Source organism: Paenibacillus sambharensis (assembly GCF_003233845.1).
Classification (GTDB): domain Bacteria; phylum Bacillota; class Bacilli; order Paenibacillales; family Paenibacillaceae; genus Paenibacillus_I; species Paenibacillus_I sambharensis.
In genome coordinates this window covers 171,422-229,092 of sequence record NZ_QKRB01000051.1, presented here as the reverse complement: position 1 = coordinate 229,092, position 57,671 = coordinate 171,422, and the positions used below count along the sequence as shown (strand labels likewise).

Annotated in this window: 48 protein-coding genes (2 of these 48 running past the window's edge); 33 read left to right on the top strand and 15 right to left on the bottom strand. The window is 53.4% G+C overall.

What is annotated here, in order from left to right:
* From DNH61_RS17410 to DNH61_RS17395, 4 genes are all read left to right on the top strand, one after another.
* A protein-coding gene (locus DNH61_RS17410; protein ID WP_111147948.1) for a sensor histidine kinase crosses the window boundary here: on the top strand, window positions 1-254 show its end. 1,465 nt of this gene lie to the left of the window's left edge; only the last 254 of its 1,719 coding nucleotides appear in the window; its start codon lies beyond the left edge, outside the window; its stop codon occupies window positions 252-254.
* A gap of 11 nt (window positions 255-265) precedes the next feature.
* Entirely contained in the window at window positions 266-4,735 is a 4,470-nt protein-coding gene (locus DNH61_RS17405; RefSeq protein ID WP_111147947.1) for a polysaccharide biosynthesis protein, read from the top strand.
* Window positions 4,736-4,816: 81 nt separating this feature from the next.
* Window positions 4,817-6,169 carry a sugar phosphate nucleotidyltransferase gene (locus DNH61_RS17400; RefSeq protein ID WP_111147989.1) on the top strand — a complete coding sequence of 451 codons (1,353 nt, stop codon included), beginning with the start codon at window positions 4,817-4,819 and terminating at the stop codon, window positions 6,167-6,169.
* Entirely contained in the window at window positions 6,169-6,516 is a 348-nt protein-coding gene (locus DNH61_RS17395; RefSeq protein WP_111147946.1) for an Hpt domain-containing protein, read from the top strand. The genes DNH61_RS17400 and DNH61_RS17395 overlap by 1 nt, the downstream gene beginning before the upstream one ends.
* Before the next feature lie 154 nt (window positions 6,517-6,670).
* Here DNH61_RS17395 and DNH61_RS17390 read toward each other — a convergent pair whose 3' ends face one another.
* From DNH61_RS17390 to DNH61_RS17380, 3 genes are all read right to left on the bottom strand, one after another.
* Window positions 6,671-7,996: a DUF4317 domain-containing protein gene (locus DNH61_RS17390; RefSeq protein ID WP_111147945.1), complete on the bottom strand. Its 1,326-nt coding sequence runs from the start codon at window positions 7,994-7,996 to the stop codon at window positions 6,671-6,673.
* A gap of 160 nt (window positions 7,997-8,156) precedes the next feature.
* Entirely contained in the window at window positions 8,157-9,116 is a 960-nt protein-coding gene (locus DNH61_RS17385; RefSeq protein WP_111147944.1) for a VOC family protein, read from the bottom strand.
* A 37-nt stretch (window positions 9,117-9,153) separates the two neighbouring features.
* On the bottom strand, window positions 9,154-9,549 hold the full coding sequence (locus DNH61_RS17380) for a DoxX family protein (protein ID WP_111147943.1): 396 nt from the start codon (window positions 9,547-9,549) through the stop codon (window positions 9,154-9,156).
* 220 nt (window positions 9,550-9,769) lie between these two features.
* Here DNH61_RS17380 and DNH61_RS17375 point away from each other — a divergent pair, with 220 nt between their 5' ends.
* Window positions 9,770-10,315, top strand: a complete 546-nt coding sequence (locus tag DNH61_RS17375) for a helix-turn-helix domain-containing protein (RefSeq protein WP_111147942.1) — start codon at window positions 9,770-9,772, stop codon at window positions 10,313-10,315.
* Between the two features lies 1 nt (window position 10,316).
* Here the strand turns inward: DNH61_RS17375 and DNH61_RS17370 are convergent, their stop codons facing one another.
* The 5 genes from DNH61_RS17370 to DNH61_RS17350 all read right to left on the bottom strand — a co-directional run bounded on the left by DNH61_RS17370 (window position 10,317) and on the right by DNH61_RS17350 (window position 14,095).
* A complete protein-coding gene (locus tag DNH61_RS17370; protein ID WP_220036952.1) occupies window positions 10,317-11,447 on the bottom strand; it encodes an MFS transporter in 1,131 nt (376 codons plus the stop codon).
* A 126-nt stretch (window positions 11,448-11,573) separates the two neighbouring features.
* Complete coding sequence (locus DNH61_RS17365; RefSeq protein WP_111147940.1) at window positions 11,574-12,389, bottom strand: MerR family transcriptional regulator; 816 nt, start codon at window positions 12,387-12,389, stop codon at window positions 11,574-11,576.
* A gap of 191 nt (window positions 12,390-12,580) precedes the next feature.
* Window positions 12,581-13,141 (bottom strand): DUF4256 domain-containing protein, encoded by a 561-nt coding sequence (locus tag DNH61_RS17360; RefSeq protein WP_425452271.1) that lies wholly within the window; start codon window positions 13,139-13,141, stop codon window positions 12,581-12,583.
* A 163-nt stretch (window positions 13,142-13,304) separates the two neighbouring features.
* Window positions 13,305-13,772, bottom strand: coding sequence for a DinB family protein (locus DNH61_RS17355; RefSeq protein WP_245948224.1), 468 nt, complete (start codon window positions 13,770-13,772; stop codon window positions 13,305-13,307).
* Between the two features lie 14 nt (window positions 13,773-13,786).
* Window positions 13,787-14,095 carry a hypothetical protein gene (locus tag DNH61_RS17350; protein ID WP_111147937.1) on the bottom strand — a complete coding sequence of 103 codons (309 nt, stop codon included), beginning with the start codon at window positions 14,093-14,095 and terminating at the stop codon, window positions 13,787-13,789.
* A 310-nt stretch (window positions 14,096-14,405) separates the two neighbouring features.
* Here DNH61_RS17350 and DNH61_RS17345 point away from each other — a divergent pair, with 310 nt between their 5' ends.
* The 3 genes from DNH61_RS17345 to DNH61_RS17335 all read left to right on the top strand — a co-directional run bounded on the left by DNH61_RS17345 (window position 14,406) and on the right by DNH61_RS17335 (window position 16,776).
* Window positions 14,406-14,852 (top strand): LytTR family DNA-binding domain-containing protein, encoded by a 447-nt coding sequence (locus DNH61_RS17345; protein WP_245948223.1) that lies wholly within the window; start codon window positions 14,406-14,408, stop codon window positions 14,850-14,852.
* Between the two features lie 14 nt (window positions 14,853-14,866).
* The gene (locus DNH61_RS17340; protein WP_111147936.1) at window positions 14,867-15,295 is read left to right on the top strand and encodes a DUF3021 family protein; all 429 of its coding nucleotides are present in this window, start codon (window positions 14,867-14,869) and stop codon (window positions 15,293-15,295) included.
* A 176-nt stretch (window positions 15,296-15,471) separates the two neighbouring features.
* Window positions 15,472-16,776, top strand: coding sequence for an alpha/beta fold hydrolase (locus DNH61_RS17335; RefSeq protein WP_111147935.1), 1,305 nt, complete (start codon window positions 15,472-15,474; stop codon window positions 16,774-16,776).
* Window positions 16,777-16,932: 156 nt separating this feature from the next.
* On the opposite strand, the gene rlmD is transcribed toward DNH61_RS17335, so the two are convergent.
* Window positions 16,933-18,567: a 23S rRNA (uracil(1939)-C(5))-methyltransferase RlmD gene (gene rlmD / locus DNH61_RS17330; RefSeq protein ID WP_111147934.1), complete on the bottom strand. Its 1,635-nt coding sequence runs from the start codon at window positions 18,565-18,567 to the stop codon at window positions 16,933-16,935.
* Window positions 18,568-18,804: 237 nt separating this feature from the next.
* On the opposite strand from rlmD, the gene DNH61_RS17325 reads away from it, so the two are divergent.
* The 13 genes from DNH61_RS17325 (at window position 18,805) to DNH61_RS17265 (ending at window position 43,074) form a co-directional block, all read left to right on the top strand.
* Complete coding sequence (locus DNH61_RS17325; protein ID WP_111147933.1) at window positions 18,805-19,815, top strand: ABC transporter ATP-binding protein; 1,011 nt, start codon at window positions 18,805-18,807, stop codon at window positions 19,813-19,815.
* Window positions 19,812-20,936 (top strand): ABC transporter permease, encoded by a 1,125-nt coding sequence (locus tag DNH61_RS17320; protein WP_111147932.1) that lies wholly within the window; start codon window positions 19,812-19,814, stop codon window positions 20,934-20,936. Before DNH61_RS17325 ends, DNH61_RS17320 begins: the two co-directional genes overlap by 4 nt.
* A 105-nt stretch (window positions 20,937-21,041) precedes the next feature.
* Entirely contained in the window at window positions 21,042-22,601 is a 1,560-nt protein-coding gene (locus DNH61_RS17315; protein ID WP_111147931.1) for a stalk domain-containing protein, read from the top strand.
* Window positions 22,602-22,717: 116 nt separating this feature from the next.
* Window positions 22,718-24,529, top strand: coding sequence for a B12-binding domain-containing radical SAM protein (locus DNH61_RS17310; protein WP_111147930.1), 1,812 nt, complete (start codon window positions 22,718-22,720; stop codon window positions 24,527-24,529).
* 17 nt (window positions 24,530-24,546) lie between these two features.
* Window positions 24,547-25,539 (top strand): L-glyceraldehyde 3-phosphate reductase, encoded by a 993-nt coding sequence (gene mgrA / locus DNH61_RS17305; RefSeq protein ID WP_111147929.1) that lies wholly within the window; start codon window positions 24,547-24,549, stop codon window positions 25,537-25,539.
* A 397-nt stretch (window positions 25,540-25,936) separates the two neighbouring features.
* Window positions 25,937-28,642, top strand: a complete 2,706-nt coding sequence (locus DNH61_RS17300) for a putative bifunctional diguanylate cyclase/phosphodiesterase (protein ID WP_181438757.1) — start codon at window positions 25,937-25,939, stop codon at window positions 28,640-28,642.
* Entirely contained in the window at window positions 28,639-29,916 is a 1,278-nt protein-coding gene (locus DNH61_RS17295) for an ABC transporter substrate-binding protein (protein WP_146241068.1), read from the top strand. Before DNH61_RS17300 ends, DNH61_RS17295 begins: the two co-directional genes overlap by 4 nt.
* A gap of 145 nt (window positions 29,917-30,061) precedes the next feature.
* Window positions 30,062-30,997: a TRM11 family SAM-dependent methyltransferase gene (locus DNH61_RS17290; protein ID WP_245948222.1), complete on the top strand. Its 936-nt coding sequence runs from the start codon at window positions 30,062-30,064 to the stop codon at window positions 30,995-30,997.
* Between the two features lie 42 nt (window positions 30,998-31,039).
* Window positions 31,040-32,068, top strand: a complete 1,029-nt coding sequence (locus DNH61_RS17285; protein ID WP_111147925.1) for an LLM class flavin-dependent oxidoreductase — start codon at window positions 31,040-31,042, stop codon at window positions 32,066-32,068.
* Between the two features lie 296 nt (window positions 32,069-32,364).
* Window positions 32,365-40,815, top strand: coding sequence for a glycoside hydrolase family 94 protein (locus tag DNH61_RS17280; protein ID WP_111147924.1), 8,451 nt, complete (start codon window positions 32,365-32,367; stop codon window positions 40,813-40,815).
* Window positions 40,816-41,200: 385 nt separating this feature from the next.
* Window positions 41,201-41,917, top strand: a complete 717-nt coding sequence (locus tag DNH61_RS17275; RefSeq protein ID WP_245948221.1) for an alpha/beta hydrolase family protein — start codon at window positions 41,201-41,203, stop codon at window positions 41,915-41,917.
* Window positions 41,918-41,959: 42 nt separating this feature from the next.
* Window positions 41,960-42,658, top strand: a complete 699-nt coding sequence (locus tag DNH61_RS17270) for a pirin family protein (protein WP_111147922.1) — start codon at window positions 41,960-41,962, stop codon at window positions 42,656-42,658.
* 47 nt (window positions 42,659-42,705) lie between these two features.
* Window positions 42,706-43,074, top strand: coding sequence for a hypothetical protein (locus DNH61_RS17265; RefSeq protein ID WP_111147921.1), 369 nt, complete (start codon window positions 42,706-42,708; stop codon window positions 43,072-43,074).
* Window positions 43,075-43,172: 98 nt separating this feature from the next.
* Here the strand turns inward: DNH61_RS17265 and DNH61_RS17260 are convergent, their stop codons facing one another.
* Window positions 43,173-43,427 (bottom strand): MerR family transcriptional regulator, encoded by a 255-nt coding sequence (locus tag DNH61_RS17260; protein WP_111147920.1) that lies wholly within the window; start codon window positions 43,425-43,427, stop codon window positions 43,173-43,175.
* A 249-nt stretch (window positions 43,428-43,676) separates the two neighbouring features.
* Between DNH61_RS17260 and DNH61_RS17255 the strand changes: the two genes are divergently transcribed.
* The 4 genes from DNH61_RS17255 to tatC all read left to right on the top strand — a co-directional run bounded on the left by DNH61_RS17255 (window position 43,677) and on the right by tatC (window position 46,961).
* A complete protein-coding gene (locus tag DNH61_RS17255; protein ID WP_181438756.1) occupies window positions 43,677-45,272 on the top strand; it encodes a flavin monoamine oxidase family protein in 1,596 nt (531 codons plus the stop codon).
* 51 nt (window positions 45,273-45,323) lie between these two features.
* Entirely contained in the window at window positions 45,324-45,878 is a 555-nt protein-coding gene (locus DNH61_RS17250; protein ID WP_111147919.1) for a RidA family protein, read from the top strand.
* 28 nt (window positions 45,879-45,906) lie between these two features.
* Window positions 45,907-46,140: a twin-arginine translocase TatA/TatE family subunit gene (locus DNH61_RS17245; RefSeq protein ID WP_111147918.1), complete on the top strand. Its 234-nt coding sequence runs from the start codon at window positions 45,907-45,909 to the stop codon at window positions 46,138-46,140.
* Between the two features lie 71 nt (window positions 46,141-46,211).
* Window positions 46,212-46,961, top strand: coding sequence for a twin-arginine translocase subunit TatC (gene tatC, locus DNH61_RS17240; protein WP_111147917.1), 750 nt, complete (start codon window positions 46,212-46,214; stop codon window positions 46,959-46,961).
* Between the two features lie 381 nt (window positions 46,962-47,342).
* Here the strand turns inward: tatC and DNH61_RS17235 are convergent, their stop codons facing one another.
* Window positions 47,343-48,293, bottom strand: a complete 951-nt coding sequence (locus DNH61_RS17235; protein ID WP_111147916.1) for a D-2-hydroxyacid dehydrogenase — start codon at window positions 48,291-48,293, stop codon at window positions 47,343-47,345.
* Window positions 48,294-48,511: 218 nt separating this feature from the next.
* On the opposite strand from DNH61_RS17235, the gene DNH61_RS17230 reads away from it, so the two are divergent.
* The 6 genes from DNH61_RS17230 to DNH61_RS17205 all read left to right on the top strand — a co-directional run bounded on the left by DNH61_RS17230 (window position 48,512) and on the right by DNH61_RS17205 (window position 54,894).
* Window positions 48,512-49,540: an NADH:flavin oxidoreductase/NADH oxidase gene (locus tag DNH61_RS17230; RefSeq protein WP_111147915.1), complete on the top strand. Its 1,029-nt coding sequence runs from the start codon at window positions 48,512-48,514 to the stop codon at window positions 49,538-49,540.
* A gap of 67 nt (window positions 49,541-49,607) precedes the next feature.
* Window positions 49,608-49,835: a hypothetical protein gene (locus DNH61_RS17225; RefSeq protein WP_111147914.1), complete on the top strand. Its 228-nt coding sequence runs from the start codon at window positions 49,608-49,610 to the stop codon at window positions 49,833-49,835.
* A gap of 174 nt (window positions 49,836-50,009) precedes the next feature.
* The gene (gene trhA / locus DNH61_RS17220) at window positions 50,010-50,651 is read left to right on the top strand and encodes a PAQR family membrane homeostasis protein TrhA (protein ID WP_111147913.1); all 642 of its coding nucleotides are present in this window, start codon (window positions 50,010-50,012) and stop codon (window positions 50,649-50,651) included.
* Window positions 50,652-51,625: 974 nt separating this feature from the next.
* Complete coding sequence (locus DNH61_RS17215; protein WP_111147912.1) at window positions 51,626-53,692, top strand: PAS domain-containing sensor histidine kinase; 2,067 nt, start codon at window positions 51,626-51,628, stop codon at window positions 53,690-53,692.
* Window positions 53,693-53,715: 23 nt separating this feature from the next.
* Window positions 53,716-54,462 (top strand): LytR/AlgR family response regulator transcription factor, encoded by a 747-nt coding sequence (locus DNH61_RS17210; protein ID WP_111147911.1) that lies wholly within the window; start codon window positions 53,716-53,718, stop codon window positions 54,460-54,462.
* 177 nt (window positions 54,463-54,639) lie between these two features.
* The gene (locus DNH61_RS17205) at window positions 54,640-54,894 is read left to right on the top strand and encodes a hypothetical protein (RefSeq protein WP_181438755.1); all 255 of its coding nucleotides are present in this window, start codon (window positions 54,640-54,642) and stop codon (window positions 54,892-54,894) included.
* 87 nt (window positions 54,895-54,981) lie between these two features.
* On the opposite strand, the gene DNH61_RS17200 is transcribed toward DNH61_RS17205, so the two are convergent.
* Both DNH61_RS17200 and DNH61_RS17195 read right to left on the bottom strand, forming a co-directional pair.
* Window positions 54,982-55,845, bottom strand: coding sequence for an SDR family NAD(P)-dependent oxidoreductase (locus tag DNH61_RS17200; protein ID WP_111147910.1), 864 nt, complete (start codon window positions 55,843-55,845; stop codon window positions 54,982-54,984).
* Window positions 55,845-56,180 carry a helix-turn-helix domain-containing protein gene (locus DNH61_RS17195; RefSeq protein ID WP_111147909.1) on the bottom strand — a complete coding sequence of 112 codons (336 nt, stop codon included), beginning with the start codon at window positions 56,178-56,180 and terminating at the stop codon, window positions 55,845-55,847. Before DNH61_RS17195 ends, DNH61_RS17200 begins: the two co-directional genes overlap by 1 nt.
* 174 nt (window positions 56,181-56,354) lie before the next feature.
* Here DNH61_RS17195 and DNH61_RS17190 point away from each other — a divergent pair, with 174 nt between their 5' ends.
* Together DNH61_RS17190 and DNH61_RS27040 are read left to right on the top strand one after the other, a co-directional pair.
* Window positions 56,355-56,582 carry a helix-turn-helix transcriptional regulator gene (locus DNH61_RS17190; RefSeq protein ID WP_181438754.1) on the top strand — a complete coding sequence of 76 codons (228 nt, stop codon included), beginning with the start codon at window positions 56,355-56,357 and terminating at the stop codon, window positions 56,580-56,582.
* Window positions 56,579-56,704, top strand: a complete 126-nt coding sequence (locus DNH61_RS27040) for a hypothetical protein (RefSeq protein ID WP_281272417.1) — start codon at window positions 56,579-56,581, stop codon at window positions 56,702-56,704. The genes DNH61_RS17190 and DNH61_RS27040 overlap by 4 nt, the downstream gene beginning before the upstream one ends.
* Window position 56,705: 1 nt before the next feature.
* Here the strand turns inward: DNH61_RS27040 and DNH61_RS17185 are convergent, their stop codons facing one another.
* Complete coding sequence (locus DNH61_RS17185) at window positions 56,706-57,503, bottom strand: lipase family protein (protein WP_111147907.1); 798 nt, start codon at window positions 57,501-57,503, stop codon at window positions 56,706-56,708.
* A 132-nt stretch (window positions 57,504-57,635) separates the two neighbouring features.
* Window positions 57,636-57,671, bottom strand: partial view of an NAD(P)H-hydrate dehydratase gene (locus DNH61_RS17180; protein WP_111147906.1) — the end only. The gene runs 1,515 nt beyond the window's last position; only the last 36 of its 1,551 coding nucleotides appear in the window; the start codon falls outside the window, past its right edge — the gene reads right to left on this strand; it ends in the stop codon at window positions 57,636-57,638.

Sequence of the window (57,671 nt, the reverse complement as noted above, 5' to 3'; positions counted from 1 at the left end):
AGCACGAAGATGAAGTCAATGTCATCTGCCGTTTCCAGAACAACCGGATTTGCATTCAATTGCGTGATACCGGCGGCGGTATCCGCAACGAGCTGCGGAAGTATTACTTCAGCCCGACCTACTCGCGGAAGGACCATGATGAGAGCTTCAGCCTGTATCAGATCGATCAGTTTATGGAACAGATAGGCGGTAAAATATTGCTGGAAAATGAAGCGCGCGGGTTGTTGGTGACCATTAGTTTTCCGGTACTGTAGGTGATTCGGATATGAAGAGGGCAGTGCTGAAGCAGAAGCTGACCGCAGCAGCCTATACGTACCGCTATGATATGGTTGCGTTAACCATCCTAACGCTGCTGATCGCGGCCTATATGGCGCCAGTGCTGGGACCGGGGCATGTCGTATTCAGCGACCTGGCCTTTGGCTTTTCCTCAGACCGCTATATGGAAGAAATCTACGGGGCGTGGAATGAACGCTGGAGCACGGCAACGCTGTTCAATGTGCCCAGGCTGCTGTTTATTCTGCCCTTTTACCTGCTCTCACAGGCGTTCGGAGCCAGCGGGCCAGTACTGCTCAAGAGCTTTATCCTAACCTTGGTGCTGGTCTCGGCTTATTCGATGTACCTGTTTACGAAAAGGCTTGTCAGCATTTATTTTTCCAGACATTTTCATTTCATTACCATTATTGCCCTAATAACAGGTTCGCTCTTCTATGCGCTCAACCCGTGGGTAATTGTCCGGATTCAGCATATTTACCTGCTGTGCGGCTACAGCTTGTTTCCGCTTGTTCTGATGTTTTTCTTTAACAGCTTTGATCCGAAGTTTCAGGCACAGCTGATTCCGAATTACAAGCTGCACCGTGCCAGACTCTACCAGCGGAACATATTTGATCTGATTGCGCTCAGCCTTGTCTTCACGATCAGCGCTGCGGCCATTCATTATTTCTTCTTCGGCCTGTTCTACCTGGGCGTCATCGGCGTGCTGATTATGGCCAAGACACTGTTTACGCACCGCAGGCAGAGCTGGAAGAAGAAGCTGCAGATCCTCAAGCATTTTGCGGTACGGGCTGCAGCCTTCGGTGTATTCTTCGCTATGCACAGCTTCTTCTGGTTATCAATGTATGGCGGAAGCATCCTGATGGGTGCTCAAGCGTCCCAGCACAATATCAATGTGGTGGATACCCTGTCGCTATTCAGCCGGAACAGCAGCATCAGCAATGTGCTTTATTTTATGAGCTACTGGTGGCCAATGTTTTCGCTCGAGAGCATTCCGGTCACGTTCTATATTGGCGGAGGCGTGCTGCTGATTGTGATGCTGTATGCCGTTATCTTCGGCGCTTACCGCAATCCGATTCTGTTGTTTTTTACGCTGCTTGCCCTGCTATTCATCATTCTGGCCACAGGGGTGACGCTGAGCTGGTTCGCGGATATCTTTGTGGTTATCGTGACGAAGACGCCGGTCATCGGTTCAGTGTTTCGGGACCCGAATAAATTCATTGGGCTGCTGGCCGTAAACTTCAGTGTGCTGCTGACGTTCGGGATCGTTTACTTTTATCACCATCTCCGCCATTCTTTTCTGCACCGGATCACGAAGGTTGGAGCATTAATTCTGGTGCTGGTAAGTATGTGGCTGTATCTGGAGCCGATGCATACCCATTATATTAACGGCTTCTATAAACCCGTTGCGGTTCCGCAGGCGTATAAGGATGCCGGGGAGCATATGCTTGACAAGGATAACTTCTCCAGCAAGATTCTGTACCTGCCGATTGCCGACAATATGACGCAGAGCAATACCGGCGTGGCGACACCGTTCTGGAATCAGAACCCGGACAAGACTGGGGGGTACGTGAAGGCGACAGGCGATATTCAGGTCTACTCCTCTCAGAAGAATACAATCTTTCACCATGAAGGCAATGCGATGAGCATCACCTATTATATGAACTATCTCCATGAACTGCTGGATAAAGGAATGACGCAGAAGCTCGCTCCGCTTCTCAGCGTGTTCGGAGTGAACGAGCTCGCCTATCATGATGAATATGAAGGCCAGGAGGAGCGGCAGGACTTCCATCTGCAGATGCTAAACAGCCAGGAAGGGCTTATTCCGCATTATAACAACCAGATATTCAGCCTGTTCGCGCTGGACCCGTCGCTGCGGCTGCCTTACCTGGCAGAGGTGCCGAAGAAGGTATTTACGCCGTACGGGTACAGCCGGATGGTCAGCTATCAATCGTTCCCGGGCTTTCATTTCCGCAATGAAGGGGTTATCTTCACGAGTCTGGATGAAGAGTCCCATATTTCCCAGGCTAACGAAGGTGATTATATCGAAGCGAATCGATTCCTGGACCTGTGGTTGTCCGAGCTGCCAAGCAGCTATTACCTGCTGCCGTTCGAAGCGATTGATGAAGCGAATGCGTTCCTGAAATGGTCGAAGACGCTGGTCAAGAACAGCGAGTGGACCTGGTTTCTCTCGTCGCAGGGGATCAAGAACTTCACCTATGATCATGACTACGGAGCGGGCATGGGGGTTACCTTTGCTTCTCAGAAGCTCGATGTTCTCCCTTACAAGCTGAAGGAGATCCAGGGTGAGCTTGTGGCTGACTTTGATTCCATGCTCCGGATGGACAATTTCTTCAAGGCGGATAATCCCGAGCTCTTTGAGGTAACCGCCAATCCAAGAACTGAACTGAACAACATTCCGATGCTGCACGGCGAGGTCGTGAAGAGCGATCCCGATAACATATGGCAGGTTGCCAAATCCGGAGTCTTGGATGCCAAGCCCAATAATCCGTATCAGTTCAAGCTGGTCATCTCCGGCAGGGGGACGAATAAGCTGCATCTGAAGGTGCGCTTCTATAACGAGAAGATGGAGGAGATTGGGGTGAGCTATGTCGTCGCTCCATCGGAGCAGACGGACTTTGACACGATCCAGTTTTTTGGGGAGTATGTTTCGCCGGCCGATACCAGGTATATGCGCATGGATTTGCTGGCCTTCCAGCGGCCGGAGCAGAAAAGCTACTGGTGGATTCACGATATCCAGATTCTGGATCTGGAGGCCTTCAGAAAACCAAACGAGTTCACAATGACCAGATCGTTCGACAAGCCGGCGGCAGCGTCGGTCTATATCCGTCCTTTCTTCAGCCATAAGGGAGGCAAGCTCAAGATTACATTTCCGGACGGTTCACAGACGGTCGACACCTATGACGCCAGCATCAGCCAGTTCGCCTGGATTGATCTGGGGGAGCATACCTTTGCTGCGGGGGACAATGCCATTACCGTCGAGAATGTGGAAGGGTTCAATGCGGTTAACCTGCTGGCTATCGTTCCGACTGAGGAGCTGGAGGAGCTGCAGGCGCCGGTCACGCGTGCGATCGACAAGAGCAAGCTGTTCTTTACGCTGGAGGCGGAGAATGATTTCTCTTATACCGGGAACATCCAGAGTGAGAGGGTCTTTCCCAAGCTTTCCCTCGGCAGAGGAATCAGCTCGCAGAGCGGAAAGCTGGAGCGTCATGTTGATATTGTAAAGAGCGGCATCTATTCGTTCGTCCTGCGGGTAAGCGGCACGGCGGAACACCAGGGGGAGCTGAAGGTTCATATCCGCAACAACGATACGGGTGAAGTGACGGAGCGGCTGATCCGGATGGAGCAGCTGAGCAAGCCCGAGCAGTCAGCCGGGCAGCCTTCGGAGCCGGATATTATGATAGATACCGCACCGGAGAAGGACGGCTTTCAGAAGGTCTACCGGGAGGCTGACGGGTACTACGAGGAGCTTCAGGATGTACAAATTCGCGGTCTGCCGCTGCTTAGAGGCAGTTATACGATCTCGTTCGGGTTCGACAGCAAGGTGCCTTCCTTAAGCATGCTTGACGATTTGCATAGATTCGATCCGAATGATATTAAACTGCCGGACTTCGTTCCGGACCAGCTGCAGGAGAGCTGTTCCCAATATGACTTTATCGATTCATCCATGTACCAGTATCAGATGGAGGGATCCAAGCTGCGGATTGATTATGATTCAACGTACTCCTGTGATTGGTACAGCTATGCATCCGGGAAAATACCGGTTCACGAGCTGGACGAATATCTGCTGTCAGTTGAAGCCAGATCCGTGAACGCTGCAGCTCGTCATATGAAGATGCTGTTCCTTAACGATGAACAGGAAATCGTGGACACGGTTTACATCGATGAGGTGGAAGAGAAGGACAAACACCGGTGGAACCGTTACGAGCAGCTTATTCGTGTGCCGGAAGGGGCAACGCGGATGCAGTTCCATGTTTGGGCGCGGGGTGACAAGACGGAAGACGGATTCTTGGAGATGAAGAACTTCAGCATCGTCCCTTACAAGGATCTTATTATGCTGGATCAGGCCATCGCATTTGAGGGGACGGATTATGAGACGTTCTTCCCGGCGGAGCTGGAGACGAAGCAGGTAACATTCTCGCGCACCGATACGATGAAGCGGACCTTTACCTTGGACAATCCGGAGCAGGACAGGGTGCTGCTGAACTATATGGAATCGCCGGGCGCGCTGTGGGAACTTAGCTTTGGCGGCAAGCAGCGGGGGACAATGACAGTCAACGGCGTATCGGCCGGCTTCATCGTTAGCAGCGATGGGGAGGGCCGGTTAGAGATAGTCCTCCGCAAGCTGTATTATGCCGGCCTGATCATCTTCCTGGTTGGCATGTTCGTCAGCTTTCAGGCTTACCGGCGCGTGGGCCGGGTCAACCGGTGGTTCAGGCTGTAGGCAGCCCTTGTCTGACAGTCGAACCGTGAAGCAGCATTGTACAGGTGAAAACAATATAGCAGGCGGAAAGCGGTGGCAAGCATGAAGGTTGTATTATTGTCCGGTGGTTCAGGCAAACGTCTGTGGCCTCTGTCGAATGACACAAGATCGAAGCAGTTTCTAAAGGTGCTCAGGGATGAACAAGGCCATCTTGAGTCCATGATTCAGCGGGTATGGCGCCAGATTGGCAGGGCTGGTCTTGGCGGCGATGCCTTCATATCTACAGGCAAGGGTCAGAGCGATCTGATCTGCAGCCAGCTGGGTGAGGATGTACCGCTGATTGTAGAGCCGTCCCGCCGGGACACCTTCCCGGCCATTGCGCTTGCCTGTGCATATCTCTATAGTGCCGGGCAGACGGGCCGTGATGAGGTGGTTGTCGTGCAGCCGGTCGATCCTTATGTGGATGACAGCTTCTTCACAGGTTTTGCTGGTTTGGAGGAGCTTCTTCGGGAACGGACTCTGGATCTGGCGCTGATCGGCGTGAAGCCGACGATCCCGTCCGAGAAGTACGGCTATATCGTACCGGCGGCTGACACGCAGCTGGTGGAACGGTTCGTAGAAAAGCCGGATACGTATACGGCAGAACAGCTTATCCGGGATCATGGCGCATTGTGGAACTGCGGGGTGTTCGCCTTTAAGCTTGACCTGATACTGAACTGGCTGGAGCGTCATGAGCTGCCGCTTGATTACGACCTGCTGGCTGCGCGGTATGAGGAGCTGGAGAAGACCAGCTTTGATTACAAAATTGTGGAGAAGCTGACGAAGATCGGGGTTCTGCGGTATGAGGGGTTCTGGAAGGACCTGGGCACATGGAATACGTTAACCGAAGAGATGGGGACAGCGATAATGGGTAAAGGGGTGCTAAGCAGCGATTCCTCCAATACACAAATCCTGAATGAGCTGGACATCCCAGTCAGCGTGCTCGGCATCAAGAATGCAGTCGTTGTCGTCAGCCCGGACGGCATACTCGTCAGCGACAAATTCGAAAGCACGAAGATCAAGCAGGTCGTGGACCAATGGGGGCAGCGCCCGATGTATGAAGAACGGCGCTGGGGCTGGTACCGGGTATTGGATTATACGAAGAAGGATGACCATACCGAAGTGCTTACCAAGCGGATTGGTGTCCATCAGAGCCACAACCTGAGCTACCAGACCCATCAATACCGCAATGAAGTATGGACGGTTATATCCGGTGAGGGGCTTATGCTGATGGATAAGCAGCTGTTTACCATTCGTCCGGGTGATGTCATTCATATCCGTTCAGGCGTGCCGCATGCGGTTAAGGCACTCACAGACCTCGAAATTATTGAGGTGCAGATGGGCTGCCCGCTGATTGAAGAGGACATCAGACGGATTTATATGACCTGGGATGAAATGATGGAGAATCGGGGCTGATGCAGCAGGGTGATCTGATGGACCCCGGGCGTGTCGAGATGTTAAAGGAGTGGCTTGGTTCAACCGAACTGTTCATAACGATCATTCAGTCGTTCCTGGAACAGAGCTGTAACGCCCTGATGCAGCTGGAGCAGGATGGCGGCCGGATGACGAATGAACAGTGGACCGATGCCGTTCATAAGCTGAAAGGCATGGCCAGTAACGTTGGCGCCACGGCACTAGTGGATTTAGGCGAGCAATTGGAGTCGGCATCGTATGAGGGACAGCCGCTCACCCCTGGACAGAAGGCAGCGTTTATGTCGCTGGCCAGGTCCACGCTGGAAATGTACGAGGCTTATATAAGATGAGAGAATGAGCTGCGGGCAGCGTGACACGGGCTGTTAACGTGATATAAGCAGGCCCGGCGCTGTGATGCCAATGCCAAGCTGACAACGGTGAGACCCGATTGTCAGCTTGTTGTATGCTGTAGAGACAACAGCGGACGCAGCAGCATCATTAAGTCTACAGTGTCTCCGTATTGAGCGTAAAGCCTTCGATCACGACATCTTCGTCGACCTCAATTAAGAGGCATTTTTTCCCGCGGTAATTCACCTGTTTTACATACTTCAAGTCCTGCGGACTGACCGAGATTGTGGCAATCTTCGTATCAATCTTGATCGATTTGGATGTGAACTTTGGAATCACGCTGCTCGCTTTGAGTTCATAATTCCGGTCGTCGACGATGGTCTGGAATGCTTGTTCCACCTTTTCGGTTGTTACGTCCTCCACGCCGCTCGCCGTCAGCATCCGTTCTACATCTCTGTAATCCAGCCTGGGAGGTTCCTCTTCCTCGTGGGTCTCGATGATCTGATGAATTTCCTCGTAGACATGAGCGATCGTGGCCGCATCGAACTGGTCTCCCGCGACCTCCTTCACGATTTCCTCGAATATGCCTCTCTCTTCCTGAGCCGTCACCGACTTCTCCGCCGTTAAGACTTGCTCAATGAAATGGATATTCGGCTCATTCGCTTTCCCGGCACAATATAGAATGCGGTTCACATCGGAGGCGTTGTCCGTTACGCTGGGGTAGAAGAAGCCTTGGTCCGGCGCGCTCAGCTTGATAATCGGGTCCACGACGACATTGTACTTGAATTCCCGCTCGACATAATCAAACATGAGCGTATTCCGCGGCGGCTCCGTAGAATTCACGCTGCAGAGAATGAACGGGTGCGCGAACATTTCGTCCTTTTCACTCTCTTCGGCTTCATCGTTCCTGCCCTTGGTCGGCCGGAAGTACTGTCCGCGGATGAAAGTAACAACCGTATCGCGTTCGTACGTCTTGTCCGCCAGCATTTTCTCCACGAGCACAAGCATCAGATTCATCCACTCTTCTGTGTCGCCGGTCACCAAGCCCTGGTGGAGAAGCACCTGCGAGGGCTCCTCGGCATGCTCCTGAAACCTTAATTCGAACAGCTTCTGATCCAGTTCGCCGGCCAGCAGCTTCTTGAAGTTGCCCATATAGAGCTCCTGCTTCTCTCTGTCCACCAGAGCGAAGGGCTGGCACTCATAGTGATAGACCTCGCTGCTCTCCTTCATAATATACACATTCAGAATATCGAACACCTTGAGCATTTCATGGTCCAGCTTAAATTGCTTGCGAATATGTGCGATTTCTTTTTTTATCATAGTCGGGTATACAACTCCTAAGAAGTGAGATGGCTTTACCAGTATAAACGATGTGATAGAACATTGTAAGGGCATAACTATGTGGTCAACAGGCTGGTCATTTGAGGAGGTAAATAATGAGGGATACAAGGAAAGGTGAACAATGCCGCTGTCATGATTCATATGCTGTTGGAGTTGTAGTAAGTAGAGGATGGTTTAATTTATAGAAGAACACAGGAAAGCAAGAGGCGGGCTCAGATTATGAGCCCGCCTTCTTTACTATGTGATAACGGCGAAAAAATATTAGCCATACATAAGACAGAGCGGCTCAGCTATCGGCTTGCTACTCTTTCACGAATATGAGGATGCTGTTCCCGGAAGGATCTGTGACGGTCATTTCATGATTATCCGCTCTATAGCTGTAGGCTGACTGTTCAAGCTTGGCTAAGGCTCTATCATACTCTTCTTGTGTGAAATGAAGCGTAAACTGCTTCAAGCCTAACGAATGCTCTGGAGGTTTCGGCAGACCTTGGCCTGACCAGGTATTCATTCCAATGTGATGATGGTAAGCGTCCTTGGATACAAACAGCATGTGAGCATTCTTAGCAACAATATCAAGTCCAAGCGTTTCTACATAAAAATGTTCGGATGCCTTCAAGTCGGATGCCTGTAAATGAATGTGGCCTATCCTTGTTCCGCTAGGCAGGCCAGTCCATTCAGCATCCTTGATTTCGGCTAATAAGCCTTCAAGAACCAGCTGTTTTGTTGCTCCGACGTAGCCACCGTTATTGTCTCTTTGCCACTCGTTAGAATTCCGGTCGGTATAAATTTCAATCCCGTTATCATCAGGGTCAGACAGATAGAGGGCTTCACTGTATTGATGGTCCGATGCGCCTTGAAGGGGATATCCGCTATCCGCCAAATGGACAAGCGACAGGGCTAAATCCTGTCTGGTAGGGACTAATATCGCGAAGTGGTATAAGCCCGTTGTTCTCACAGGACGAGGGACATAGGATTCCTCTTCTCTAAGTATGAGCTGAGGTACCACGCCGTCTGCTGTAAGCGTAGCTGTCCGCTCATCCTTCTCGATGACTGTGAAGCCAATTAACTCTTCATAAAATATCAGGGACCTGGCCAGGTCAGAAACCTGCAGCTCCACGTAACCGATTCTCGGTTCCTGGGATGCTGAATATGTCGCTGTATTCATCTCTTCGCTCGTACCTTTCTTATTCAGGCTAAAATATAATGCGACTGCTCCCGCTGCCAAAATGATAATGAACAAAACCAACTGCATGCTTTTCATTCTCGACACCCTGATGGACCGTCCCCTTTATCTAGTGTTAGGATTTGTTCTTCGTTTTCACAATATAACCGTCCAACGAATACAGCTTGCTCCCGTTCAGTAACAAATAAGCGGCCATCGCCATCAACGCAAGATCGTAGGCATAGCCTCCAATAAAACCAGCAGCCCATTGTACTTTAATAATTGCGCCTGCGAGCAGTACGACAAACAATCCTCCAACAATGCGGGTACCGAGTCCAATGATCAGGGCAATTCCGCCGGCCACTTCAAGTCCTGCTACGATATACGCCAGAAATTCGGGCAGTCCGATACTTCCGAACCATCCGGCAGTGTTCTCGATGCCCCCCGAAAATTTCGTCAGACCATGTCCCAGGAAAATGATCCCCAGAACCACTCGCAGCAATACTGCGCCAATACCTTCTTTATTTGCCATCTTTGTTTCCTCCTATTGTTTTGGATATAAATGTATCCTTATGAGATATAAATATTCATATTAGAAAACTAATAGACAAAAAATAGTGAGATGTTTCCCTATATGAAAATTTATTTACTATAAGATAACAAACGGCTTGTTGACTGTCAAGGTCTTTGTTAATATAACCATAAGTACACAAACGTACGTAAAGAAAGAGCAGAGGTTAAGGTGATAAACGTTGGACATAGGGTCGAAAATTCGTGCCATTCGAAACCGCAAGAAAATCACGATTGCGCAAATGTGTGAAGCCACAGGGCTTTCCAAAGGGTTTATCAGTAACATGGAGAACAACCATACATCACCTTCCATTCATACCCTGGCTGCCATTGCAGACTTTCTGAAGGTGCCTTTGCCTTATTTGCTGTTAGATAAGAGCCAGCACATGCAGGTCGTGCGCAAGGATGAAAGAAGAACCTCGTCGTATAAAGGCCACAAGATCGAGCATCTCACCTCAAAAGGGCGGCTGCGGATGATGATCGTTGAATCACCGCCCGGATTCGCTATTGGAGAACATGAGCCCCATGCCCATGAGGGAGAAGAAAGCCATTTAGTGCTCAAAGGAAAGGTGCTGGCCGAACAAGGAGAAGATTCTATTATTGCCGAAGAAGGCGATACCTTTACCTGGAATGCGAGCGTTCCGCATGTCGTCAAGAATATCGGCGATACCAACTCCGTGGTCCTCATCTCCATTTATTCGGATACCAAGCTGGACGATCTGCTGTAAGTCAGCTGGCAGTTCGTCCGCGGATATAGCCAATGTAGACAACCAGAACTAAAGCGTAGACTATGGATGCGACAATGTAGATCGCCTGATACGATAGCTCTGCAGCGACAAGTCCAAGAATAAAGGAGCCTCCGCCAATCCCGAGGTCAAAGAAGTTGAAGAATGAAGCCATCGCATCCTCATGCTCATGTTCCCCGACCAAGTTCATGCACCATGTTTGAAGGGCGGGGAAGATCGCGCCAAATCCGAATCCGTACAGCACAGCCGCCAGCAAGAACATGCCGTCACTGTCTGCCATATATAGAATGACGAGTCCCGCAATGGACAGGATGGAGCCGGGTATAAGAATAACCGAAGGCCCATAAACATCAAACAGCTTTCCGGAGATGATCCGAATGACAAAGCTGGCGGCCGCGATGAACAAGAAAAACAATCCTACGTGAGTGAAGTTCTTCTCAATGGCGTACAAGGAAAAGAAAGACATAATGCCGCCAGCCGCAATGCCAATCAGAAAGATAAGCAGAGAAGGAAACAGTACCCGTTTCTCGTACAGCTTAACTTTTACACGTTCTTGTTTATCAAGATCCCTTCCTTGCGGTGATCTCTTGATCAAAAGCGCCATGAGGACAGCCAGCAAAAGGACAGCCATGCCTCCAAAAAATAACCTCTGGAAATCATACAGCTCCAGCGTCATAATGCCGATCATCGGCCCTACAGAGATGGCTACCGTTTCCCCTACGCCAAAATAACCAATTCCCTCGCCACGTCGTTCCTTGGGAATGATTTCAGCGGCAAGCGTGGCAAAATACGTTGTTGCTAACCCAAATCCAGCGCCATGGATCAGTCGAATGATTAATAACGCTGTGATGTTGGTTGAGAGATAATAAGCTCCTGTAGACAGTGCAATGATCAGAATTCCGAATATTAACAGCAGCTTTTTATCAAATTTAGTAACTAGAATGCCCGCAAAAGGACGGATTAGAATAGCGGAAAGCATGAACATCCCTGTTACTAAGCCGACCTGGCTTGCTCCCCCTCCTAGGGCAGTGACAAACAAGGGAAGGGTAGGAAGCAGCATTTCGAATATCATAAAGACCAGAGCGTTAGCAATAACTACGAAAATGAAAGACATGGACCAAATCTTGTTGTTATGGATGTGAGGCAATTGATTTTTCTCTCCTTTGTGTTGGCAGTTCCGCGTATGAAAAGACCTTCTTAAACAGCAACACAAATAATAAACCTTCCCGTAAGGGGAAGGTCAAGGGTTGACTGGTATTTGGATTTCGGTAAGGAAATCGTCTTGATCACGTGAAATGTAATGGTCAATGATCATTCGTTCCATGGAGTCTCCCAGGATGTTAAGACTGTTTTCCTCGATGAAGCGGAGCAGGATTGAATAATAAGGAGAAGAGTCCTTGTGATCTCCCCGGAAATATATGCTGGCATAGGTCCCTTCTGCGAAGCTTGTAACCAGCGGGCTCTGAATCTCTTCTTCGATTAGGATAAAGATAGAGTTATATTCGTCAAATCGATCAGCTCTGATCTGGTTTACACTTACGGTAAGCCCGACACCGCCGATGAAAATGGACGAATTCATATTCGCCATGTTCTCTAATTGCCGGAGGGATACCTCCATTTCCGGTTCGGAGCCGATTTTCCCCATCAGCCGTACTGCTTTCCGTTCTTCCATGTGCAGAAGCTTTACGATCCCTAATTCTGTTATATTCCGAGCGGACTGAATGTCGCGGATACGATTTTGAAACCGGCTGTTAACCTGCTCCAGTTCCTTGATTTTCTGCTCGGTTAGCTCCTTTTGTTTCTCCAGCAGATGCAAGAAGCCGTCTATATCCCTGTGGTCCAGGTGGCTCTTGATATCCTTCAAGGAAAAGCCTAATCGCTTTAAATACTGAATCGTATTAAGCTGTTCGAATTGTTCGGTTGAATAATATCGGTACCCGTTGACGAGGTCAGTGTGAATGGGCTGCAGTAAGCCAATTTCATCATAGTAGCGCAGTGTTTTCATCGTGATATTATGGAGCTTGGCCATTTCTCCTATTGTAAACAGGTTTTTCATCGCATCACCCTTTTTTGTTGGAGCCTGTATGAATATTATAGCCTATCTGGAGAAGACCCATTAAGCAGCACAATGCCAGCAATGGAAACGGGAGCATACCTGATTTTATGGGCAGGCAATATCTCGGAACACAAATGAAGCCCTTACGACATCCCAGAGGGAAGCGAAAGGGCTGAGAAGTCTGCTGCAGATCAGACCCGAAGGGAGCCGCGGAACCCTCTTGCACCATAATAGGATTCTGCTCCATTGTGGTACAGGAACACCGTTTCATAGCGGCGGTCACAAAAGAGGGCCCCGCCGAGTGCTCTGATGTCAGCGGGTGTTTGAACCCAGCTTGAGGTTTTCATATCGAATTTCCCAAGCTCCTGCAGCTCCCGGTATTGTGTCTCCGTTAACAGCTCGATGCCCATGGCAGATGCCATATCCACTGCATTATTGTCCGGTTTATGCTGTTTTCTCGACTCCCAGGCTTCACGGTCGTAACAGACGCTCCTGCGGCCTTTGGGACTTTCTGCTGAGCAATCATAGAAGATGTATTCGCCCGTCTGCTGATCATAGCCAACAACATCCGGTTCGCCGCCGGTCCGTTCCATTTCATGGAGCGACCACATTTTGTTGGGGGTTGCTTCTAGCTTAGCGTGTACATCGGCCCATTCAAGACCTGTATGGCGGTTCATATTTTTCTCAAACCGGGCCTTCAAAGCTTCGAGCAGTTCTTCACGCTGTTCTGGTGACAGCTCGTTGCTGCTGATTTCGTTATGATTGGTCACGTTGGCTCCTCCTTCAGTAAATACCTACTGCATGAAACTGCATGAATAGGCAATTCTCTGACGCGCTTAAGATAATTCGTCATATTAGCATCATCTTTGGCATGATAAGTATACTGCAATTGCTCAGCGACATCCTTGGCTAGAACTAGACTTTCTCCTGCTCTAAGAAGCCTTCGATTTGTCTCCGGTGGTGCTCGTCATGATGGATGAATAGTTGGACAAACTTTTTGTATGTATAGTTTCGGTTGTCAATTGTGAACTTCTCAGTATTATTGTATTTCTCCTTTAACAGTACAAACAGCTGTCTCCGCGTTATAACGAGATCATCAATAAGTGTGTCCAAAGAATGGTACGATTGAGCCAAACCTGCCGCTTCCTGATTGTGCTTCTCAATGTCTGCGAAGAATAATGCAGCACCCTCGGACATATTGGGAACCATCATTTCCAAGCTGTTCCTGTCCCAGTACATAATGTGTGTCAAAATTTCTCTAAGCGACCATTTTCCATCGGATATAGGCTTCAGCCATAAGTCTTGGGCGGTATCCTTCAGGTTCTCGGCCCAGGGCAGCAAGTCTGAGAATTGGTCTAATACTTTATTTTGTTTAACAGCCACTATCATTCCTCCCGCTAAATATCCTGAGCTTTACTATACCATAAAGTACCAGTTGAAGGAAACGTATGTTCTTGTTCAGCTGTGAAGTTGATTGCAGGGGGATTTCTAAGGAAGAGAGTTATCGCGCAGCAGTCAAGTCTGCCTAAGAAAAGTGATCCGTCCCTTGCTTTCACCCAATCCATGAGGCATGAGGGAAACATCATCTGGTGAAAAGGAAAGGGGGCTCCAAAGAAGGCTGTCTGCCTAATTCCTGCAAAAGTGCATCCTTTGAACTTCTCCGGTGCCCCTGTAAACAAAAGCCTGCGAATCTGCATCTTTTTCACGCTCCAACCTGCCCGAAGAGTATGATCCAGAGAAATTCCTGCACTTTCGCAGGTTTTAAGCTGAACAGGGGAGGCTGCTGCGGAAAAGCCTGCACAATCGACGGCTTTTAGTGAACGAAGGTAATCATTAATTGTATACCAAATTATTAGAACTGCAATTTACAGCACAATAAAAAGAGAGTATCTCGATGCTCATATGAGACATGATCTGCACAGGTGCAAATATTGTTTGTTGTTTCCGAACAACGCCTTTTCGTTATATGATTTACGTATTGTAGAAGTTAACAATTTTTAATTAGAATTTCCGAGGGTGATTTCTATTAAAATTTTCATCGAAATAATAGACTATTCAGAAGAAGAGGAGATCCGAATCAGGTGTCACCAAGCAGACGAAGAAGTACATGAGCTCGTTAATAAAATCAAAACCGAAACACTCATTATACTTGGTTATCATGAGGATAAGATTAGCCGCATCAAACTAAGTGATATTTATTATTTTGAAGCTGTTGACGGAAAAGTGTTTGCGTATTGTAAGAACAACGTTCATGAAGTCAAACAAAAGCTTTATGAACTGGAGGAACTTTGCAGAGAGAAACATTGTTTTCGCGCCTCCAAATCTACCATTCTAAATATAGCTAAGATTTCTAGTATTCAGCCCTCGATCAGCGGCCGTTTTCAAGCATTACTGGATAACGGGGAGAAGGTAGTCATATCACGGCAGTATGTGCCAATGCTTAAACACATACTAGGATTATAAAAGGGGGGACCAACATGAGGCATTACGAGCTCATTAAAGAAATCGTTAGAGATTTCTTGCTTATATTCGCTTCCATTATTATTATCATCACTATTCTGCGGAAAATCTACGCTCCTGACGCAAATTTCGAATTAACAACGATTTTTACAATTATGTCGTTCTCTTGTCTGGGTGCTTTAAGCGGAATTATATTATATACGCCGCATGCGGTTAGCGAGAATCAAATGCGGTTTCGGGTGGTTTTCCATTTCCTTTTTCTGGAGGTCCTTCTAATATCCCTGGCTGTCATGTTAAATCTCGTATATACCACCTCCGGTATACTATTACTGGGTTTGCAAATTGCCGTAGTATACGCGATCGTCCGCCTACTGACTTATAGAAATGACAAAGAGGAAGCTCAAAAGATTAATGAAAGACTTAAGACATTTAAAAACAAGATTTAGAAGTTACACAATCCACTCCCAAATAAAGTCAAATTCTCATCTTGAATACATTTTATGGCCTTAATTTTTGCAACTTATTGGCTCTCAGCTACAGCTTATCGTTTATGCATATACACCTGCTCTTCCATTTCTTATGATGAACTCATAAAAAGTTGATGGAGGAGCAGAGAAGTCTTATGGAGATTTTAGTACTTGTTGTTACGTTGGTTTGTGAGCTGGCCATTGCCGTTCATTCCATTGCATTCAAGCAAAGCCGCGGCAAGATAAAGAGTTGGACGAGAATCGCAATATTCGTAGGATTTGTAGGGCTAATCTTCGGGAAAGTTGTCGTATGGGGTTTCACTTGGGGGTTGTTTACAGGCTTGCTCTTTATATTAGCGTTCAAGGAAATGATTACACTTCTGCGTAAACAAAAACACTCTTCGCCCTACAAAGTGTTCTCTACGATATGGAAATTTCTTTTGTTAGCACTGACTGTAGTCATTACCCTTGTTCCTGCTTTGCTTTTTCCACAGCATAGGCTGCCGCAAGTGACAGGCACGTATGCAGTGGCGACCGCCACTTACAGCTACGTGGACAAGAATCGTATCGAGGAATTTACGGACCAGGATGACAATCGGATTGTTAACGTGGAATTTTGGTATCCTGAACAGGCAGACGGGCCATACCCTTTGCTTGTGTTCTCCCATGGTGCATTCGGTATTAAAACAAGCAACACTTCTACCTTTACAGAACTTGCGAGCCACGGTTATGTCGTTGTTTCCATTGACCATCCCTATCATTCTTTTTATACCGTTTCTGAAGATGGAAAGGTCGTGACGGTAAATCACGATTACATGCAAGAAGTCAACAATGCCAATAAAACAGGGGTTTATTCGCTTGGCGAGTATTTCGAGCTTACTCAAAAATGGATGAAGTTGCGAACGGATGATATGGATTTTGTCGTGAATACGATTCTGGAACAAGCGGCACAAAGAAAAGAGACTGTATATGAGCGCATCGATACACAGAAAATAGGCGTGTTCGGACATTCCATGGGTGGTGCGGCAAGCGTGGCGCTGAGCAGAGAACGTGATGATATTGACGCCGTAGTAAATATAGATGCCCCGTTCTTTAGCGAGCTTGTATATGATGAAGCTGCGAACGAATTGATTGCAAAGTCCGAACCTTACACCATTCCGCTTCTTAATGTATATTCGGATGATGTGTGGGTACAACTTGACAGCAGTTCTACATATATCGCGAATAAAGTTTCGAATACAAATTTTAAAGGTGCATACACCGTTCATTTTAAAGGCGCAAAACATTTGAGTTTGACTGATCTACCATTATTCTCTCCTATATTGGCAAACCTGCTGCAAGGCGGAAAAGCAGAAATCGATAAGTATTATGCGATTGAAACGCAAAATGAACTTATCCTTCGTTTTTTTGACTATGCTCTGAAGAATCAGGGCCAGTTCACTCCAAAAGCGACCTATTGAGCATCTGTTTGTATGAAGGATGAAGAATTTGTATAAGGATCTTTTACCTAATAGCGGTCATTTTTTTGTTCAAGAATCACCACTGTAAGGTAAGAGCCAAACACAAAAGAGGGGTCCGCCACCCCTCTTAACACTTTCGGCCAATACATCTCGAATTTAATTATCCTTCCGTACTAACAGCGTACAGCACTCCACATGACTCGTCTGCGGGAACATATCAACCGGTTGGACCCACTTCAGCTCGAAGCCGTTCTCCAGCAGATAGCTGCAATCCTTGGCAAGCGTGGAAGGGTTGCAGGATACGTAGACCATGCGCTTCGGCTTGGTCTTGACGATCGCTTGGAGCAGAGCGGGATCGCAGCCAGTGCGCGGCGGGTCCACGACGATCACATCCGGGCGGTAGCCCTGCTTGACCCAGCGGGGAAGAAGCTCCTCAGCTTTGCCTGCATAGAAGCTGGCATTCTCCCGGCCGTTCAGCTCCGCGTTGCGCCTCGCATCCTCGATCGCTTCCTCGATGATCTCAATGCCGCGCACTTCCTTGGCGAAGGGCGCGAGCCACAGTCCTATGGTACCCGTACCGCAGTAGGCATCGACAACGGTCTCTCTTCCGGTAAGAGAGGCAGCTTCTTTCACCGACTCGTAGAGCTTCACGGTCTGCTCCGGATTAAGCTGGAAGAAGGCCCGAGGCGACAGGTCGAACTGCAGCTCGCCCAGTGAGACGCCAAGAGCGGGCTTGCCCCAAAGCAGCTCGGTGCGTTCGCCGAAGATGAGCGGCGAGGTACCGGGGTTGATGTTGACCGAAATCGACGTAATTTCGGGAATGTGCTCCTGCACGAGCCGCACCAGCTCGTCCGAGCGGTCGAACTGCTCCGCCGCCGCGACGAGCGTCAGCTGCAGCTCGCCCGAATGCGGGGCGACGCGCAGCACGATCGTGCGCAGGCCGCCGCGGCTGCCTGTACCGACCGGCACGCCGAGCCGGTCGGCCAGCTGCCGCACCTTGGCGGCGGCAGCGTTAATGCCGGGGTGCTGCACGGCGCACCCCGTAATGTCCACGAGCCGGCGGCTGCCCGGCTCGTACAAGCCAAGGGCAAGCCGCCCGCCGGGGCCCGGGCCGGCTTGCAGCTGCGCCTTGTTGCGGTAGCTCCAAGGCGCTTCCATCCCAAGCACGGGACGCAGGGGCAGCGCGTCCCGGTCGATGCGTGCGTAGCGGGTGAAGGCCTCGCGCACGATCTCCTCCTTCGCCAGCAGCTGGCCTTCATAGGCCATATGCTGGAGCTGGCAGCCGCCGCACGTGTCGTAGACCGGACACGGCGGTGCAATGCGGTGCGGAGATTGCCGCTCAATCTCCGTCAGCCTGGCGACCAGCCGCTTCGGTTCCGCGGCTGTGACGGTGGCTTTGACCACCTCATCCGGCAGAGCGCCGTCGATGAATACGGCCTTGCGCTTGTAGTAGCCGACGCCTTCACCGTTGATGCCAAGCCGCTTGATCGTCACGACCAGCTTGTCCCCGACTTTGACCTCATCCGCCGAAGCGGGAGCCGCTGCACGGCCAGGATGGGCCGGCTTGCTTCCTGCGGTCCTCCGCTTATTATCACTTCCGCCACGGCCCGCCGCCTGGCCTTGTCCACCGGAAGACTGGCGTAGGCTCGTCTGTCCGGCCTTCCCGCGCTGCTCACCGGTCCTTGACTCTGCTGACCGGGCTGTGGCAGGGCTCTTTGCATCCGTTTTCGCGGACTTAGAAGCTTTCGATTTATGTTTAAAGCCATGTTTTGCATTCGGTTTGGAATCCATTATTACGCTCCATTTCGTTGGATCTTCAGGTGCTCTCACTATAGCATAAACCGCATTGTCGCTTCCATTAGCCAGTGGCTTCAGCCTGCCCTTAATACGCCCTCCCTATAAAGCTGATTGTTCGGCCAGGCCTTTGCCCTAAATCTTCAATGGCCTGCCATTCGTTTCCACCTCGATTCAGGACTGCTATAATGAAACTGTTGCTAACTGGACGATAGATTAAGGGAGGGGACAGAAGTGGAGACAGCACAGAAAACGGAGCGGCAGCATCCTGTCGGCGGCTCTGAAGCCGAGGCGATCATTGAGGTGCGGGGGCTTACCAAGCGGTACGGCGGGGATACCGTTGTGAAGGGCATTGATTTTGATGTGAAGCGTGGAGAAATCTTCGGTCTGCTCGGACCGAACGGTGCCGGCAAGACGACTACGATGGAGATGATCGAAGGGCTGCGCCGGCCGGATGACGGCTATGCCCGCGTGGCGGGCTATGACACCAGATCGCAGCTGGCCAAGGTCAAGGAAGTGATCGGCGTACAGCTGCAGGCGACGTCGCTGTTCGACTTGCTGACCGTCCGCGAAATTACCCGCATGTATGCGAGCTTCTACAATACGCCGACCGTGCCTATTGAACCGCTGCTCGAAAGCATGATCCTTGGCGACAAGCTGAATGGGAGGGTCAAGCACCTGTCCGGCGGGCAGAAGCAGCGGCTTGCTATTGCGCTTGCGATCGTTCACAGTCCGCAGGTGGTGTTCCTGGATGAGCCGACGACGGGGCTTGATCCGCAGGCCCGCCGCACGCTGTGGGATATTGTGCTGCGGCTGCGGGATGAAGGCAAGACGATTGTGCTCAGCACTCACTACATGGATGAAGCACGGATCCTTGCCGACCGGATCTGCCTGATGGATCAGGGGAAGATCGTGGCGCTGGACACGCCAGCCAATCTGATCAGCAGCCTGGCATCGGAGAGCGCCATTGAATTCCGTCTGCCTGCCGGAGATCATGCGGCGGGAGCAGACCATCCCTCAGCTGAGAGACTGGCTGAACGGCTGGAAACGATCGACGGCGTGCGCCGGATTGAGTTCCGCAAGGAAAGCTGGGTCTTGTATACGGATGCGCTGCAGCGCTCGCTGACCGGACTGATTGCCTTTGCCGAGCAGGAGGGTCTGGCCTTGACTGACCTGCAGACCCGCACCGCCACACTGGAGGATGTATTCATTCAGATGACAGGAAGGAGCCTGAGAGAAGAATGAAACCGTACATTCAACTGACGCTCGCCCAGCTGCGGCTGTTCGGGCGCAACCGGCAGGTGCTGTTCTGGACGCTGTTCTTTCCCGTCGTCTTCATCTTCATGCTGGGAACCTTCATGGGCAACGGCAGCGGCGGAGCGGTCGAAGGCTACTGGATCGATGAGGACGGCAGCGAACGCTCCGCCCAGGTTCTAGCGGCTCTTGAAGAGCAGAAGGCCGTCTTGAAGCTGGAGCAGGCGAAGGACCGCGAGGCCGCCTTGGAAGAGCTGCGGCATGGCACGAAGCAGGTGCTGATCATCATCCCGGCTGGCTTCGGGGATACCGTGGAAGCCGCTGTAACGGGGCAACACAGCGGCGTCTCTGACAGCCCGGCGGGCAGCCTGACGGTCTACTATGATCAAACGCAGGCATCCAAGTCGATGTCCGCGCTTAATGCCGCAGCTCAGGCCGCTGATGAAGTCAGCAAGGCTGTCGTCGAGTATAGTCCGGTCGTTGCGGTAGAGCCGGTTGGCGTGCAGTCGCTGAACCTCACCTTCCTGGACTTCATCGTTCCGGGCATTGTGGCGATGATGATCATGTCGAACAACTTGAACGGAGTTGCCGGGCAGATCGCATCCTGGCGGGAGCGGGGCATCCTGCGCAGAATGCAGAGCACACCGCTGCGGCCGTCTACCTTCATCGCAGCCCAGATTACAGCGCGGCTGCTGATGAACGGCTCACAGGCGCTCATCGTGCTGCTGCTGGGGATCTTCGTCTTCGGCGCGCAGATGAACGGGAGCTGGCTGCTGCTGCTCGGGTTCGTGCTGCTCGGCACGCTGGCCTTCATGGCGATCGGCTTTATTATCGCGGGGCTGGCGCGAACGCCCGAAAGCGCGGGTCCGATTGCCGGCTTTGTCTCCTTTCCGCTATTATTCCTTGGCGGTATATTCTTCCCGGTCAGCGATATGCCGGCCTTCATGCAGCCTATTGTGAAGGCAATTCCGATCACACACCTGAGCACAGGTCTGCGGCAGGTCATGAACGTGGGAGCGGGAATCGGGGAAGTGTGGGTTGAGGCGCTAGTGCTGGGCGGCTGGCTTGCGGCTGCTTTTATTGCAGCTAGTCTAGTATTTAAATGGGAGTAATCCTAGCCGCCGGCCCTCTATTTGCCGCTGGACAAATGAAAGGGCAGGATGCTAGGATGAGAGGATTGGGATAAATAGGAGAAACTTTGGGGGATGCGCTGACACATGATAACAACAGTCAAGAGAGTAATGGCAACGCTATTCACAGCGGCGGTTGTCGCCCTGCCGGTCCAGGCGGCGGTACCGCAAGCGGCAGCAGCTGCAGCGCAGTCTGTAAGCAGCAAGTCTGACATCACCGTCTATGTTGACGGCAAGAAGCTGGCCTTCAGCCAGGCGCCCGTGCAGAAGAAGGGCACTACGCTGGTTCCTATGCGTCCGGTGTTTAACGCCTTGAAGGCGCAGGTGACATGGGAACAGCAGACGAAGACAATCATTGCGAGCAAAGGAAGAACGACCGTAACACTCCGGGTTGGATCGTCTACTGCCGTGATTAACGGCAAATCCGTTAAGCTCAGTGCTCCGGCGGAAGTGATTGGCGGTTCTGCGATGGTGCCGCTGCGCTTCATAAGCGAAGCATTCGGTGCGGATATTTCGTGGAATGCGAAGACGAGAACGATAACAATAGAGTCGCTGGAATACCAGTATGCAGCTCAGAGAGACAATGAAGCGAATGCGGGGACGGCAAGTCCGGCCAAGCCTGCAGCGAAGCCTCTGACACCGGCGCAGATCGTTGAGCTCAATGATGATAAGGTCGTCATGATCATGACGGATTACGGCCAAGGCAGCGGGGTTGTTATCGGTGATCAATGGATTCTAACGAACTACCATGTCATGCTGGGCGCAACTAAGGGGCAAATCCTGCTGAATGACGGCAGCCAGCTCGACATTCAAGGGGTTGCTGTCTATGACGAATCGGCAGACATGGCGATCATCCGTACGACTGAGCCAATCGGGGTTGAGCCTGTTAAGATTGGCTCCTGGATAAGTTCCCGCAAGGGCGACCGCGTGTATGCCATCGGCAGCCCGCTCGGTATGCAGAACACGATATCCGAAGGATTGATCAGCAATTTTGTCAATAATGGCGGTATTCGCTATCTGCAAATCAGCGTGCCGATCGACCACGGAAGTTCGGGCGGCGCACTGTTCAATGAATACGGCGAGCTAATCGGCATTACTTCATCCGGCATTGAGGACACAGTAGCTGACCTGAACTTTGCTGTATCGATTTTGTATTATCAGTGGCTCGCGGAGGATCTGGAAGAGGTCAAGAAACAGCCGGCCTCCATTGCATTCCTGCCTTCGAAGCTGCCTGCGACGCTTAAGAATGCTTCAACAGAGGATATCGCAGCGCTGCTGAATGAGCAGTACAGCGAGATCATGACAACGCAGGGTTATGCTGATCTTGAGAAGTGGAATGTCTCGCGCGATGCCGAAGGCTGGCTGGTCATTTCCACCGTGATGGACCCGGGCTTCTACATGATCTATGGAGATAAGGCTTCGAATGAACTGCGCCTTTGGGCTCTTAATCTGGGTGCTGAGCTTAAGCGTATGCTGCCAAACGAGAAAATCCAGTTCCTTGTTTATTACGAACAAACTTTCAATGCCAAGCCGCGGGGCTTTGAGACCAGCGAGGTCACCCAGACGCAGAGCGGCAAGTGGCAGGTCAGGTATCCGATCATCGACATGCAAATTCTGGAACGACTTCATATCAAGGTGCGTGACTAGGCGAACAGCAGATTCGCCATACCGGACAGAGCAGGCCCCCAGAGGGCCTGCTCTTCTTTTTTCGCCGGGTATTCGGTACAATGTACGTAACTTGCCTAACAAAAGAGGGACCTAATATGAAAGTGGTACTTGCCACGCTTAACGCAAAATACATTCACACGTCGCTTGCTCTCCGCTGCCTGAAAGCATACAGTGAGCGGGATTTCGATATCGACATCGCAGAATACACGATCAAGGACCCGGTCATGAACATCGTGTCTGACCTGTACGCCCGGAAGCCGAAGGTTGTCGGCTTCTCCTGCTACATCTGGAACATCGAAGAGACCATAACGGTTATTGATATGCTGAGGAAAATCATGCCGGAGACCCGCATCATTCTTGGCGGGCCGGAGGTCAGCTACGATACGGGCTTCTGGATGGAGCGTCTCCCGCAGGTGGATTACATCGTCGTGGGTGAAGGGGAAGAGACCTTCCACCACCTGCTGACCGAAATCGCTGGAAGCGGCAAATATCATATGGTGTTCGGCGCGGCTTACCGCAAGGAGCTTCCAGACGGAACGATGGAAATCCGGATCAATCCGCCAAGGCCGAAGCTTGATCTGGCGACGCTCCCGTCGCCTCACCGTTTTCCCGAGGATGAACCGACGCTGGCGAACCGCGTCGTATACTTTGAGACAAGCCGGGGCTGCCCGTTCAGCTGCCAGTTCTGTCTGTCGAGCATTGAAGTTGGTGTCCGCTACTTCGATATTGAGCGCACCAAAGCGGATATTCTCTATCTGATCGGCAAGGGCGCCAAGCTGATCAAGTTTGTAGACCGCACCTTTAACATTAAGCGAGACTACGCGCTTGAGATGTTCCGCTTCCTGATTGAGAATCACCAGGGCTGCGTCTTTCAGTTTGAGATAACAGCCGATATTATGCGGCCCGAAGTGCTGGATTATCTCGCCGAGCATGCGCCTCCCGGCATATTCCGCTTTGAGATTGGCGTGCAGTCCACCAACGACATCACTAATGAGGCGGTTCAGCGGCGGCAGAACTTTACGAAGCTCACCCGTACCGTGGTCAAGGTGAAGGAGAGCGGTAAGATTGACCAGCATCTGGATTTGATCGCCGGCCTGCCTCACGAGGATTATAATACGTTCCGTAAAACATTCAATGATGTGTTTGCCCTGCGGCCGGAGGAGCTTCAGCTGGGCTTCCTCAAGATGCTGCGCGGAACGGGCATGAGGCTTGATGCCGAAAAGTATGGCTATATTTTTATGGACCGTGCTCCCTATGAAATTCTCGGCAACAACCTGCTGCCGTTCGATGATATCATCCGCATCAAGCGGGTGGAGGATGTGCTGGAGAAGTACTGGAACGCCCACAGGATGGACCATACGCTGCTTCATCTTGTCGAGCAGGTATTTGATTCGCCATTTGACTTCTTTCAGCAGTTCGGGGATTATTGGGAGGAACGGGGCTGGCAGAGAATCGGCCACCAGCTGGAGGATTTATTCGCAAGACTATGGAGCTTTCTGGCGGAGTACAAGGCTTCAGGCTCGGAAGCTGCCTCAAGGCTTGACCTTGATGTCGTGCTCGGACTGATGAAGTACGATTATTTCCTGAACCACAATTACAAGCCGCGCAAGGTCTGGTGGTCCTTCGAGATGGACAAGCAGGAGCAGGCAGGCTGGATGAAGCAGCTTACCGACCATCCGGAGGATGTATCCGGGGATTTTGCTGTAGTCGGACTTGCCGAGCGGGAGCTTCACAAGCATGCCGTTATCGAGCGCCTGCCGTTTGACCTGGAGCACTACTTGCATGCAGGAAAGGTCAGCAAGGATGCGGATACGCTCCTGCTCATGGTATACCGCCAGAAGGAAGGCCGTCCTGCGGCTGTTCCGTACACCATGCGTCTTGAAAGCCAATCCCAACAGCCAATTTGAGAGGAGACAGGAAACCTATGGTTTATCAAGCTGAATCCAATCGTTACGAATCCATGAAATACAACCGCTGCGGCCGCTCCGGCCTGCTGCTGCCCGCGATCTCGCTGGGCCTGTGGCATAATTTCGGCGGTGTAGACACGTTTGAGAACGGCCGTGCGATGCTGCGCCGCGCCTTCGACCTCGGCATCACGCATTTTGACCTTGCCAACAACTACGGCCCGCCGGCCGGTTCCGCTGAGGAAATGTTTGGCGTCATGATGCAGAATGACTTCGCGCCATACCGGGACGAGATGATCATCTCGACCAAGGCAGGCTATTATATGTGGGAAGGTCCTTATGGGGAATGGGGCTCGAAGAAGTATCTTGTGGCGAGTCTCAACCAGAGCCTGAAGCGGATGAAGCTCGATTATGTCGACATCTTCTACCATCACCGTCCGGACCCGAACACGCCAATGGAGGAAACGATTGGCGCTCTCGACTTGATTGTACGCCAGGGCAAGGCGCTGTACGCGGGAATTTCCAACTACAGTGCGGAGCAGGCGGCGGAGGCGATCAAGATTGCGGACCGTCTTGGAACGCCAATCGTCATTCATCAGCCGTCGTACAGCATGTTCAACCGCTGGATCGAGGATGGACTGCAGGACGTGCTGGCTGACAACGGGGTGGGCAGCATCGTGTTCAGCCCGCTTGCCCAGGGACTTCTATCGAACAAGTACCTGAATGGAATCCCGGAAGATTCCCGTGCGGCAAGACCATCGGTCTTCCTGCAGGAGAGCCAGATTACGCCAGAACTCGTGGAGAAGCTCCGCAAGCTTAATGATATTGCATCAAACCGGGGCCAATCGCTCGCACAGCTTGCGCTGGCTTGGGTGCTCCGTGGAGGACGCGTCACCTCGGCGCTTATCGGCGCCAGCCGTGTCAGCCAGATTGAGGACAGTGTAGCTGCCTTGAATAATTTGGAGTTTAGCACAGAAGAGCTTAATGCCATAGAAGAGATCCTGAAGAGCTAGAGCAGCAAGGCTTTAACTGGCTGCTGCTAAGTGAAGCAAGGGCAGTCCCACAAGTCAAAATCGACTTAGGGACTGCCCTCTTTTCATTTATTGTGGTTGATCAACATTTTGCTTCCATAGGCCGAAATTCCTATGCTAGAATAGTAGATAGAGAAACCCTTCCAATAATATAATACGTTGCTATTTCCGTAATCTATTATAATTGTATATTATTCCATTTTGCTGAACAACCGCACCAGGCAGGACCCTAATGCTCCATTCAGCTGCCGACGCTCATTTCTTAATCGCTTTCATAGACTGCTGGTTATCCTGTAGCTCCAAAATTTGGGTTTCCGGTACGTAACGTTTCTTTCCTTACACAGCACGAACAATCGATAATACAGACGGGAAGATGACTATGTTTGATACGAGGAAGATGAACCTCCACTCCAGGAGAATTTTTTATTTTGCTCTGCTGGTTATACTGGGTGCGGCGGGTGAACTGCTGCGGATTCCCATGATCTTTGGGCTCAATATCACCTTCAGCAGTATATTTCTTCTGCTGATTCTTCTCTTATACAATATCCGGACCGCAGTGGCAGGGGCTGCTGTGGTGGCCGTCATCTCCTACTTCTTTGGCGGCAATTCCTCACTCGTCTTCCTGCTGATTGTAGAAGTGGCCGCTGTCGGGCTCCTCCTCAGGAGGAGGCGAAGAAATTTATTTATTCTCGATCTCCAGTACTGGCTGTTTATTGCTGCCCCTATTCTATTCATCCTGTACTTCAGCTTTAATAGGGAACTGAATGCAGCCATCACCATCTATGTCAGTAAATCTGCTGTGAATGGGGCCTTTAATGCCCTGATTGCCAACATACTTCTTGCCTATATTCCGGCCCGGAAGTGGATTAACGAGGGGGTATACAGCCGCAGCCGTGTACCTCTAGGCCAGATCTTATTCCAGCTGACAATGGCGGCATCCATGTTTCCTTTCATCGTATTCATTCTTTCGGGGAGCATCTTCCATACGTCGGATTTGGATCAAAAAGCGCTTCAGCGTTCCGGAGCGATTGCTGCTTATATTGCTGATGAGCTGAACACCTGGCCGCAGCAGGAGCTGCGGGCTCTTCAGCTGGAATCCATAGCGGAGATCGGCAAGCTGCGGGATGTTATGGTAAAGGCTGATAATGAGCCGATGATCTCCATGGGCCTGCTGGATCAGGAACAGGATATACTGGTCGGCAGTCAGAAGAGACTGACGGGTGCAGGGGAAGACTGGAAGCTGGAAGGAATCGTCTACCGGCTTGCGGAGAACTTCTATATTCAATTCCCGGATAACAACCGAACGCCTTTTGTCGTGGATGCTTGGAAGGAAGCCGTGTACATTCATACGTCCAAGCTGCCGGTGACCCCTTTCTCTCTGCAGATACGTGTGCCAATGCAGCTGTATGCGGCTGACCTGATTACGTTATATCTGATTAATTATGTCGGGATCTTGATCTTTGTCATTCTGATGTCATTCTTCAGCATATACACAGGGCGGTATGTGACGGGAGGCCTCCGCAAGCTGGCTGGCATTACCTCGGGTCTGCCTGAGAAGCTTCATAATCATGAGAAGGTTAAGTGGCCCTCCAGCGGGGTGGAGGAAGTGAGTCTGCTCATTAACAACTTTGCGGATATGTCCGAGAATGTAACCAGAATGCTGGATGAATCCGAAAGGCTGTACCAGTCGCTGCGAATCCAGACAGATAAGCTGGCAGTGTCCGAGGCGAAGATGCAGCAGCTTGCTTATCACGATGTCCTTACTGGTCTGCCCAACCGGTTGTGCTTTACCAGCCTGCTCAGTACGCTGATCGCGAACCATGAATCAACGGCATCTGATGGATTGATAGGTGTCCTGTTTATGGATATCGACCGTTTCAAGCAGATTAATGATACGCTCGGCCATGCGGTAGGGGATATGCTCTTGAAGGAGTTTGGCGCCCGGCTTGAAGCCATTCAGCAGGAGCGGAGGCTTATTCATGGAGATATGACAGTCTGCCGTCTCGGGGGAGATGAGTTTGTTATCCTGATGAACGGGACAAGCCGCGTCCTTATGGCCAAGGTAGCCGAGGAAATACTGGAGGCATTTCAGAGAGCTATATTCCTGGGTGAACATGAGCTGTATATTCACACCAGCATTGGCATCAGTGTTTATCCGGATGATGGCGATAGCGGCGATGAGATTGTCAAGAATGCAGATGCAGCCATGTATGCAGCTAAGGGGGCGGGCGGAAGGCGTTACGAATTTTTCTCCGCGAGCATGCAGGCGCGTCTGATTGAGCGGCTGCAGCTGGAGAACAATCTTCACAAGGCGCTTGAACTGGAAGAATTCGAATTGTTCTACCAGCCCCGGGTATGCACAGCAACTGGAGAGCTTCGCGGTGTTGAAGCGCTGATCCGCTGGCGGCAGCCTGAGCTCGGAATTGTGCCGCCGGATAAGTTCATACCGCTTGCCGAAGAGACGGGTGTCATCCATGCGATTGGCGAGTGGGTGCTGCGGACGGCCTGCCGGCAGAACAGGATGTGGCAGCTTGCGGGTTATCCGGAGCTTGTTATGGCAGTCAATTTCTCAGCCCGCCAATTCGAGAATCCGAATCTGCTGCAGCTGTTTACGTCCATTCTGAATGAAACCGGCATGGCAGCCAATCTGCTGGAGATCGAGATTACGGAAGGTTTCCTGATGCAGGACAAGCAGTCTGCTGCGGAAGTGCTGCGGAAGCTTGAAGCAATGGGGGTGCGCATCTCCATTGACGATTTTGGCACGGGTTATTCCTCTTTGTCCCAACTGAAGGATTTGCCGCTGCATGCTGTCAAGATTGACCGCTCATTTATTCAGAATATCGGCTGGGACGAGACAAAATCCTCCATTGTGTCTGCGGTAATCCAGCTGGCGCACGGGATGGGCCTGCGGGTTGTTGCTGAAGGGGTAGAGACCAGCAAGGAATATGAACACCTCTCTTCGATCAACTGCGACGAACTGCAGGGCTATTATTTCAGCAGGCCGCTGCCGCTGTTCGATATGGAGCAGATACTAAGACAACAGCAGCCGCTGCTTGGCGGCAGCCTTAAGGAGGATTTAGTTTGAGACGGACTGGAATAATGGGCTTGGCTGCGGGACTGTTCCTGCTGCTGGCTGCCGGGTGCTCAAGCGAATTATACCGGGGAGAGCGGGTAACGGTGGAATTGCTGAATGGAGCACCAGATCCAGCCGGGGAAATTCAGGATCACAAGCTTCAAGTTTGGAGCTTCTATGACCCAGGCGCTTATAATGATATTTTTACGGCAAGCAGACCGGGGGTTGAAGTTGAAACTACGCTGTTCGAGCATAGTGAGGCGGCAGATGCCTACCTGGAGGCAATGGCGGATGGCACGGCTCCGGACGTCATGATCATTGATGACAGCATGCTGGGTTCTTTCAACACACTTGGGGCACTCGAGAACCTGAATACGCCTCAATTTGGAGAGAAGTTCATTCAAGACCGCATACCTGAGAACTATCATTCGCGGTACCGGATGCTGGGTGATGCCAAGTGGATCGCGCTGCCGCTCGAGCTGCCGGTCGCCGTCACGTTCTACAGGTATGATCTGTTCCAGGAAGCGGGACTGCCCTATGAACCAGATGAGCTGGGGGATTATCTGCAGGATCCGGACAACTGGCTTGAGGCCGCCCGGACCCTGGCCAAGAAGGATATCTACCTCTTCCAGCATGACTGTGAGCCGGCCGATATTATGGGCTGGGGAAACGGGTACGTGAATGATCGTCTTCTGTTTGCCCGCACCGGACCGGAATATGAGACGGCGATTGAGCTATCCCGCGAGATTGCAGAGCAGGGACTCTCTCTTAACATGTCCATGTGGGACAAGAATGGACAGGAGGCCCTCCGCAGCGGGCGGCTGGCGATGTTCTACCTGGGAACGTGGGGGGCGGGGTCGCTTGAGGAATGGGCACCGGAGACCAAGGGCAAGTGGCGTGTCACGAAACTGCCTATGAATATTTATGGTTCAACGGGAGGGGCAATTGCTCTGCTTCCAGGCCGAAGCAATAACAAGGAGCTTGCCTGGGAATATATCAGCGGCATATCCTCAGCGGGCCAGCCAACCAGCTGGGTGAATCGGCATCCGATGCTGGGCGGGCAGGATTTTGAGCATGTCACTGCCGAGGCCATCGCGAACATGAAGACGCAGACGTCATCCCCCTTTGACAAGGCAATCTCTGAGCGGTGGACCTCATTCGTCAAGGATGCGGCCGATTCCAACCGGCCGGTTAAGGACATGCTGCTTGAATTAGAGCAGTCTATTAATGCGCAGTTCGCTTACCAGAGGAAGGTTATACTGGAGACAGCGTCTGATGGGAGATAATCTTGAGCTTAAGCATGAAGAGCGGACGGTCCGGTCGAGAGACCAACAGGATCGCCCGCTCTTTAATTTGTTTCAAATTTACTTTATAGTTGGAACGTGAAAGCTAAGAGCAGATACATAATCAGGCTGGATGGGGGTGAGCCGGGTGAACCGATTGTACCTATACGCCTGCCATGAGGAAGAGGCGGAGCTGTTTGCAATGGAGGCACGGCAGCTGTTCGGCGGCACAAGGGTACCGGTCCGAGAAGGTTCAGGCTATCTGGTAAGCCAGCAGCTTGTTGATCCGGAGAGAAGCCCCTACTTGAAAGGAAGACTGGATATTGCAGAGGAAGCAGACAGTCTGGAGCGGCTGCTCGATTCTCTAAGCGAGCGGGCACCGATTGAAGAGCCGTACAAGGCTGTGTTTATCCGCACCGATGATGATTTGGATTATGATACAAGACTGAAGACAGAACGGCTCATCGGTGCGCAGCTTAGGGGGAATGCGGATCTGCGCAAGCCTGTGCGGCTGATCGGGGCTGCCAGGGTATCAGGACGCTGGCTGCTGGGTGAGTATACAGCTTCCCGGACTGACTGGATGAAGCATAACAGCAAGCCGCAATCCTATTCGACGGCTCTGCCGGTCCGTGCAGCAAGGGCGCTCGTTAATATTGCGGTACCGCGGCCGGAGGGCTTGCGTGTGGTTGATCCATGCTGTGGAATCGGGACCGTGCTGCTTGAAGCGATGGCGATAGGTGTGGATATAGAGGGATATGATCTTAATCCGCTAGCCGTTCGGGGTGCCCGGGCCAATCTGGCATATTTCGGGTACCCAGACCGTGTAAAAGCAGCGGATATGCGCGGCATACAGAACCGGTACGATGCCGCGATCCTCGATTTGCCATATAATAAATGCTCTGTTCTGCCGGACGATACGCTTGCAGAGATGCTGTCAGCGCTGCGCCGAATAACAGAGGGCACAGCGGTAATTGTCTCGATAGATGATATTTCGGAAGCGGTAGCCCTTGCAGGCTTTATCGTGGAGGACAGCTGCAAACTGCGGAAAGGCCGGTTTGCAAGACGAATTTACAGGTGCCGGTAGCTGCAAGAGAGATATAGGGGATAAGGAAGGGAGAATAATTCCGTGCTGAAACTAAGTATTCTGGATCAGTCACGTGTCCGCAGGGGTATGAAGGCACGTCAGGCACTCGTGGAAACAGTCAGCCTTGCCCGGGAAGCGGATAAGCTGGGCTTCACACGGTTCTGGGTTTCCGAGCATCATGACACGCCGGGTTTGGTTGGCTCGGCACCGGAGGTGCTGATCGCCGCGATTGCCGCTCAGACTGCTTCCATACGTGTGGGCTCTGGCGGCGTGCTGATTTCTCACTACAGTCCGTACAAGATAGCAGAAACCTTCCGGGTTCTGGAAGGCTTGTATCCCGGAAGAATTGATCTTGGTATTGGACGGGCTCCCGGAGGCATGCCGCTGGCCAGTATGGCACTGCGTTATGGCAAGCCAGCCAATAGTGAAGACCGCTATCTGGAGTCGCTGCATGATCTTGGCGGTTTTCTTGGGGCAGGATTCCCGGAGGACCATCGTTATCATGGTCTGCTCACAACCCCGCTTGTTGACACCTCGCCGGATGTATGGCTGCTCGGTTCGACGGGACACAGCGCCAGGAGGGCGGCGGAGCTGGGAGCCCGTTTCTCGTTTGCGCATTTCATCAACGGGGACGGCGGCCAGGATGTTGTCCGCAGCTACCGGGAGAATTACCGGTCTGGGGCACTCGGCTCTGAAGCACAGGCGGGGGTATGCGTCATGGTCGTATGTGCGGAAACCGATGAGCTGGCTGAACAGATGGCGCTGCCGCTTGATGTCGGTCTGCTGCTGCTTGAGAAGCTTGGGAGCAGGACGCCATTTCCGACGGCGGAGGAAGCGGCTGCTTACAAGCCGGATGACTTTGACCGCCAGCGAATGGCTGATAACCGCAAGCGCATGATTGTGGGCGGACCGGCGAAGGTAAAGCAGAGACTGCTTGATTTTGCCGCAGACTATGGAGTAGACGAGCTGATGGTTACATTGGCGCTGGACAGCTATGAAGCCAACCTGCAGGCTTGCCGGCTTCTGGCCAGGGAGTTTGGATTGCCGGGTGCGGCTGCATTTACCGGATAATAGGAGATATTATGACACGGCGGATCCAGCCAAGGGTCCGTTGTTTTTGTTTTATCGACACATTTTTCCTTCGCGGGGTCATAAAAAGGTGCAGGAATGGGAATATTTATGGAGTGTCTTCGAGTGTGCAACGCTGCAGGTAAGAGAGATACCGCGGCTGGTCGAAGACACTCCAAGGAGTGTCTTCGAGTGTGCAACGCTGCAGGTAAGAGAGATACCGCGGCTGGTCGAAGACACTCCAAGGAGTGTGTAACGTTACACACGCTCCACTATTCCTTACTACCCCGGGAGGACTCATGATTCTAAACACCGAGCAACTCGAGCAGAAGGCGCGTGAGCTCGCTCTTACGCATTCTCCCACTCGCGGCTCCAAACGAGCAGTGAAAGAGTTACTGCAGACATTTAATGGGGATGTTGAAGGGTTACGGATATTCGTACGTTATTTGCAGCGTACCCATTCAGCCGAAATACAGCCGGCGGAAGAGTGGCTGCTGGATCACGCTGACTTTATAGAAGAACAGGCTATCGGAATCAGGCAGGAGATCGTCAAGAGCGAGATGCACAGGCTTCCGGTCGTGGGAGATAAGGCCGAGCTGCGTGCCTATGCGGTATGCAGGCATTATTTTGAACATACCGATGGCGTACTGGACTTCGATACTTTTACCTCCTATACAAATGCATACCAGGAAGTGGCTGTACTGGCAATTGCGGAAGTTTGGGCCCTGCCCCTGCTGATCAAAATTTCGCTGATCCGCAGGCTTGCGGCGCAGATGCAGGAGGTCAGGCAGCGTAGGGAAGCCGGACGCCATGTTGACCGCCTGCTGGCCCCGCTGGAAGGAAGCAGACCTGACCCGGCGGCGCTGAGAGAAGCGCTGGACCGTTCGGGAGCCGCGATACCGTTATCCGGGCCTGTTATTGTACATTTGGTACAGAGGCTTGGGGAATGGGCTGACCATGCAGGCGAAATCAAGGATTGGCTGACCTGCCGCCTGGAGAATGGTACCGAAAGTCTGGAGCAGATCATTACCTACGAGCACCGCTTGCAGGCCTCCTATCAGGTGACGGCAGGAAACTGTATTCAGTCGGTGCGTAAAACCGTCAGGCTTGAGTGGACTCCCACCTTTGAGAGACTGTGCTATGCAGACCGCACGATGCGAAAGGAAACGACGGGTATCTACGCGCGTCTGGATGCCTCGAGCCGCAGTGTCCTTCTCGAGCGGATCGAGACGCTGTCCCGGCGTCTCGGCGTCCCGGAGAGTCTGGTGGCCGAGAGGGCGATAAAGCTTGCGGATCATCATGCATCTGCGGCTCCGGATCCTGATGGTTCAGGCTCAAGGGAGGATGAAGCTGCCGGCAATCAGGCGGGAGGACCAGCAGAGCTTGGGGCGACAGACCATGTCCGTGACCATGTGACGCCGCGTCCGTCTTTTGCCGCCTACTTTCTTCTTGATCCGGCCGGTGTACGGTCTCTCTGGAAGGAACTCCAAACCTGTGCCAAGCCAAGGAACAGCAAGCGGGCAGCAGTCCGCCGGCACCGGGGCCTTGCGTACTTTGGCACGCTTGCCGTCTTCTTCCTGGCGGTTTTTGCACTGACAGTCTGGGCTGCGGGCATGGAGAATACTCTGCTGCCGGCTGTGTGGTGGTGGATACCGCTCCTGGTGCTGCTGGCTTTCCCGGCGAGCGAGTGGGCCGTTCAGACGGTCCACTTTGCTATCTGCGGCGTTACGCAATCCCGGCCGCTTCTGCGTCTTGATTATGCGTCTGGCGTCCCGGAGGATGCCGCGACCGTGGTTGTCATTCCAGTCATCTGGTCGCAACCCGAACAGGTACGTGATATGGCTGAAAGGCTCGAACTGCATTATCTGGCTAACCGGGACCCTAACATTCACTATGCCCTTCTGGGTGATTACAAGGATGCAGATGCAGAACAGACTGATCTCGATTCTGTCATGAACGAGACGGCCCGCTCCAGTATTGAGGCCCTCAACCGCTCCTACGGCGAGGCAGGAACTACCTTCCATGTCCTGCAGCGCAGACGGATATGGAATGAGTCGGAGGGCAAGTGGATGGGCTGGGAACGGAAGCGCGGCAAGCTGGTTGAATTTGCGGACCTGCTTAGAGGAGCAGAGGACACCAGCTACTTCTTCCATGTGGGCGATCTGTCTAAGCTGGAAAAAGTAAAATATATAATTACTCTGGATGCGGATACCCAGCTGCCAATTGGAACGGCGCAGCGGATGATCGGGACCATTCACCTGCCCTACAACCGTCCGCGTCTCAACCCGGCCGGGACCAGGGTAATCGAGGGCTACGGTGTGCTTCAGCCGAGGATTGGCATGAGTCACGAGTCGGCTATGCGCTCGCGCTTCTCAAGGATGTGGTCCGGAGAGCCGGGTATTGATCCCTACTCCTTCGCTGTTTCGGATCCATACCATGATGCGATGGAGCAGGGGATTTTTACCGGTAAGGGGATCTTTGATGTTGAGGTGTTCCGTCAGGTTCTTGGAAAGCGAATTCCGGATAACCGGGTGCTCAGCCATGATTTGCTGGAAGGCGGTTTTATGCGTGCCGGATTGCTGCCGGATATAGAGCTTGTGGACAGCCATCCCCCAACCTACTATGCGTACCAGCAAAGACTGCACCGCTGGGTCCGCGGGGACTGGCAGCTGCTGCCCTGGCTGGGCTCAAGCTACCGTGACCGCAGCGGCAAGCGGATGCCGGTTGATTTAACCCTGCTAACCAGGTGGCAGATGCTGGATAACCTTAGGAGGAGCCTGCTTCAGCCGGCCCTGTACGGCCTGCTGCTGCTGGCGATGCTGATCCCCGCAGCTACCGGCTTGGCTCTGTTGAGCATCGTACTGCTGACACTGGCGATCCCGGCGATCCGTTCACTGCTGTCTGTTGGGAGACTTCTCAGGCGTCCGCGAACTTTCGGGGCAGCTGCTTCGCAAGCGGCGCTTGGCCTATTCACGCTGCCTTATCAGACCGTGCTTATGCTGAACGCGATTGCCAAGACACTGTACCGTCTAGTCTTCTCCAAGCGCAGGCTGCTTGAATGGGTAAGCTCAGCGGAAGTGGAGCGCCGGTCTACCCGCATGATCGCCGGGCTGGCAGGCGGTCTGCTGCTGACAGCCGTCCTTGCGGCCGCAGCATTATGGAGCGCTTCTTCGCTACAGCTGGCAGCGGGCCTGCTGCTTGCCATCCTATGGGCTTCAGCTCCGCTTATAACGAGATGGCTGGACCAGCCTGTTGTGGCTCGTGCCGAGCAGCTTACTGCAAGTGAACGGGAAGAACTGACGCAGCTTGCGAGGCAAATCTGGAACTTCTATGAGGATTACGCAGGCGAGCAGGATAACTGGCTGCCGCCTGATAATGTACAGATTGACCCGCCAGTAGGCGTTGCCCACCGGACCTCGCCGACGAACATCGGCCTGCTGCTCACTGTTACGGTAACCGCCCGGGACTTCGGCTTCATTGATACACCGGGTATGATTGAGCGGCTCGAGCGGACAGTTGGAACGATGGAGCGCATGGAAAAATGGAACGGTCACTTATATAACTGGTATGACACAGAGACACTCCGCCCTCTGCCGCCCGTGTATGTATCCACGGTTGATTCGGGCAATCTGGTCGGCTATCTGCTCGCCGTCAAGGAAGGCTTGGCTGAGTGGCTTAGACGCGACTATGAAGCCGGGGAGGAGCATGAGCAGGGCAGACGTCCCGCAGAGCCAAAACGGGAGCATGGAAAACAGAAGAATGTGGCAGCCGCGAGTACATCCATAACCCCTAAGCTCAGGCCGGTAACGATTGATCTGGAGCTGGCAGAGGAACTGACGGAAGGCATGGATAACAGTGGTATTGAAGCCTCCGCAGAGCTGGGCATGAAACATAAGGGCGGCGCGGCAGCCGGGACTGCCAGGCGCAAGGGCCGCAGCGAATGGGAGGAGCGCGGCCGGGCACTGATCGAGCGGCTGGAGAAGCTTGCGGCCGGTACCGATTTTGCTCCGTTATTCGACCATGACACCAAGCTGTTCAGCCTCGGCTACCATGTAGGGCTTGAGCAGAAGGAACAGATTGTATATGACCTGCTTGCCTCAGAGGCGAGGCAGGCCAGCTTTATAGCCATTGCTATGGGGCAGGTTCCGGCTTCCCACTGGTTCAAGCTCGGGCGGGCAATGACGAAGCTCGGCAAGCATGCCACCCTAGTCTCCTGGACAGGCACCATGTTTGAGTATCTGATGCCGCCGCTCATTATGAAGACGTACAGCGGAACGCTGTGGGATGAGACGTACCGCGGAGCGGTGGAGCGGCAGGCGGCCTACGCCAGGATGCGCGGAGTTCCGATGGGAATCTCGGAATCGGGTTACTATGCTTTTGACTATCAGATGAATTATCAGTACAGGGCGTTCGGTGTGCCAGGGCTTGGCTTCAAGCGTGGCCTGGAGCAGGATCTTGTGCTGGCTCCCTATGCAACTATTATGGCGCTTCCGTATGCGACCCGGACCGCACTCGAGCAGCTGAAGGGTATGGAGGCGCTTGGTGCGCGGGGCGAGTACGGCTATTATGAAGCGGTGGATTGTACGGCCGAACGGATGCCAAAGAACCGGACAAGCGTTGTTATCCGCAGCTTCATGGCACATCACCAGGGCATGGCGCTGGTTACGCTCGGGAATCTGCTGCTCCCGGATACCATGGTCGACCGCTTTCATGCAGATAAGCGCATACGGGCAGTCGAACTGCTGCTTCAAGAGCGTGTACCGGAGAAGCCGGCACTTGCGCTTCATGGCGCATCCGCCTCCAGACGGAGCACGGAAGCGGACATGGCGGCTCATGCGCCGCAGCGGGAGTTTACAACTCCCCATACCCCGGTGCCGGAAGTATGCGTGCTGTCGAACGGCGTATTCACCTCCGTGCTTAATACGGCGGGGAGCGGCTATCTGCGGCGTGAGGGCCTGGCGCTGACACGCTGGCGTGAGGATCCGATGGCTGACCCGTGGGGCAGCTATATGTTTATCCGCGACGTTGAGAGCGAAGCGGTCTGGGGTCCGACGTACCAGCCTGTAAGGCAGGAGCCGCAGGTGTACCGTGCCCAGTTCTCGCTCGAGAAGGCGAAGTTTATCCGTCAGGACGGCAGTATCGGAACAGTCCTGGAGGTATGCGTGTCACCGGAGTTTAACGCCGAGATCCGCAAGCTTACGCTTACGAACGAGGGCAGCTCGGCCCGTGTGCTCGAGGTAACGACTTATATGGAGGTGTCCCTCTCGGCACCTGCGGCAGACGACGCCCACCCGGCATTCAGCAAGCTCTTCGTGCAGACGGAGTACGATGAAGGACATGAAGCCCTGCTCGCCAAACGGCGTCCCCGCAATGAGCATGAGAAGCCGGTATGGGCCGTGCATGCACTGGCGCCATGCTGTGATACCCTGGGTCCGGTGGAATATGAGACCGACCGTGCCTGCTTCATCGGCAGGGGCTGCGGGCTGGAAGAGCCGCAGTCCATCCGCGCGAAGCTCTCTGGCACAACAGGTGCAGTCATTGACCCGGCTTTTGTAATGAGACGGCGTCTGACGATCGGACCGGGAGAAAGTGTGCAGCTTGTAGCGATTACCGGCATGGCTGACTCCAGGGAAGAGGCACTGGAGCTTCCAGGGCGCCTATGCTCCGAGCAGCAGGTGGAGCGCACGCTGCAGCTGGCCTGGACGAGAAGCCAGATCGAGCTTCGCCACCTCCACATGAAAGCTCAGGACGCGGCGCTTTATCAAGGGCTTGCAGGAAGGATAATTTACACGCCGCCAATGCGGGAGGAGCGTGCGGAACGTGTGGCAGCGAACACGATGGGCCAGACGGGACTATGGCCGATGGGCATTTCAGGCGATCTTCCGATTGCGCTGCTGCTCATCCGGGATGATTCGGGCTTGTCCTTCGCTGCTCAGATTATCCGCGGACATGAGTATTTGCGCCGCAAAGGTGTATTCTTCGACCTCGTTGTCCTAAATGAATCACCGGGCGGCTACCAGCAGGATATTCAGGATGCGATTCGCCGGACCGTGGAGCAGACGAAGGATCACAGCCAGGCTGGGCGCCAAGGCGGCGTCTACCCGGTTAACAGCGACCAGATCAGCGAAGCGGAACATACCCTGCTCTACACGGCCGCCCGCTGCATCCTGCGTGCGGACGGCAGAAGCCTGCGGGCTCAGCTTAAGGCGGTGGAAGGCCGGATGCCGGAGACGCTGCCCCTGCTCGCGCAGGCTGAGGCGGTGGAGCACGCTGAAGGGGCTGTGGCTTTACCCGACCTGCAGAGCGAGACTATTCTCTGGAACGGCTGGGGCGGGTTTACGCCGGATGGGAAGGAATACAGGATCGGTATTCAGGCAGGGCGGCATCTGCCTGCGCCTTGGTCCAATATTATGGCTAACCCGCAGTTTGGCTGCATGGTGACCGAGCTTGGGACGGGCTATACCTGGTTCCGCAACAGCCGCGAGTTCAAGCTGACGCCATGGTCCAATGATCCCGTACTGGATCCGGCAGGTGAAGCCTGCTACATCCGGGATGAGAGCACGGGCCAATACTGGTCGCCTGCTCCAAGTCCGGCAGGAGGCAGGTTTACCTATACTGCGGCTCATGGTCATGGTTACACCCGCTTCGAATCAGAGGCGTTCGGCATTGCGCAAACCTTGAACATCTGTGTGGATGAGCGGGATCCGGTCAAAATCATGGAGCTTACCCTTCGCAATACGACGGGGGCCCATAAGCAGCTGTCCGTGACATATTACGCGGAATGGGTGCTCGGGGTCAGACGCGAGCTGAATGCCTCCTATATTACGACGGCTTATGACCGGGATACGGAGAGCCTGATGGCCCGCAACGTATTTCAGGAGACATTCCGTGAAGAGACTGCGTTTCTTCATATTCATGCGGACCATTCAGGTCCTGAAGAGCGCAGCGTACCTGTATTTACCTGCTCCCGCGAAGAATTCATCGGCCGCAACGGCTCCATGGCGAACCCGCAGGCTATGCGTAAGCGGACGCTCTCCGGACGGACCGGACCGATGGCGGACAGCTGCGGAGCGCTTCAGCTCAGCGTTGCCCTGCCGCCGCAGACCGAGAGCAAAGTTTACATTGTGCTGGGCTGCGGAAGGACCGCCGCGGAAGCGGCAGAGCTGGCGCGAAAGTATGGAGTGCCAGAGGCTGGAGCCGATGCTTACAACCGCTCGCAGCAGTATTGGGCGAACGCACTGGGGCAGCTTCAGGTTGATACGCCAAGCCGGGAGATGAATATGCTGCTGAACGGCTGGCTGCTGTATCAGGCGCTGGCTTGCCGGATGTGGGCAAGATCGGCATTTTACCAGGCTGGGGGTGCGTACGGTTACCGGGATCAGCTGCAGGATTCGCTTGCGATGCTCCATACCCGCCCGGACCTGACACGTACGCAGATCGTGCTGCATGCACGCCACCAGTACCTGGAAGGAGATGTTCAGCATTGGTGGCATGCCGAGACCGAGCGAGGAATCAGGACCAAATATTCGGATGACCTGCTCTGGCTTCCTTACAGTGCGGCCCGTTATATTGAACACACTGGAGATGCTACCGTACTGGATGAGGTGCAGCCTTATCTTACAAGCAGCGAGCTTACGGAGGAAGAGCACGAGCGTTATGAGCCGACGGTCACCTCTGATGAGAGCGGAACGGTGTATGAGCACTGCCTGCGTGCCATTGACCGGGCATACAGGCTCGGGGAGCATGGACTGCCGCTGATGGGAATCGGGGATTGGAATGACGGCATGAACAGTGTAGGCGATGAAGGCCGGGGTGAGAGTGTGTGGCTCGGGTGGTTCCTTGTCACTGTGCTGAACATGTTCGCTCCCCATTGTGAAGCCAGAGGCGACGTGGAGCGTGCGAAGGATCTCAGGAGCCGCGCTGAAGCGTTGTCCAAGGCGCTTAACGAGCATGCCTGGGACGGCGAGTGGTTCCGCAGAGCCTACACCGACCACGGCGACTGGCTGGGAACGAACAGCGCCCATGAGTGCCGGATTGATGCCATTGCGCAGTCCTGGTCGGTTATATCACACGGTGCGCCGCGTGAGCGCAGTATAAGGGCGATGCAGTCGTTTGACCGCGAGCTCGTCGACCGGGGGCATGATGTGGCGATGCTGCTGACGCCTGCCTTTGACAAGACAGAGCCTACGCCGGGTTATATTCAAGGTTATCCGCCGGGCATCCGGGAGAATGGAGGCCAATATACACACGGTGTGATCTGGAGCATTGTGGCATGGGCTATGCTGGGTGACGGCGACAAGGCGTTCGAGCTGTTCAATCTGATGAACCCGGTTAACCATACCGCTTCCCAGGGAGATATCCGGACATATGTTGGCGAGCCTTACGTAATGGCAGCGGATGTATATATGTCCGATCCGTACAAGGGAAGGGCCGGCTGGACCTGGTACACAGGCGCGTCAGGCTGGATGTACCAGGCGGGGGTCGAGTGGATACTCGGTATCCGCCGGGCTGCGGACCGTCTCTATATCCGTCCGAATATTCCGCGCAGCTGGCCCGGTTTTACAGCGGATTACCGTTTTGGCGAAACGCTTTACAGCATCCATGTTGTCAACGGCGATGCTGCCAGTGAAGAACGCAAGGCCACAGGCACAGGGACATTCGCAAAAAGGGATGAACACGGCGCCTACATTGAGCTCTCTGATGACGGGCAGCAGCATGAGGTTACGGTCGTGCTCGGGGGTCATGCGTAAAGCGTGCAAATAAGCGACAATTCAGATACAAGCCGCTCGGCCGGAAGGGCAGACAGCCTAGACCGGTTGAGCGGCTTGTTTTTGTCAGGGGGAAGTAAAATCTGCGGAGCCGTGGTTGCCTGGTTTGCCCTCTTCCACAGCCGTGTAAATTACGTAGAGAATAATTTTGTGCCGGGGAAGAGTGGAACGGGAGCAGGCGAATCTTGTACAATGACTGCACCAAGGGTTCGAGGCATACAGCAGGTCGCTCCATGAAACCGGCCTTTCCGCAGAATGAGAATCCCGCTGTTTGCCGCATACTAACCACTATTAACCATAACGAGGCTGTTGCGGCCGGGGTAAACACTAGCCCTCAGGTGCGGACAAGGGACGGAAGGAGATGCAGATGACAAAGGAGCAGACGGACCATTTGGACATTTATTTGCTCGCGGGTGTGGCCACAAGGCCGGGCTTTTTTACCGACTGTCAGCAGATCCTGGATGGCCTGTGCCGAAGCAGCTGGGAAGAGGTGCGGATTCAGGTCGTGTATCCCTACGGGGACTATACAAGAAGCCTGCTTCGTCAAATTCATGAGGTGCGCCGGGATCTGTTCCGCCGCAGCAAGCTGCGGCGTCCTGGCGGCGGACAGGCTGCCGCAGAGCCTGTCCGTCAAACCTCTGCAGGCCGGTCCGTGCTGCTGATTGGTCACAGCGGCGGCGGGGTAGCTGCCTACCACGCGGGTAAAATGCTGCTGGAGGAAGGGATTGTCAGCGACTGCCGGATGGTTCAAGTTGGAGCGCCCAAGGTAAGAATAGATCCGGCGCTCAGGGACAAGGTTAGTTATTTCTACGCCGTGGACAGCAGCGGAAGGATCAATGATCCGGTAACGCGTATTGGCAGCTGGGGCGGCTTCCGTACCGGCAGGTACGGTGTTCCGGTATGGGATGCATTTAGGTACGCTCCCGGGCATATCGGCTCCATACAGGTAGTCGGCGGGCATGCGGATTATTTTCGCGCCCGGCCGCCGTTTATCAAGGACCAGGTATCCAATTTGCAGCGGACGCTCGGCAGCGTATGGGAGTGGATGCAGGATTTTGCCCGCAGCCCCGATTATTCATCTTGATAGTGGTTTAATCGTGAACTAAATGAGGGGAGAGGTGAGACCATGATTAATATTTATCCGGAAGCTTCAAGATTCCGCACGGATCTGGATTGGCTGACGAGCCGGGCAAGCTTCTCATTCGGGGAGCATTATGATCCGGACAACACAGCATTCGGTCCGCTCCGAGTTTTCAATGACGATATCATTGGAGCAGGCCGCGGCTTTGGCGGTCATCCGCATCGGGAGATGGAGATTGTATCGGTTGTTCTGAGAGGACAGCTGAAGCATGAGGACAGCACAGGACGCAAGGCGGTAACCGGGTTCGGCGGTGTACAGCGGATGAGCGCAGGGACGGGAATTATCCATTCGGAGGCGAACCCGGCGGATGAGGAATGCCACATTCTGCAGATCTGGATGACGCCAAGCGAGAGCGGGCTTGAGCCCTCCTACGAGACCTCCTCCTTTGACCCGGAAGCTCTGAAGAACAGGCTGCTGCCTATAGTGGCGCGCGGTGGAGGGGAAGGAATAGCGGATATTCATCAGGATCTGACGATGTACTTGTCCAGGCTGGATGCCGGTAAATTGGTTGAATTCCGTCAGGATGCCGGACGTCGTGTGTACCTCTTTGTCATAGAAGGCGAGCTGTCCGTTAACGGGTCAGCCCTTCAGCGCGGAGATGCGGCGAGAATAACAGAAGAGCCAGAACTTAACCTTGAAGCGGCAGGAGAGGAAGCGTTCTTCATGCTGATCGATTTGCCCTAGAAGCGTATGGCGGGGATTATTAATTTGAGGCTGGGGAGGGGAAGCTGTTGACAGAACAACCGAGACACAGACTGCTGGTCAAGCATGTTACAGGCCGTGTGCTCCTTGATACTGGCAAGACAGGCGAGAGCTTCACCATTCATGACGGGAACGGAGATACCCGTCTTGGGGAAGGTGAGGGCAGCTGGAAGATACGGGTGACCGGTGTACCGACTGCAGTTGCGACCGAAATAATCCGGCTCCGGGATGAACTGAATCTGTTTCATTTCATTGAGCAGCCGGATGCAGAGCCGCCAGTCCGCAAATGGTGGATGTACGGCAAGCGCCGGCATCCGGAGATCATGGAGAATGCCAGTGCGGCAGAGCTGCAGATCACCGTTGATGCCCGCGCAGCCTATTCGAATGATGCGGTATAGCTTATGTCAATTTCAAGGGCAGGAGCCTGTGTTAAGGCTGCTGTAGTTTAAAGTACGGGGAGGGGGCGGGCTGCTCTCTCCTTTTCGTCATGCTGCTTCTAGGCGAGAGAGGCGGACTTGCGCTTTCTTCGCTCCAGCTCCTTTATTTCGCGGGTGAATAAACCATCCTCCATTTTTTCTGCGATTTCACACAGCCTCTCGATGTCCAGGAATGAATATTTGCGTGTTCCGCCGGCTGTCCGCTCGGGAAATATCAGCTTCCTTTCCTCGTAGTAACGGATTTTTCTCTCCGATAAGCCTGTTAGCTCACTGACCAAACCGATTGTCATTACCTTTTTCTCTTTGTAAGACATCTGTTTCCTCCTTTGTGAACACGGCCGCGATGAAATAACTTGTATATTTCAATTTATTTTACTCTATATTTGCTTATTTCAATGGAGATGAAAATAGTCCTGTAAGATTATCTTACAGTAAAACTTTGTCGCAGGGTCTAATTACATAAACTGTGTCAGGAAATATAACACAAAAGACCACGAACGGATTTTCAGATGCTAAGCTGGTTTCGAGAACGACGCTGATGAACGAGGCGAAGGAGGAAACCAATGTCTGATCATCAAATGGGAGCCCAGCTATCACGAAGGCAGTTTTTAATTCAGGTTGCCAAAGCTGGCGGAGCGGTCGCTATGTACAGTGCGATGGGAAGTCTGGGTTTGCTCGGCAGTCCTGCGGGGGCGGCGGCTGTACTGCCACCTCCCGCTGAGCTGGAGATGACGAAGCGTGGCGGCAGGAAAATTGTTATTCTGGGTGCCGGTATAGCGGGCATGACGGCAGCTTATGAAATGGCGAAGATCGGCTACGATTGTGTGATCTTAGAAGCCCGTTCCCGGCCGGGAGGCCGCAACTGGACGATCCGCAGAGGCGATACGGTAACAGAAGTCGGCGGAGCCAAGCAGACCGCCCGTTTTGATGAAGGTGAGTATTTTAACCCGGGACCCGCGCGTATTCCGCAGCACCACATCACGATGGACTACTGCAAGGAGCTCGGCGTGGCGCTTGAGGTGTTCGGCAATGTGAATGAAGCGGCCTACTATTACAGCGAAAATGCAGGTCCTCTCTCCGGCAGGAAGATACCGAAGCGTGCGGCAAAGGCTGATATGCGCGGCTTTACAAGCGAGCTGCTCGCCAAGGCGATCAACAAGAATGCATTGGATCTGCCGCTTAGCCAGAATGACAAGGAGAAGCTCCTCATCTATCTGCAGCGCGAGGGCGACCTGAATGCGGATCTCTTCTACAAGGGCTCCGGCCGCAGGGGGTACAAGGTGCTGCCTGGCGGGGGTGAAACGCCCGGTGAACAGGAGGACCCTTACAACATCAGTGCGATTATCCAGTCGGGCTTCGGGAACAGCTTCAGCTCGGAATATTCCCTGGATCAGCAGATGATGATGTTCCAGCCTGTAGGCGGAATGGATCAGATTGGCAGAGCGCTCGCCAAGAAGGTCGGCAGCGTGATCCGCTATCAGGCGGTTGTGCAGCAGATCAAGCAGAACGGGAGCGGCGTCACCGTGTCCTACAAGGATGCAGCCGGCGCTGTGCAGGAGGTGGAGGGCGAGTACTGTATCTGCACCATCCCGCTGAGTGTGCTGAAGGACATTCCGGCCGATTTCAGCAAGGAGATGGCTGCGGCAATCGCCAAGGTTCACTATGCGGAAACGGGGAAAATCGGCTTCCAGTTCCGGAGGCGGTTCTGGGAAGAGGACGAGAATATATTCAGCGGCATGACGACCACCAATATGGACATCAATCAGATTTGGTATCCGTCAAGCGGCTATCTCGGACGGAAGGGCATCGTGGTCGGCTACTACAATTTTGGCGAACAGGCCGTTAAGCTCGGTGACATGACGCTCGCCGGCCGGGAGGAATATGCGCTCAAGCAGGGGGCCAAGATTCATCACCAGTTCTACAAGGAGTTCGAGACTTCCTTCTCAATTGCCTGGCATAAGACGCCGTACAACCTGGGCGGATGGGCGAGCTATTCCTCGGAGGACCGGAAGACGATTTATCCGACACTGAACAAGCCGGACGGCCGTATCTATCTGGCTGGAGAGCATATGAGCTATCTGACCGGCTGGATGGCAGGGGCCTTCGAATCAGCCCGGCTTGTCGTGAATCATATTCATGAGCGAGTGATGACGCAGTAATCAGCAATTATACCTGAATGACCTACATACTGGAATCAGGAGTGTGACGCTATGAGAATGGTAAAAAAAGGGCTGCTGCTAGCCCTGCTGGCGGCATCCGTGAGCTTGGCAGGTTTAACGGCATATGGTGCCAGTCCGCTTACACCGAACAAATATCCGGAAGAGCCGATCGATGAGCCGGAGTTCTACGGAAGTCCGACCTCGTCCATTGCGTCAGGCGTTTCCGTTCCGGAGGGTATGGCTTACCTCTGGACCAGCGGAACCGTGCCCCCGCAGCTGAAAGCGGACGGTAAGACGATTCATGAACGCTATGGCGATACAAAGACGCAGGCAATGGGGATTTTGAAGCGGATTGAAGCTGATCTGAAGGAGAAGGGGCTTACCCTTTCCGATGTCGTTTATCTGCGTGTCTATCTGGTGGCGGACCCGGAGAAGGAAGATAAGGTCGATTATCAAGGCTGGTTCGATGCCTATGCGGAGTTCTTCAATACGGATAGCAATCCGGTGAAGACGGCCCGCTCGACCGTAGCGGTGGCGGGATTGGTCCATTCCGATTGGCTGATCGAGATCGAAGCAGTTGCCGTATATCCAAAGCCCGCCAAATAACAGAACATCGACGAGAGGAGGAGCCAGCATGCTGCAGAGTATCGGCATACCCGGCTTGATCTTAATTCTGGTTATTGCGCTCGTCATCTTCGGGCCATCCAAGCTGCCTGAGATCGGACGCGCGTTTGGAAGGACGCTCAGCGAATTCAAGCGTTCCACGAAGGAGCTGGTGCAGGAGGAAGAACCAGAGCTGCGGGAAACACGGAGCGGTCTCGCCGTTGTGGAAGTGAAGCAGGAGAAGCCTGCTGCACTGAAGGGCTGAGCAGGGAATTAGAGAGGGATGTGCGGCTGCTGCCGTCTGCATCCCTCTTCAGCATGGGAGAGTGATAGAAGATGGACACGATGAATGTGATCGGGCATCTCGGTGAGCTTCGCAAGCGGATTATGGTGACGATGTTTGCTTTTGTCGGTGCGCTGGCAGCTGCGCTGTGCTGTGTGCAGCAGATTTACGGGTGGCTGACGCAGCATCTGGATATGAGGCTTGCCCTGCTTGGCCCGAGCGATATTTTGTGGGTGTACATGATGATTAGCGCCGTTATCGCCGCCGCCGTTACCACTCCTGTGTTTGCGTACCAGCTGTGGAGGTTCGTAAAGCCGGCACTGAGCGCTGAAGAGCACCGGGCCGCTTTTCACATGATCCCGGCTGTATCCCTGCTGTTCATTGGCGGCATTAACTTCGGCTATTTCATCGTATTTCCGGTCGTCTCTTCGTTCCTGCTCGGATTGTCAGCGGGGCAGTTTCAGACCCTGTATACAGCAGAAAAGTACTTTCGGTTCATGGTCAATCTGACGCTACCATTCGGGCTGCTGTTCGAAATGCCTGCCGTTGTGATTTTCCTTACCAGGCTTGGGATTCTGAATCCCGAGAGACTCGCCAAAGCCAGAAAAACAGCTTACTTCGCGCTGGTCGTAACAGCCGTTACCGTAACACCGCCCGACATTGTCTCCGATGTGCTGGTGATCATTCCACTGCTGCTGCTGTACGAATGCAGTGTGAGCCTGTCACGGATCGTATACCGGAAGCGGCTGCGCAGAATGGCAGAGGAGGAACAGCGTGCGGGCACTGCCTTGTCGGGTCTTTAGTGTGCTGATGAGACGTTCATTCACCTCAACAACAGCGGCAGAGCTAAGACTCCTCCAGTCTTCGCTCTGCCGCTATTTAATGATGCTAAGGTTGCTGAAGAGTATGCGCCTAATAACCTTGGGCATAGCGCAAGAACATGAGGCAGCTGTCCGCGCTTAATAACCTTGGCTGTAGTCCAAGAACATGAGGCATAGACCTGCCTAATAACCTTGGCTGTAGCCCAAGAACATGAGGCATAGACCTGCCTAATAACCTTGGCTGTAGCCCAAGAACATGAGGCATAGACCTGCCTAATAACCTTGGCTATAGCCCAAGAACATGAGGCGGCTGTCCGCGACTAATAACCTTGGGTAGCCCAAGAACATTAGGCATAGATCTGCCTAATAACCTTGGCTATACCCCACCAAGTTCCTCAGCTGTTCCCCGGCGAGGTAGCGGCGGAGGTTGTCGAGGAACAGGGCCACGACACGCTCCTTGTAGTGCTCTGTGGCGCCGGCATTATGCGGCGTCAGAATAATGTTGTCGAGCTTCCATAGCGGATGGCCGGCAGGAAGCGGCTCCTCCTCGAATACATCAAGGCCCGCTCCCGCAATGCCGCCTGACTGCAGCACGCTGACCAGCGCCTCGGTTTTCACGGTAGCGCCGCGGCCTACGTTGATGAAATAGCTGGTCGGCTTCATCAGACGAAACCGCCCTTCGTCGAACAGGTGACGGGTTTCAGCTGTCAGCGGCAGAATATTAATGACGTAATCGCTCTCTGGCAGAATATCATCGAGCCGGTCCTCCGTTACGACACGGTCAAAACCGGGAGCGCTCCTGCCGCTGCGGCGGACGCCGATCATCCGCATGCCGAAGGCCTTTGCGAGGAAGGCGACCTCGCGGCCAATAGCGCCTGCGCCTATGACGGCAGCTGTTTTGCCGTGCATTTCGGGCAGGCTGCCTGTTTTCTCCCATGCGGCACCTGCCTGTGCGCGAATGGAACGGTGCAGGCCGCGCGTCAGGCCAAGCATCATGGCAAGCACCGTCTCCGACATCGGCTCGGGATGGACGCCGCTGGCATTGGTGACGAGAACGCCGCGGCTGCCGAAGTCCTGCAGCGGGAGCTTGTCCACGCCAGCGGACCACGTCTGGACCCAGCGCAGCGCAGCTCCTGACTCCAGACATTCGCGCGCAGCGTCTGCATTCCAGCCGCAGATAATTTCGGCCTCCCTGTAGCAGGCCGGGTCAATTTCCCCTGTTCGTCCGAAGGTAAGGCTCCAGCCTGGTGCCAGCCGCCGAACCTCCTCCTGCTGCTCCGGCGTAAAGCCGTGCAGGCATACGATTTTACCCATCTTATCCCTCCCGAGTCAGTAGTTGTATGATCTTGTTATCTATTATACAGGAGCCGGGACGAGGTTGACGAATCGGTCTGCGCAGCAACCCTGGCATACTGAAATGATAATTAAGCAGCTTTATTTGTTATAGTGTGCTGTAGTATAATAGGGGAACGGGATGTATAGAGAGACGCGGCAGGAAAATACTAATCAGTAGTGGAAGGGATGGAGACCCGATGACTGTACAGCTGGATACGCCGTTTTCTTATAAGAGCCTGGAGTTGAAAAATCGTGTTGTCATGCCGCCGATGTGCCAATATGCGGTGGAGAAAAAAGACGGCACGCCCACAGAGTGGCATTATGTGCATTATGTGTCACGGGCAGTCGGCGGCACCGGTCTGATGATTATTGAAATGACGAATGTTGAGCCGGACGGCCGCATTACCGACAACTGCCTTGGCCTCTGGTCTGATGAACAGGTACCGGCGTATAAACGCATCATTGATGAATCCAAGAAGTACGGTACCAGGGTTGCGATCCAGATCGCGCATGCCGGCCGGAAGGCGCAGGATGCGCCGCAGCCGGTTGCGCCCTCGGCCATTGCTTATGACGATACCTTCAAGACTCCCCGTGAACTGACGACGGACGAAGTGAAGGCGATGGTCGGTAAATTTGCGGATGCGGCACGGCGGGCGGTCGAGGCTGGCGTGGATACAATTGAGCTGCACGGGGCACACGGTTACCTGATCCATCAATTCCATTCGCCATATACGAACCAGCGCACGGATGAGTACGGTCAGGACAAAGCCCGCTTTGGCGTTGAGATCATTCAGGCTGTAAAGCGTGTCATGCCGGAAGGGATGCCGCTCATCATGCGGATCTCGGCTGTCGAGTATGTTGATGGCGGCTATGATCTGGATTATGCACTGGAGCTTGGCCGCCGGTACAAGGAAGCGGGCGTTGATATCTTCGATATCTCTACAGGCGGAGAAGGCGCCCCGGGTGCCCGCAAGCCGGCTAATACACCTGGCTTCCAGGTTCCTTACGCGAAGGCGTTCAAGGATAAGCTGGGTGTTCCGGTCATTGCGGTTGGCCTGCTTGAGGACCCGCAGCTGGCGGCGCAGACGCTCGGAAGCGGAGAGGCAGATATGATTGGCGTTGCACGGGGAATGCTGCGCAATCCGTACTGGGCGCTGGCAGCCATCAAGGAAACGACAGGCCGTTATTTGGAGGCCGCTCCCAAGCCATATGACCGTGCTTACTAAAAATGGGTGCGGCTTGTCTGCAAACATGGTAAACTACAGTTAAGATATGTGGAAAGCAGGGGATTCCATGACGGAAGAACAGCATAATGGATCAAACGCCGGGGAGCAGGAGTCGAAGGAGCCAAGAAAAGTCTCGCTGGCTGAAGCCGTAAAAGCAAAGCTGGAACAGAAGAAACAGGCTCAGGCGAATGCAGGCGGACGGCAGAAGCAGTCCCATCAAGGCGGCGGCGGTCTCAAGATGAAGAGCCAGAATACGAAGAAAATTAATAATCAGCGCAAGCGCATGGGCGTGTAAACACTCCTCTTGCGTGACTGCAGCGACTTAAGCAGGCTCCCCGTTAAAGGGGCAGCCTGTTTTTATACAGCTGAACAGGATATTTCTAACAGCTGAACTATGCCCATAAGCGTATAATAGGAAGATCACTCTATGCCGCAGGTGCGGACATTAAGGAAGCAGGGAGGAATAGGAATGGCCAATACACATACGTATACCCGAAAAGAGGAGATCGCCAATGCGATTACGCATGGGATCGGTGCGGCTCTAAGTGTAGCGGCGCTGGTCGTGCTAATCGTATTCGCATCACTTAAGGGGACAGCGCTCCATGTCGTCAGCTTCTCGATTTATGGAACGGCGATGCTGATGCTGTACGTTGCTTCGACACTCGTGCACAGCTTCCCGGAGGGCAGGGTTAAGAAGGTTCTGGAGGTTATGGATCACTCCTGCATATACCTGTTCATTGCAGGTTCTTATACGCCGATTCTGTTTCATATTGTGCAGGGGGCGCTTGGCTGGGCTTTGTTCGGGGTCGTATGGGGGGTGGCGGTGGCTGGCGTTGTATTCAAATCCTTCTTCGCTTCCAAGTTTCTGTTCACCTCAACGATTCTGTATATTGCCATGGGATGGATTATCGTGTTCGCCTGGGGGCCGCTCGTAGAGCATCTGGCGCCTAACGGATTTTATCTGCTGGTGGGCGGGGGGCTGCTGTATACGGTGGGAACCGTCTTCTATATGTGGCGGAGCTTTCCCTATCATCATGCGGTATGGCACATGTTCGTGCTGACCGGCTCCATCCTTCATTTCTTTGCGATTTTGTTTTATGTACTGCCATAACCATGTAAGATAATAAATACTGCTCTTAAGCCGCCAGCCCAACAGGGATGGCGGTTTTTTAACATATAGGAAAATATAAATTTATTGGGGTCATCGGCGAAGACTCTAATGTTGTGTTTTGCCAGGCTAAGTGTATGGAGAACAATATCCTTGAACTAATCCTGTTTGATAAAAATGGGCATTGGGATGCCTTCATAAGGGGGTATGGCAAGAAGATCCGGCCTGTCGTAATCCGGGAAGTGGAGAAGCTCCGTAAATGCGGGATCCACGGAATGGAGTTAAGCTGAAGGGATGCGAAGGATGCCATGAGATGAACGTATTCGATTTCGGTGTAAAGGACAATTTTGCTCAATGTGTTGCTGTAGGGAGCGGGCGCTAAAGCAATCCTCGTGGACTTCTTCCGGTTTGGCATAATTCAAACCCAACGGAACTCAGCAACCTTATTCAAAGGAATCTTGGTCGTTTCAGCGGGTAACGGAACTCAGCGCTGTTATTCAATCAATTTCAAGGGGATCTTTAAGGATAAGGGGACATTAAAGCCTCTGAGTTCCGTAACATTTTATAAATGACTCTAATTCAATGGATAACGCTTCTCAGTTCCGTAAAGACCTGCCTGCCTACATTAAGTTGGTATGTATCATATCGCTTATTTCCTTCCGCTACCAAATGCGGCCCCTCCACCAAACCCTGCAGCAATTGACGAGCGTAACGTTCGGTTCACCTTGAGTAAAATAGAAATGCCGCCCTGATACATAAAAATATCCAAACGGCATGTGTTTCATGTCCGTTAGCTTGTCTGTAGTCTGCTAATTGGTTGACATCAACGGTTTAGTGACCTAAGGGCTGTTACAAGGATGAAAAAATCCCATGCTTGATGCAGTTCAGGGATTCTTTTTTTTAATTGAACATTTTCAAGTTTCTGGTATGATTGTAATATCGGATTCGACAATTTGCTACACAATTAGACAATTATCTTGGGGGAGTTTCTCATCAAGCTCAGTACGCTGTTATTTGATATATTGAATGATTTGTGTATATTCACCGCGCTTCTGCTTGTCTTGAATATACTCTTCCAGAGGTTCTGCCTGACAAGGCTGCGGCCGGTTAAGCTCCGGATCAAGTACGGACTGGCACAGGGAGGAGTAGGAACGCTGCTCATGATGTCGGGGTTTGAGCTGGGCCCCAATTTTGTACTGGACCTGCGGTACCTGTGTATAGCTGCAGCGGCTAGATTTTGGGGCTGGCAGGCCAGCCTGACAGCGGCACTTGTTATTGCGGTTAGCAGATGGCTGCTGTTTGGCGTGCATGTGCCGGCAGCTGTCAGTGCTCTGCTGATGGGGGCAGCTTGCGGCTTGATTGCGACGTTTGTAAAGCCGGGCTGGAAGCAGTGGGCCTGCATGAATGTGTTCTGTATTGTCATCACAAGCAGCATTATCGGCCTGATGTTCGATGGGGGAAAGATGCCCGAGGTGCTTGCGAGCTTCTTACTGGCGGGTATCACTGCAGGCCTGGTTACCCATTTGCTGCTGAGCTTCACGGAGAAATCCGGGCAGCTGCAGCTGCAGCTTAAGGAGTCAACAGATAAATACGAGTCGCTAGTGAACAATGTGAGGGCCATTATTTTTCAGACGGATGCGGAGGGCAGGTGGGTCTTCCTGAATGAGGAGTGGACCCGTGTGACAGGCAGAGCGGTGGAGGAGTCGCTTGGAGAGCGCTATGATGCCAAGCTCCATCCCAGTGATAAGGTACTGAGCCAGCATTATTTTGAGCCGCTGTACAAGCGGGAAATCGATTACTGCCATCAGGAGATGAGGTATCAGGGCAATGATGGAGAACAGCTGTGGATTGAGGTTCATGGCCGCGCCATCATCGACAAGAACGGACATTTCTTAGGCACATTCGGTACGATAAGCGATATTACCAAGCGCAAGCAGGCAGAACAGTCGCTGATCGAAAGCGAGGAGCGTTACCGGCTGCTTGTCGAGACGTCTCCGGAGGCGATCTGCGTGTTCAGCATGGAGGAAACGATCGTCTTCTACAACGAAGCCTGTGCCCGCCTGCTCGGCTATCAGGACGCAGACCTGATGAAAGAGAGTATTTATACATTCGTCCCCAGAGAGCAGGTCGAATTAATCAGGAAGGGGGTACAGCGGGTCTTCGCGGAGCCGAGGCATATTGTGGGAGTTGAATTCATGTGCAGGCGCAGGGATGGTTCAATGCTGGCGCTTGAAACCTCGGCCGCTTATGTCAAATTTAACGGCTTGCCCTCCATACAGGTTATATTCAGGGACAATACCGAGCGCAAGCAGCTTCATGATTCGCTGATGCAGGCCAAGGCCCGCTCGGATGAAGCCAGTCAGGCCAAGAGTGATTTTCTGGCTGCAATGAATCATGAGCTGCGTACGCCTCTTAACGGGGTGCTGGGCTTTGCCCAGCTGCTGAAGATGGGAGTCGCCAAGCTTCCGGATTCTGACCGTCTGGTTCAGGATGCGGACAAGATTATTACCGCTGGAAATCATCTGTTGACGCTGATCAATGACATTCTGGATTTGTCCAGTATAGAGGCTGGGAAAATGAGAGTCCGTCACATTCCTGTGGGGCTGGGCGGCCTGCTCGAGGACTGTGTGCAGGTCATGCAGCCGCTTGCCGGGGAACGCGGAATTACCATCATGAATGAACTTGGCAGTCTCGAAGCGATCGTTCTGGCCGATCCGGTCAGGCTTCGGCAGGTCATGTTCAATCTCCTCTCCAATGCCATCAAGTACAACCGGACGAATGGTACGGTTACGCTTTCCGGCCACTCGGCGGACGGGATCTTCCGGCTGTCGGTCAGCGACACGGGAACGGGTATACCGCCAAATAAGGCGGAGCGGATATTCGAGCCTTTCTACCGGGCACACGCTTCGCCGGAGGTTGAGGGGACAGGGATCGGGTTGACGCTGACCAAGCGCCTGCTGGCATTGATGGACGGGAATATAACAGTGGAGAGTGATGGCCACAGCGGCAGTGTATTTAATGTGGAGCTGCAGCAGATAGCCTGACAGCAGTGAAGGGAGTTTACAGCATGAGCACGTTACAGGTTGTAATCGCGGAGGATAACAGCAACGCAAGGGACATCTTGACCCGTTTCCTGGAGACCTTCGAGCAGGTGGAGATCATTGGAGCGGCTTCGGATGGCGAACAGCTGGTGAGGCTTGTTCTGCAGAAGCGGCCGCATCTGGTGCTGGCCGATATCAATATGCCGGGTATGAGCGGTCTGGAGGCTGTGCGTGAGTGCTTGCGGCTGCTGCCGGAGCTGCTCGTAGTCTTCGTAACAGCATATGACCAGTATGCAGTTGAAGCGTTTGAAATCCACGCCTTTGATTATATCGTGAAGCCTGTTCAGTTCGTCAGACTGGCCCAGGTTATCGAACGGGCAAAACGCGTCGTACAGACGCTGCCGGCTTCCCCGCCGCAGGTGCAGTCCGTGCCGGCGGAGCAGGAAGCTAAGATCATGATCCAGTCCTCCAGGGCAATCCACTTCGTCCCGCTGGAGGATATCTTGTTCATTGAGAAGATGGGGCGCAAGACGGTCGTGCACACGCGGGCGGCAACCTTTGAAACCTATGAATCGCTGGCCTCAGTTATGAAGAAGCTTGGACCGGGCTTTGTCCAGTCGCATCGCGCCTACATCATCCACTTGCGGCATGTCCTCACCATCAAGCCGAGCGGAGACAGCGTGATCGTGCAGTTTTATGATTATGAGCCGACAGCCTTTGCATCCCGGGACAAATTGAACGAAATCATGGATCGGCTGGTCTCCTCCTATTAGCGCCCGCTGCATGGCATTGCATGAGGCTGGAGCCTGATGGAATGAAAACCGGGTTTGCTGCTATAAAAGACCGCGGTTCCTGTCGCCAACGGGCTGGAATTGACTCGACGCTTTTCCCCGCTTTTGTTAATCTTTACAGTAATCAGACAACTGTAGAGGCCTTAAGGAGTGAGGGAAATGAACAGCTGCGCAGTAGAAGGTTGTGGCAAGACGGTTAAGGCAAAGGGATTATGCGCCATGCATCATCAACGTCTCAGACGGCATGGTGACCCGATGTTCAGCAAAACCCTGATGGAGAGAAAAGCATGCCAAAAGAACGGCTGCGGCGAGCCGGTGCTGGCCAGAGGATTTTGCCGCAAGCATTATTATTTCCAGCGCAGGACGGGCCAGCTGGCGCCTCTTGCCGAGCCGCAGATTCATTCCTATAATTAATCAGATGCAGGATAAATAATGAACAGGGGAGCCGCCGGCTCCCCTGTTTTTTGTTCGATTGCCTTAATATTCAGCCCATCGTGCAGCTTAGCGGTACAGCCTTCTGGCGACAACGGCCTCGAAGATTCGCCAGGGCAGGAGTGCCTTGCCGAGCAGGGTGGGTTTGACGCCGGGGCCGATAGGATAACGAAGCTTGGGGTGCTTAAGCGATGTGATCTGTACAATCTGCCTGGCGGCTTCAGCTGCTTCAGGCGCAGCTTCAGCTGACCGCTTCACATAAGCCATAACCTGTTCGAACTGCTCGCGGTAGGCAGAATGCGGTGGAGCGGAAGCGCTCGCCATGCCTTTGGACCATATTCCGGTCTGGTAGGCGCCCGCTTCCAGGAGCACGACATGGATGCCGAAGGGGCGGAGCTCATGCCGCAGCGATTCACTTAGTCCCTCCAGGGCGAATTTGGAAGCGGCGTAGGGGCCGAAGCCCGGAAAGCCGATCCGGCCGCTGATGCTTCCCACATTCAGAATCTTCCCGCTGCCGCGTGCCCGCATTCCGGGCAGAACAGCCTGCGTTACGGCGGCAACAGCGACCACGTTCGTCTCCAGCTGCTCGCGCCACAGAACCGGCGGAACATCCTCCAGGAAGCCGCCGACTGCATGGCCAGCATTATTGACGAGCAGCTCAATCCCTTCGCCAAGCCATTCCTCGGCCCGGCTTACCGCTTCCATAATTTGTTCCTGGCTCGTTACATCCATGCGCAGGCAGCGGATGAACCGGCCGGCGTCCACACCGGCAGTGTGAGCGGCTTCCGTCAAGATCCGGGAGGCATCCGGATTCCGCATGCAGGCAGCTACCCGCGTGCCTGCAGCGGCGAGCTGAATGACGGTCTGCATGCCAATGCCGCCGGAGGCTCCGGTTACGAGGGCCGTGGAGGGGATGAACCGCTGCCTGCCCATTATGAATCCTCCCGTCCGCTCTGCCTGGATCTGAACTTGCGGTACATGGCCAGACTTTCCTTCAGGTACTCTTCTTCATCCTCAGTCAGACGTTCCATCAGGATCGAATTGCCGCTGCCAGCACCGGAATGCTGTTCGTACAAGCTGCGTCCGAGCAGGTCATCCACGGTCACACCAAACCAGTCGGCCAGCTTGACCAGGGTTTCAAGATCAGGCTCATTAATATTATTCTCATATTGTGAAATGGTTGATTTGGCCGCATTTAGATAAGCGGCCACCTGCTCTTGCGTCATTTTACGCGCTTTCCTGAGCTCACGCAGCCTGTCTCCAATCATCGCTTCTCCATCCCGTCCGTCCGATTTTGAGTCTATTGTACACGGAAAATGAACTTTAGATGGGTTTTTTGCTCCGAAATTCATGAAACGTGATAAAAGGCTTGATTAATTAGCAAATATTCCCTATAATGTCCATAGTAGTTCATGTTTCATGAACAATGGAGTGTGGGAGAGATGAATCACCGGCTGAAGCAGGCGCGCAAAGCGCTGGGATATACGCAGTCCGATTTGGCAGCAATGCTGGGCTACAGGTCGAAGAGCGGTTATGCCATGATTGAGAATGGGCGCAATAATCCGCCTCTCCACATCGCACTGAAGCTATCCGGCATCCTGGGCAGCGATGTTCACACGTTGTTTACGGACTTGTACGATATACCTGAGAGGAAAGGGGGATTATCATGATTTTGTATCAGACTGTTCCGCTCTGGATGCTGATGATCGCTGTCGCCGTACTGGCCGGTATCATTGCCTTGAACAGCTGGGTCGTCAAGCGCAAGGCTGCCAAGCGGGATATTCACAAGTAGCCTAGCCGGGCACGGGGCAGAACCCGGGCAGTGAACCGCAGACTGCCTTCACAGCACCGGGCTCTTCGCCCGCAAGCGACTGGAAGTAGCTGTCGAGGATATGGTTGGCGGAGATGGAGCCGTTATTGAAAGACAGCTTGCGTCCGCCTTTGACGTGAACATAGTAGTACAGCTTCTGGGAGCGCGGCAGTGTGTAGAGGAAAGGCGGCACATGCGGTACCACATCCCTGGGGTTATATACGCGGTGCATATGTGTGATGGTGCGGTTAAACATACGGGCGAAGGCAGGGTCCCCTGTTCGCGGGGCTCCGAAGGTATAGATGACCGGCGGCCTGCCGGAGGTTTGTCCCGCGATATCCGGAGCGGCCAAGACAGCCAGCGCACCGCCCAGGCTGTGCCCGGTAACGTACAGCTGTCTGCCGTCCATTAGCGGAGCGAGACTTTTCTTGAGCTGCTCCCGCATGGACATGTAGATAGCCGTAAAGCCGGCATGTGTCAATCCTCCGTCCCGGACGGGGCGGTATCTGACCTGTTTGGCGTCAAGATCCGCAATCCAGTCGGATACTGTTATCGTTCCCCGGAATGCCACAATGACTTTGTCGGCAGACTCAAGCACGAATCCGAAGCATCCTTCCAGATCCCCGTAAGTCTTTCCCTTAATAGCCGCTGCAAGCGTAAATCCATCCGGCATGAGAAAAGTCCCGTCCGCGTTCGTAAACTGAACATACGTCTGACCACAAACTGCAGCGAGGAGAAGGGCTGTCTGTCCGCTCCAGCTGCCATAGTCCGTCATCTTCATCCCCAGCCTTTCCTGTTCGCCCCTCCCGGGCGAATGTCCTGCAGTATTGTATGCCGGGTTGGATGATGGTGACTAGGCACCAGCGGAAACGGCCAAAGACCGCCTTTTCATCTGCCTTGATTGGACAGCGGCCTACAGCTCCTCCAGCAAATCGGATGGAAGCAGGGA

Excerpts from the sequence above, each read along its gene's own strand:
- DNH61_RS17225 (WP_111147914.1), top strand. The coding sequence starts at position 49,608 with ATGACGGAAGAACAGCATAATGGATCAAACGCCGGGGAGCAGGAGTCG.
- DNH61_RS17235 (WP_111147916.1), bottom strand. The coding sequence starts at position 48,293 with ATGGGTAAAATCGTATGCCTGCACGGCTTTACGCCGGAGCAGCAGGAG.
- DNH61_RS17205 (WP_181438755.1), top strand. The coding sequence starts at position 54,640 with ATGAACAGCTGCGCAGTAGAAGGTTGTGGCAAGACGGTTAAGGCAAAG.
- DNH61_RS17405 (WP_111147947.1), top strand. The coding sequence starts at position 266 with ATGAAGAGGGCAGTGCTGAAGCAGAAGCTGACCGCAGCAGCCTATACG.
- tatC (WP_111147917.1), top strand. The coding sequence starts at position 46,212 with ATGGACACGATGAATGTGATCGGGCATCTCGGTGAGCTTCGCAAGCGG.
- DNH61_RS27040 (WP_281272417.1), top strand. The coding sequence starts at position 56,579 with ATGATTTTGTATCAGACTGTTCCGCTCTGGATGCTGATGATCGCTGTC.
- DNH61_RS17230 (WP_111147915.1), top strand. The coding sequence starts at position 48,512 with ATGACTGTACAGCTGGATACGCCGTTTTCTTATAAGAGCCTGGAGTTG.
- DNH61_RS17370 (WP_220036952.1), bottom strand. The coding sequence starts at position 11,447 with ATGTCTTTCATTTTCGTAGTTATTGCTAACGCTCTGGTCTTTATGATA.
- DNH61_RS17380 (WP_111147943.1), bottom strand. The coding sequence starts at position 9,549 with ATGGCAAATAAAGAAGGTATTGGCGCAGTATTGCTGCGAGTGGTTCTG.
- DNH61_RS17310 (WP_111147930.1), top strand. The coding sequence starts at position 22,718 with ATGAAAGTGGTACTTGCCACGCTTAACGCAAAATACATTCACACGTCG.
- rlmD (WP_111147934.1), bottom strand. The coding sequence starts at position 18,567 with ATGGATTCCAAACCGAATGCAAAACATGGCTTTAAACATAAATCGAAA.
- DNH61_RS17300 (WP_181438757.1), top strand. The coding sequence starts at position 25,937 with ATGTTTGATACGAGGAAGATGAACCTCCACTCCAGGAGAATTTTTTAT.
- DNH61_RS17275 (WP_245948221.1), top strand. The coding sequence starts at position 41,201 with ATGACAAAGGAGCAGACGGACCATTTGGACATTTATTTGCTCGCGGGT.
- DNH61_RS17200 (WP_111147910.1), bottom strand. The coding sequence starts at position 55,845 with ATGGGCAGGCAGCGGTTCATCCCCTCCACGGCCCTCGTAACCGGAGCC.
- DNH61_RS17280 (WP_111147924.1), top strand. The coding sequence starts at position 32,365 with ATGATTCTAAACACCGAGCAACTCGAGCAGAAGGCGCGTGAGCTCGCT.
- DNH61_RS17395 (WP_111147946.1), top strand. The coding sequence starts at position 6,169 with ATGCAGCAGGGTGATCTGATGGACCCCGGGCGTGTCGAGATGTTAAAG.
- DNH61_RS17335 (WP_111147935.1), top strand. The coding sequence starts at position 15,472 with ATGGAGATTTTAGTACTTGTTGTTACGTTGGTTTGTGAGCTGGCCATT.
- DNH61_RS17385 (WP_111147944.1), bottom strand. The coding sequence starts at position 9,116 with ATGAAAAGCATGCAGTTGGTTTTGTTCATTATCATTTTGGCAGCGGGA.
- mgrA (WP_111147929.1), top strand. The coding sequence starts at position 24,547 with ATGGTTTATCAAGCTGAATCCAATCGTTACGAATCCATGAAATACAAC.
- DNH61_RS17340 (WP_111147936.1), top strand. The coding sequence starts at position 14,867 with ATGAGGCATTACGAGCTCATTAAAGAAATCGTTAGAGATTTCTTGCTT.
- DNH61_RS17210 (WP_111147911.1), top strand. The coding sequence starts at position 53,716 with ATGAGCACGTTACAGGTTGTAATCGCGGAGGATAACAGCAACGCAAGG.
- DNH61_RS17190 (WP_181438754.1), top strand. The coding sequence starts at position 56,355 with ATGAATCACCGGCTGAAGCAGGCGCGCAAAGCGCTGGGATATACGCAG.
- DNH61_RS17400 (WP_111147989.1), top strand. The coding sequence starts at position 4,817 with ATGAAGGTTGTATTATTGTCCGGTGGTTCAGGCAAACGTCTGTGGCCT.
- DNH61_RS17270 (WP_111147922.1), top strand. The coding sequence starts at position 41,960 with ATGATTAATATTTATCCGGAAGCTTCAAGATTCCGCACGGATCTGGAT.
- trhA (WP_111147913.1), top strand. The coding sequence starts at position 50,010 with ATGGCCAATACACATACGTATACCCGAAAAGAGGAGATCGCCAATGCG.
- DNH61_RS17185 (WP_111147907.1), bottom strand. The coding sequence starts at position 57,503 with ATGAAGATGACGGACTATGGCAGCTGGAGCGGACAGACAGCCCTTCTC.
- DNH61_RS17195 (WP_111147909.1), bottom strand. The coding sequence starts at position 56,180 with ATGATTGGAGACAGGCTGCGTGAGCTCAGGAAAGCGCGTAAAATGACG.
- DNH61_RS17260 (WP_111147920.1), bottom strand. The coding sequence starts at position 43,427 with ATGTCTTACAAAGAGAAAAAGGTAATGACAATCGGTTTGGTCAGTGAG.
- DNH61_RS17255 (WP_181438756.1), top strand. The coding sequence starts at position 43,677 with ATGTCTGATCATCAAATGGGAGCCCAGCTATCACGAAGGCAGTTTTTA.
- DNH61_RS17250 (WP_111147919.1), top strand. The coding sequence starts at position 45,324 with ATGAGAATGGTAAAAAAAGGGCTGCTGCTAGCCCTGCTGGCGGCATCC.
- DNH61_RS17245 (WP_111147918.1), top strand. The coding sequence starts at position 45,907 with ATGCTGCAGAGTATCGGCATACCCGGCTTGATCTTAATTCTGGTTATT.
- DNH61_RS17365 (WP_111147940.1), bottom strand. The coding sequence starts at position 12,389 with ATGAAAAACCTGTTTACAATAGGAGAAATGGCCAAGCTCCATAATATC.
- DNH61_RS17390 (WP_111147945.1), bottom strand. The coding sequence starts at position 7,996 with ATGAATCATGACAGCGGCATTGTTCACCTTTCCTTGTATCCCTCATTA.
- DNH61_RS17315 (WP_111147931.1), top strand. The coding sequence starts at position 21,042 with ATGATAACAACAGTCAAGAGAGTAATGGCAACGCTATTCACAGCGGCG.
- DNH61_RS17320 (WP_111147932.1), top strand. The coding sequence starts at position 19,812 with ATGAAACCGTACATTCAACTGACGCTCGCCCAGCTGCGGCTGTTCGGG.